Here is a 56,643-nt window from a genome sequence, read left to right on the forward strand (position 1 = left end):
GGCTCCCTCCCGGGAGAAGGCGGTGACGAACCGGAGCGCGCCGATGAGCAGCAGGTAGAGGCCGATGAGAACGGCCAGCACGTGCAGGGTCTCGTCCGGCCAGACGAGGATCAGGATCCCCGGCACGAGCGTCACGACCGCCGAACCCAGGATCCACAGCCACGACCGGGCGAGCACCGTCATGGCGTCCCCCGGTCCGGACCCCGCGGCCGCCCCGCCGAACGCATGCGGCGGTCCGGCGCCCGGTGTCGTACCACGCGACTCGGTCATGGCTCCTCCTCGCGTGAGCGACGGGGGCGTCTCCGGACCGCCGGCGGGGCGGCGCGCGAACCCCTCGACCGCAAGCCTTCCGTTCCGGTCGCCGGGAGGGATCACCCACCACGGGTGATCCCTCCCGGCGACCGGAACGGGTGGGGTGCGTGGCTCGGGGCGAGGCACGCGGAGGGGGTCCGTGATGACGGCGGCGAGTGCCGTCACCGCCTCCCGGCCCCCGGCCGGCCGCGCCGCGCGCGGCCGGGACGCCCGCTCCCGCGTACCACGCCCGGGCCGCGGCGGCTTCGCCGCGCCACCGGTCCGGGCCGGACGTGTTCGCGGTACCGGCGCGCCATCCGGCGACGTGGATACCGGCTCGGCGGGCCGCGCGCCCCGCGGATCCAGGCGGCCGGTCCCGTGCCGGCGGGCGCGTCGGGGGGGCCGGGCCGGCCGGGGCCGGGCCCACAGGGAGACGGCCGGCCCTCACTCCGGGAGTTGCCGCATCTCCACGACGCGCAGTCCCAGTGACTGGCAGCGGACCAGCAGCCCGTACAGATGCGCCTGGTCGATGATCCGGCCGAACAGGACGGTCTGGCCGGACATCATCACATGGTCCAGCTCGGGGAAGGCCTTGGTCAGGGTCTCCGACATGTGTCCATCGACGCGGATCTCGTAGCGCATGTGCCGTTCTCCCGCCGCGGGCCGCCTGCGGTCTCACCAGCGATCCTGCTCCGCCCCCGGGGCCTCGGACCTCACCCGGCACAGGTGATACGGACCCGGCGGCCGTCGCGTCCGGGTGGTCGCGTCAGTGGGTCAGCGCGATCTTGAAGGCGATGATCACCAGGCCGAGCAGCAGGTTGACGGCCGCGGTGACGGACACCAGCCGCCAGGACGCTCCGGCCCGCCGGGCGCCGACCGCCGACCAGCCCACCTGGCCGGCCACGGCCACCGCGACCGCGAGCCACACGGCACCCGCCACGTCCAGCCCCAGCAACGGGCTCACGGCGACGGCGACGGCCGGCGGGACGGCCGCCTCGACGATCGGCCACTCCTCGCGGCAGACCCGCAGGACGGACGTGCGGGTCAGCGACCGCTGTGCGAGCCGCGCCCCGAACAGCGTGGCGTGGACGTGCCCGACCCAGAAGACGAGACCGGTGAGCACCAGCAGCAGCACCAGTTGGGCCCGGGGGAAACTGCCCAGCCCACCGGCCCCGATGGCCACCGACGCGGCGAGCATCGATCCGTAGACGGCGCTCGTGTAGTCGGCGTGGGTGCGGCGCTCGGCGCGCCGTGTCCGTGCGGTGGTCGGGCGGGTCGAGGACATCGGCACATCCCTTCGCGCTCACTGCGCCGGGCCGTCGGCGCCGGCCGGAGCGCCGCGCTCCGGCCGCGTGCCGCCGCGCTTCGGCGCGGTCGGCAGGTGGGGCGTGACCAGGAAGCTCGCGAGGGTGATCGCGCCCGTGGCGAGGATCGCCGCCTTCAGCCCGCCGAGCTGGGCCGAGGCGTACGAGTCCGTGATGGTGTCGACCTCGGCCGGAGGGAATCCGGCTCGCTGGGCCGCGGTGCGCACCTGGTCCGTGGGCACGAAGGTGACACCGGCTTCGAGGGCCACGCCGGTCTGCTGCTTGGTCTGCGCCGACAGCAGCGGATCGTTCTGCACGTCCGCGGTGAACGCGTGGGCCAGCGCTCCGATCAGCATGGAACCGATGAGCGCGGTGCCCAGCGCCGAACCGAGGTTCTGCGCGGTGAACTGCAGGCCGCCGACCTCGCTGCGTTCCGCCTCGCCCACGCTGGACTGCACGACGTTGCCGAGCTGCGAGGCGAGCAGGCCCATGCCGATGCCGAGCACGGCCATGGCGGCGGCGAACTGCGCGTCGTCGATGACGGGGTCGATGGTGGTCAGCAGCCACACGATGGCCACGGTCAGCGTCAGCAGGGCGAGCCGTACGACCCGGCGCGGCCCCAGGGTCCGGCCGAGCGGGGCGGCGGTCAGCGAGGTGACGAGCATCGTGATGGACACCGGCAGCAGCCGCAGCCCCGTCCGGAAGGCGTCGAACCCCTGCACCACCTGCAGATACAGCGGAATGGTGAAGAACAGTCCCAGCAGGATCAGGTTCTGGCTCAGCAGGGTCAGCAGCCCGGACCGCAGCGGCGGCACCCGGAACAGCGACAGGTGCACCAGCGGATCGGCGCCCCCGGCCTCCCGGGCCCGGTCCCAGCGTACGAAGACGGACAGCACGGCCACCCCGGCGCCGACGACGAACAGGGTCGGCGAGAAGCCGAGGACGGTGAAGGGCGGGTTGCGCGGCTGCACCCAGCCCCAGGTGCTGCTCTGCAGCACCCCCAGCACGCCGAGCGCCAGGCCGGCCGCCGAGAGCACCGCGCCGACCACGTCCAGCCCGGGCGCCGGCCCGGTCCGGCCGGACTCCGTGATCACCCGGTGGAAGCACAGGACGGCGATGACGACCACGACCTCGCCCGCGAAGACCAGCCGCCAGGTCAGATACGTGGTCACCCAGCCGCCGAGCAGCGGACCGACCGCGATCCCCGCACCCGCCAGCCCGCCGATCACCCCGTAGGCGACCGCCCGGTCCTTGCCCCGGTAGGACTCGGCGACCAGGGCCGCCATGGCCGGCAGCACCATGGCGGCGCCCAGCCCCTCGATGACGGACCAGCCCAGGGCGAGGACCCACAGGGCGGGCGCCAGGGCGGTCAGGGCCGACCCGGTGCCGTACACGACCAGACCGAGGAGGAAGAGGCGACGGCGGCCGTGGATGTCGCCGAGCCTGCCTCCGATGATCATGAATGCCGCCATGACCAGCGCGTACAGGGTGATGACGGCCTGGATGGCGGTGACCTCGGTGTCGAAGTCCTCGACCAGCCGGCTGATGGAGACGTTCATGACGGACGTGTCCAGCACCATGAGGAACTGCGCCGTACCCAGCACCATCAGCGCTCGCCAATGTCTCACGCTCTCCACCTCACCGATTTCCGCCGGGTCAGATCAGTCCGCGTTCGCGGGCCCGCCGCACCGCGTCGCCGCGCCGGTTCACGCCCAGCTTCCGGTAGACGCTCTTGAGGTGGGTCTTCACGGTGTTGACCGACACGTACAGGTCGGCGGCGATCTCCTCCGTGGACATCATCTGAGCGAGCCGGCACAGCACCTCGCGCTCGCGTCCGCTCAGTTCCTCGACCACGAGGGGCGCGGGCTCCGGGGCAGCGCCCGGACGGGCCCGGGAGGCGGGGCCGCCGGGGGTGAGCCAGCCGGTGGCCAGGGCCTGCAGGGGCGGGGTGTCCAGGAGCTGCCGGATCCGCGCTCCGGCCTCGGTGAAGGGGCGCCGCAGACGTTCGCCCCGGGCCTCCAGCAGGGCACGGGCGAGCAGTTTCCGGGCGGTGGCCTCGTCCCCGTCCTCCTGAGCCGCGTGCGCGCGCACCAGCGCGGCCCGGACGGTGACCGCGGGACCGGTACGGTCCCAGTCGCCCACCCGGTCGAGGAGGGCGGTCGCCGCGTCGCGGTTGCCGGCGGCGAGCTGGGCCCGGGCCAGCTCCGCCGCGTACGCGGGCTCGCCGTCGTACGGCACCTCGTCCAGCACCTTCGCGGCGGAGTCCGGCCTGCCCTCGGCCAGATGGGCCGCGGCGGTGACCAGCGCGGTGTGCACCTCCGCCCAGGGGGAGGCCGTCAGGGCCGGTATGTCGCGGTCGGCCGCGGCCGCCGCGGCCCGCGGCTCGCCCCGGGCCAGCAGCAGGCGTGCCGTCGCCAGGGACCGGCCGGCCGCGGTCACCGGGTCGAGCGGGGCCGCACCGGAGCCCGCCGACTCGTCCAGCAGGCCACGCGCCCGCGTGAGGTCGTCGCGTTCGACGGCCACGGCGGCCAGTACCAGTTGTCCCAGCCCGGGGCCGGAGGGGCGACCCAGCCCGAACCGCTCCGTCTCGTTCAACGCGGCCATGGCCTGGCGCTCCGCCCTGCAGAGCCAGCCGTTCAGATAGTCGATCAGGGCCAGGTGGCCGAGGGAGTCCTCCCGGGGCAGCGCCGTCGGCGCGCCGCCGGGACAGCCGGCCGCCTCGGTCAGGGCGTCGCGGGCGTCGTCGAAGCGTCCGGCCCACAGCCGGGCGGATCCCAGGTGGGTGAGCAGCAGGGCGGTGAGTTCGGGGTGCTTCTCCAGGAGCTCGGCGGGGACCTCGCCACGCAGTCGGGCGGCCTGCGCCACCGCCCGCTCGGCCCGGCCGGGCGATCCGGTCAGCCGGGCCGCCAGTGCCTCCAGCAGGACGCAGCTCAGCCGGGCCGCCGCGTCGGACGCCGGCGCGGGCGGGACCTCCCCGGCCAGGTGGCCGCCTCCGGGGCGCGGGCCGTCCACCGCGCGCAGGCTGTCCCCGGCCCGGCGCAGATGGCTCAGGCCGCGCTCCACGTCGCGGCCCGACAGGTCCCGCGCGGCGCGCACCAGTTCCGCCGCCGCGCCCGGGACCTCGGGTCCCATCCGGGCGAACAACTCGGTCAGGTCGTCAGCGCGCAGGCCCGTGAAGAGCTGGCCGATCGCCAGGTCGTCGACGAGGGCGCGGGTGGTGAACTCCCAGTCGCCCGCGGCGGCGCCGTGTGCCAGGGCCTCCGGCAGGGACCCGGAGGCCCGCAGCCAGCGCGCGGCACGCCGGTGGAGTTCCGGTTCGCGGCCGGGCGAGCGGACCCGCAGGTGGGTCCGCAGGATCTCGCCGAAGAGCGGGTGCAGCCGGTACCAGGAGTGCCCGAGGTCCTCCACGAACGCGTTCTGGGTGTGCAGCCCGGCCAGCTCCGGCTCGACGCCGCCGGTGCCGGTCAGCGCCTCCGCCAGTTCGGGGCAGAACCGCTCCATGACGCTGACGCCCAGCAGCAGGTCCTGGGTCCGGGCCGGCTGCCGTTTCAGCACCTCGGCGAGCAGGAAGTCGGCGATCGTGCTCCGGCCGGCCTCGAAGTCCGCCAGGTACGTCTCGGGGTCGGGGTGCTGCTGGGCGGCCATGGCGCACAGGCGCAGCCCGGCGGCCCAGCCGCGGGTGCGCTCCACCAGGGCCCGGGTGGCCTCGGTGGACAGCCGCAGGCCGTGCCGCTCCAGCAGGGCGGCCGCCTCGTCGGCGGTGAAGGCCAGCTCGGCGTCCCGGATCTCGGTCATGGCGGCAGCGGCCCGGTAGCGGTGCAGCGGCAGCAGCGGCTCGGTGCGGGTGACGAGGATCAGGCGCAGACCCGGCCCGGCGTGGTGCAGCACGAACTCCAGTTGCTCCGCGATCCGCGGGGCGGTCACCCGGTCGAACTCGTCGAGCACGAGGACGGCGGGGCGCACCCGTCCGCTCAGCTCGTCGGCGAGGCGGGCCAGCAGGGTGCGGTCGACCCGGCCGGCGTCCCCGGGGCAGCCGATCTCGGCGGGCAGGGGTACGCCCGCGGCGCGCAGGGCCTGCAGGACGTAGGCCCAGAACATCCCGCAGCCCTGGTCCTCCGCCTCGTTGGTGAACCAGGCGACCGGCTGTCCGAGCCGGGCGGCCCAGTCCGCCACCAGCAGGGTCTTGCCCGCGCCGGCCGAGCCGTTGACCATCGTCAGCGGGGTGTCGAGGGCCTGGTCGAGGTGTTCGGTCAGCCGCCGCCGGCGCAGGAACGTGGCCGGCCTGGCGGGCAGGGCGAAGCGGGTCTGCAGAAACGGCTCTCCCAGCGGGTCGACGTACCCGACGGCTGGTCCCCGTGTGTTCTCGTGTCTCGCAGCCACGGGGTCATCACCCCCGTCCGAGGGCCGGTGGACGCTTGCTCTCCACGATCAGGATCGCAGTGTTCCCGTCCCCGCGCAGTTCGCACCGGGACGGACCGGGCGGGCCATGGCCTCCGGGGCGCCGCCGCGTCCGGCGGACCGCGGCCGGGGGCCGGGTCCCGGTCAGGTGCCGTCCGCGGGCGGGCGCGTCGTCTCGCGCGCGGCGGGGAGCCGGGTGCGGCCGGACGCCGCGAGAAGCGCGAGCACCGCCAGGGCGCCGAGCAGCACGAGGACCAGCAGCAGGACCGTGAGCACGGTCGGGTGGTTCCAGAGCGCGAAGACCAGCGCGATGATCAGCAGCACGGCGAGGGTGACGATCCGGCGGTGGGCCAGTGTCCAGGGGCCGACGCGTCCGGTGCCGACGTGGTGGGCGGCCGCCCAGCGCGCGGCCGAGTCCGCCGTGCGGTCGGACGCGCCGCGGACGGCCACGGGCAGCCGGCCGGGCCCGACGAAGTAGGCGCCGAGCGCGATGACGACGCCGAGGACGACGGCCGTGCGCAGGCTGACCCGCAGGAAGCGCAGCAGGGTGTCGAAGACGGCCGCGGCGGCGGCCTTCGACTGCACCTGCGGCGGCAGGTGGTCGAGGTAGTAGTGGCGGGCCACGACCAGGGCGACGGCCACCACCAGGCAGGCGAAGGCGGCACCCAGCGCGGTGCGCGCGAGCGCTCTTCGGCGGCCGTGGGCCAGGAACACCCCGGCGGCGCCGAGGACGACGACGAGCACCGGGAACCAGTTGCCGACGACGTCCAGGAGGTGGGCGGCCTTGCGGGCCTTGGCGAGTTCCTCGGACTGGAACAGCACCAGCTGCTTGTTCACCGGCGGAATGTGGGCGGCCGGCTTCAGGCCGGCGTTCACCAGCTCCTGTTTGACCCGGTCGACGGCCGTGCCCACGTCCAGGGTGACCGTGCCGTCGCTGACGCCGACCGCGCCGCGCCCCTGGCCGGTCAGGGCGTGCACCACGGCGGTGTGGGCGGCGCGGTTGGCCGTGTTCCACACCGTGGCGAACGCGTCGCTGTCGACGACGCGGGTGGCGGTCTTCTCGATGGCCTGGTTGGCGAGGGAGTCGAGCTGCGGTCCCAGCGCCCTGACCGCGTCGGCGGCGAGCGGCGGCAGGCCCTGGGACCGCAGCCAGGAGGCGAGGTCCGCGGCGGCCCGCTGACCGTCCACGTGGGCGCCGACGGCCTCGGTGATCCGCTGGACGGCGGCGTCCTGGATCGCGGGGTCGGTGGCCAGCGGATCGACCGTGGCCACGTAGCGGTCGGTGTCGAGCACGATGTCGTGCACCCAGGTCGCGAGCAGCGCGACGGGGACGAGGACGCAGGTCAGCACGATCAGCACGGCCGAGGCGACCGCGCGCGCCACATGCCCCGCACCGCCGCCCCGCCGTGCCCCGCCGCCCCCGCCGCCGGTGCCGGGCCCCGGTCCGGGTGGCCCGCCCGGCGGCGGCCGGTCGGCGGGGCCGTTCCCGTGCGCGGGGGGGCCGGGGTCGCGCGGGCCGGAACCGGCTGGAGGTGGAGCCTGGTCCGGGTGCTCGGGGTCGGATCCCGCCACGGGCGGGTCCTGTCGCCGGTGCCCGCCACCGGAACCCGACGCGGGCGAGGCAGGACCGGGGTGCTCGGGGTCGGGGCCGGGTGCGTGCGGGTCGGGTGAGGCGGGCACGTGGGGCCTCCGGCGTGGTAGGGGCCTGAACATCCCCATTGCGTCAGTCCCCCGGGCTCGACGCGCGCTGGGTAGACCGGACGGGCGAGCGGCAGGGGTCCTTCGCGCCGTGCGCGGGGCCGTACGGGCGATGCCGGGCGGACTTCTCCCGCACCGGCGCCCCGTCAGGCGGGACCGGCCAGGGTCTGTACCCACACGGTGCCCTGCGGCCCCGGCACGGCCGCCAGCCCCATGTCCCGGTACTGGCAGCCGAGCATGTTCTCCTCGTGGATCGAGCCGTCCATCCATTCCTCCACCACCGTGGCCGCGTCCCGGGGGCCCTGGTGCAGGTTCTCCGCCCACGCCCCCGCGTCGTACCCCGCTGCCGCGATCCGGGCGTCCGCGTGCCGCCCCTCCGGGCTCTCGTGCCCGAAGTAGCCCCGGTCCACCATGTCGCGCGCGTGCGCGCGTGCCGCGGCCGTCAGCCGGTCGTCCAGGCGCACCGGGGCGCACCCGGCCTCGGCCCGGTGGGCGTTGACGAGGTCGGCCACTTGGCGCGCCAGGCTCGGCCGTGCGGCTGCGTGGGAGGGGGAGCGCGTCGGGCTCGCGCTGTGTGTCGACGGCACGGCGGACGGCGACGGCGGCGGGGACGGCGCACGGGAGGGGGCCGGCGGGGCCGACCGCGCCACGGCCGGTGCCTTCTGGGGACCCGGCTCGGGCGGAGCCGTCCCGGGCCCCAGCAGCGCCATCGCCAGCGCGCCGGCCACCGCCCCGCCCGCGGCCGCGGCCGCGGGCGCCTTCCACCGCACCCCGTCCCGTACCGGGCCGGCACCGCCGAGGGATCCGCCCGCCGTGCCTCCGTCGGGAAGCACGCCACCGCCGGACCCCGCGCCGCCGGGCCCGCCCGCGGTCTGCACCACGTCCTGGGGCCCGCCCGCCGGAGCCCATCCCGCCTCGGGCCCGCCGCTCGCCGGGCCTCCGGCGGCCGCCATGGCAGCGGCGGCGGCCGTGTCCGCCGCCCCCGGCAGCGACGCGAACCCGGCCACCGGCACGACCAGCGCCAGACCGGCCAGCAGCCCCTCCGCCGGGACCAGTCCGCCGCGGTGGCCCTCACACGCACCGCACCCCCGGGCGTGGCGGGCGACCCGCTTGCGCCACACCGACGACGGAACGCCGTCCCACTCCGCCGTCAGGTCGGCCAGACCAGGGCACACCGGCCGAGCCGCCAGCGCCCGGACCACCAGACGCCCCGTCTCCAACTGCGCCTTCATCCGCTGCACCCGCACCGCCGCGTGGCGGTCGGAGACCCCCAGCGCCTCCGCCAGCTCCGCGCGCGTCAGCCGTCCCGAGGCCTCCTGCCACCACAGGGACAGCAGCGCCCGGTCGTCCTCGTCGAGCCACCGGGTGGCCTCGGCCACCTCACGGCGCTGCCCCGACAACCCCAGCCGCAGGATGGTCAGGTCCACGAAGTCACCCGCGGGGTCCGGATGCTCCGCCAGCCGCTCCAGCGAGGCGTCGGCCGCCTGCCGCCGGTCGGTCCAGCGCCGCCGTATCTGATTCATCGCGATCGCGACCAGCCACGACCGGAACCGCGACGGCTCCCGCAGTCCGCCCAGCCCGTCCAGCGCCCGGAACATCGTGTCCTGGACCACGTCGTCGACGTCGGCGTGCCCGTCCAGGGCCCGCCCCACGATGTTGTAGACGAGCGGGAGGTAGTCGGCGACGAGCACCTCGCGCGCCCGGCCGTCACCCGCGCGTGCCGCGCTCACCAGTTCCCGGGTGTGCTCGCTGTCCGTGTGCATCCCTGCCCTGCCCGTCGTTCGGTACGTCCTGTCGTCGGGAGACCCGCCGGCGCGCCGCCGACAACAGAAAAACGCAGCCGGACCCTACGCACCCCCGGCACCGGAACGGAACCCCCCTCCCGACCGCCCGCCCTGGGGGGAGACCGTCCCGCGCCGCGCCCGCACTCCCCGCCCGCCGCCCCGCGTGCGCCCGCGGACCGGGGCGGCGCCCGGACGTCCGGCGCAAAAAAACCGTTGTCCGGCCGCGGCCCGCCGGTCTCCCGGAGGCCGGGCACCGTGCCCGGCGGGTCCGCACCATCACGGAGCACAGCATGCACCTGCACGACGACCGGCCCACCACGGGGATGGACACCGCACACGAGGAGCCCGGCCGCCACCGCCGCGGCAGGCGTCGCCGCCGCGGCGCGGCGATCGGGGCGAGGACGGGCACGGCGGCCCTGTGCGCCGTGGCGGTGGCCGCCCTGGCGGCCGGCGCGGTCGTGTTCACCGACGGGGACGACGGCGTGGCGGACACCGCCGCCACCGCCCCCACCACCGCCGCCACCGGCCCCGGGGACCGGATACCGCTGTCCCGGACCACCGGCCCGTCCGCCTCCCCGTCCGCGACCGCGTCGCGGTCGCCGTCGCCGTCGGCCTCCCCGTCCCCGTCCGCCTCCCCCACCTCCGCCCCCGCTCCCGCCCGCAGCCGCATCACGGCCACGCGCTCCACCCGCCCCCAGAGCCCCTCCCCGGCACGGACCGCGGCCCCGAAGGGCGGCCCGGTCGGCCCCGACCCCACACTCCCCGGTCCCCGGACGACGACACAGAGCACCAGCCAGGCGGAGGCGATGTCGCTCAAGCTGCTCAACGCCGAGCGCGCCACGGTCGGCCTGCCGCCCCTGAGACTGCGCACGGACCTGAGCGAATTCGCGCGCGGATGGGCCCGGCACATGCGCACCTCGGGCTTCGGCCACTCCGGCTCCTCGGACACCGACCACCTGCTCACCGGCGGCCGCACCTGGATAGGCGAGAACATCGTCTGGTGGAGCGACGCCTCGATGACCGCCCAGGAGGCGGCAGAGAAGTTCCAGTCCATGTGGCGCCACAGCCCCGGTCACTACAGAAGCCAGACCAGCACCTCGTTCACCGAGGTCGGCGTCGGCATCTACCACGACGACTCCGGCTGGTGGGGCGTGCACAACTTCTCCGACGCCCCCTGAGCCGGCCCCACCCCCTGAGCCCCCGAGGCCCCGGCGGGAGCGGTCGCGGGGGCCTCGGGGGCGGGCGCGTTGCACACCCTGCCGGGGGCGGGGCCGCGGACGGACGGACCGGAACACCGCCCACGGGACGGGCCCTCAGCGGGTGCGCGGGTCGCGGTCCCGCGAGGACGGCGGGCTGCCGAGGCGGTGGGCGAGGAACGGCTCCTGGGCGACGACGGCGCCGACACTGATGCTCACGGCTCCCGCGACGCAGACCACGATCAGCCAGGACAGCAGCACGAAGACGGAGCCGGCCGCGCCGTATTCGGCCAGGGCCCGGTTCAGCGCTCGTGGCATGTACAGGCGCGCGGTCATCGCCAGCACGGTCAGCACGATCGCCGTGAGCACGGCGCCCGGCAGCAGGGGCTTCCAGCCGACCAGTCCGCCGAGCAGCAGGTGCTGGGTCCACCACCACAGTCCCACCTGGGTGAGCAGCGTGAAGGGCACGCCCAGCCAGACGCCCACCCCGAACCCGTCGCGGACCGGACCCTGGAGCACCAGGACCCCGAGCCACAGGGCGAGCCACGCCAGCCAGCGCCACGGGGCGATGCGGGTGCCCGCTCTCGGGATCTCCCAGGCCCGTTTGCACAGCCGCTGCATGGCCCGGCTGACGGCGGTGGCCGACAGCAGCACCATCAGCCCCCCGACGATGCCCGTGGCCTCCCGGAGGTTGCCCGACGTGGGTTCGAACACCTTCACGAGCTCGGCGTTCGCCGGGCCCGTGAGCCCGAACACCGCCCGCACCGACTCGGCCAGTTGGCGGCGCACCGACGAGGGGGCGTAGGCCGCGACCACGAAGAGCAGCGGGACCGCGGTCAGGAAGCACTGCGCGGCCAGGCGGGTACCGGAGTCGAAGATGTTCACCGACACCATGCGGTCCGCGAGATGCGTGACCACCGGGAAGCGCTTCTCCGCCCGGCGGTGTGCCGACTTCGCCCAGGCGACCATCCGGCCCACCGACGGCACCCGCGCGGAGGTGGGCATGGCGTGGCTCCTTTCGCTGCGTCCAGAGTGGGGGGCGGCGCGCGGCACGGCACCCCGGACGCGCGGCACGGGTTCCCCGGTCACCCGCCCGGGGCCCGGAGGCGCGGGACGGGACCCGGGTGAACCAGCGGCCCGGAACCACAGGCCCGAGGTGTCGTTCCGGCGGCACCTGCCTACCCTCGTGGTGTCCCGACACGTTGGGGTCCGCCATGGTGCTCGACCTGCTGCTCATCGGCCTGGCCATCACGCTCGACCCGCTGCCCCTCATGGCCTTCGTCCTGGTGGTGGCGTCGGCGAAGGGCGTGTGGAAGGGGCTGGTGTTCATCCTGAGCTGGCTGGCCTGCCTGGTCGCGGTGATCGCCGTCGTCCTCGCCCTCACCGGCGGGCAGCCACCGCCGCCCAGGTCCCCGCCCTCGACCGCCGCCCTCGCGGTCAAGCTGGTCGTCGGGCTGTCGCTGATCCTCTACGGCGAGCACCGGCGTCGCCGTGGGCCGGCCGACGCCGCTCCCGGCCGGGAGTCCTCCTCCGCACGGCTCACCACCCGGATGGACCGCGGCACCCCCTGGGCCGCCGCCGCGCTCGCCGTCCTGCTGCAGCCCTGGGGCATGGTCGCGGCGGCGGCGACCACGGTGGTGGAGGCGGACACCTCGCACGTCACGACCTGGCTCGCCCTGTGCGGATTCTGCCTGCTCGCCACCGCGACCCTGCTCGCCGGTGAGCTGTACGTGGTGTTCTCCCCGGCGGCGGCGAGGGCCCGCCTGCTGAGGCTCCGCGCGTGGCTGGAGGGCCACCAGGACCAGGCGCTGGTGAGTCTGTGCCTGCTGCTGGGGTTCTGGCTGGTGGGCAAGAGCATCTACCAGCTCACCGGTTGACGCGTACGGGTTCGGACGTGCGGGGCCCGGCGCCGCGTGCTGGAATTGGCGCTGGGGGGGCGGACGTACGCGGCTTCCAAGGAGTTGGTCATGGACAGCGTCGAAGAAATGGGCCCCGTCGACTACCTCGTGATCGAGTTTCCCGGCAACCGTATGACGGGTGAGGCGTTCCCCCTGCTCGTCGATCTCGCCGAGCGGGGCGTCGTCCGCATCATCGACCTGGCCTTCATCCGCAAGGAGACCGACGGCTCCGTCGTCGCGCTGGAGCTGCGCGACCTCGGTGACGAGGTCGACCTGACCGTCTTCGAGGGGGCCTCGGCCGGCCTGCTCGACCAGGGCGACATCGACGAGGCGGGCAACGCGCTGGAGCCCGGCAACTCGGCCGCGGTGCTGGTGTACGAGAACCTGTGGGCCGCACCCCTGGCCCGCGCCCTGCGGCGCGGCGGCGCCCAGCTCGTCGCGAGCGGCCGCATCCCCGTCCAGGCCCTGCTGGCCGCGCTGGACGCCACGGAGGAGACGGTTCCCCCCGGCGGTTCCGCGGCCGCCTGACCGGCCGCCCCCTTCGACACTGGGAGATGACGATCATGCCTGGACTGCTCAGGGGCGTCGCACGCACCGCCGTCGTCGCCGGTACCGCGACCGCCGTGTCCAACCGCGTCTCGCGCCGGCAGACCGGCCGCTGGGCGCAGCAGGACTACGAGCAGCAACAGCAGCAGCAGCAGTACGCGCAGCCACAGCAGCAGCCGGCCCCGCCGCCCCCGCCGGCCAGCGCACCCGCACCCGCGCCCGCCGCGGGCGACGACATGACGAACAAGATCGACCAGCTCAAGCAGTTGGCCGACCTCAAGACGCAAGGGGTCCTGACGGACGAGGAGTTCGAGGCCCAGAAGCGCCGGTTGCTGAGCTGACACCGGGTGCCGCGGGGAACGCGGCGGTCCGGGCGCCGGTGGCCCGCTTCGAGGCGGCGGCGACGCCGCACTCAGCCGGCCCGCGCGGCGAACGCCCGGTACGCCCGCTCGTCGAAGAGGACGAAGCGCGCCTCCTCGACCGAGGTCGGTGTGTCCCGCACCGTCTCCAGCGCGATACGGGCCGCGTCGTCCATGGGCCAGCGGTAGACGCCGGTGGAGACGGCCGGGAAGGCGACCGTGCGGGCACCGAGTTCGTCGGCGACCCGCAGGGACTCGCGGTAGCAGGAGGCGAGGAGTTCCGAGCGGTCCTCGGTGGCCGACCAGACCGGGCCCACGGTGTGGATGACCCAGCGGGCGTCCAGCGCGCCGGCCGTGGTGGCGACCGCCTGACCGGTGGGCAGGCCCCTGCCGTACCGGGAGGCGCGCAGCTTCCGGCACTCCTCAAGGATCGCGGCGCCGCCCCTGCGGTGGATCGCGCCGTCCACGCCCCCGCCGCCCAGCAGGGAGGAGTTGGCGGCGTTGACGATGGCGTCGGCGCGCTGCCGGGTGATGTCGCCCCGGACGAGGGTGATGGTGGTCATGTCTGCCTCAGTCTCCGCCAGACGGCCTTGGCCGCGTTGTGCCCCGACATGCCGTGCACGCCGGGGCCCGGCGGGGTGGCCGAGGAGCAGATGAAGACGGCCGGGTGAGGGGTGTGGTACGGGAACAGGGACAGTCTGGGGCGCAGCAGCAACTGGAGCCCGGAGGTCGCGCCGCAGGCGATGTCACCGCCGACGTAGTTGGCGTTGTGGGCGGCGAGTTCGGCGGGGCCCATGGTGGCGCGGGCCAGCACCCGGTCGCGGAACCCGGGCGCGAAGCGCTCCAGTTGGCGTTCGATGGCGTCGGTGAGGTCGCCCCGCCAGCCGTTGGGGACATGGCCGTAGGCCCAGAAGACGTGCTTGCCCGCGGGCGCCCGGGTGGGGTCGGCCACGCTGGGCTGCACGGTGATCAGGAAGGGCCGGTCGGGGGCGCGGCCCGCGCGGGACGCGGCGTGCAGCGCGGTGCCGATCTCGGCCCGGCTCGCGCCGATCTGCACGGTGCCCGCGACGCGTGCCTCCGGGGCGGTCCAGGGGACCGGGCCGTCCAGGGCGTAGTCGATCTTGAAAACGCTCGGGCCGTAGCGGAAGCGGTCGTAGTGGCCGCCGAAGCCGGCGATGCGGGCGAGCGCGGTGGGTGAGGTGTCGAACACGTACGCGCGGGCCGGCGGCAGGTCGTCGAGGCGCTTGACCTCGTAGTCGGTGTGGACGGCGCCGCCGAGGTCCGTGAGGTGGGCGGCGAGGGCGTCGGAGACGGCCTGGGACCCACCCCGGGCCAGCGGCCAGCCGCGGGCGTGCGCGGCCAGCGCGAAGACCAGGCCGATGGCGCCGGTGGCGAAGCCGCCGAGGGGGGCCATCACATGGGCGACGAGCCCGGAGAAGAGGGCCTTGGCGGGCTCGTCGCGGAAGCGGCGCATCAGCAGGGTGGAGGGCGGCAGCCCGGCGAGGCCGAAGCGGGCCAGGGTCACCGGGTCGCGGGGCAGCGCGGTCGACGGCAGCGACATGAAGTCCCTGGCCAGGGTGTCCCACCTGGACAGGAACGGCGCGACCAGCCTGCGGTACGCGCCCGCGTCGCGCGGGCCGAAGGAGGCCGCCGTCTCGGCGACGGACCGGGCCAGCACGGCCGCGCTGCCGTCCGGGAACGGGTGCGCCATCGGCAGGTCCGCGTGTACCCACCGAAGGCCGTACCGCTCCAGGGGCAGGGCGCGGAAGGCGGGCGAGTTGACGCCGAGGGGGTGCGCGGCCGAGCAGGGGTCGTGCCGGAAGCCGGGCAGCGTCAGCTCCTCGGTGCGGGCGCCGCCGCCGACCGTGGAGCGTGCCTCGAACAGGGCGACGGAGTGGCCCCTGCGGGCCAGCTCCACGGCAGCGGTCAGTCCGTTCGGACCCGCACCCACCACGACCGCATCGAGCATCGACGGCACCTTCGGACTCCTTCGTCAGCCGATGGCCACTCGCGATCAGGATATGCCGGTGGTCCCGTGGCGGCCGGGGCCGGGTGCCTCAGCCGCCCGCGGCCAGCAGGCGCGCCACGCGGCGGGCGGTGGCGGCGTCCCGGGCGGCGGTGAACGGCAGGGTGTTGCCGCCGGTCACCCGGAACGGCTCGCCGGTGAGCGTGAGGTGGGCGCCGCCCGCCTCCTCGACCAGCAGCAGGCCCGCCGCGTGGTCCCAGGCCGCTTCCCAGGAGAACGCCACCGCGTCCAAGTCGCCCCGCGCCACGGCGAGATACTCCAGGCCCGCGGAGCCGCAGGGGCGCGGGGCGAACCCGTCGGTCCACAGGGCGCGCAGGGCGTGCTTCTGCTCGTCGGTGGTGAAGTCCGGGTGGGAGGTGGCGACGGCCAGGTCGCGGCCGGGCGCGGGCGGGCCCGCGAACAGCCGCTCGCCGTCGAGGAAGGCCCCCCGGCCGCGGACGGCCGCGGCGAACCGGTCCGGTACGGGGGCGTAGGTCCAGGAGGCCTGTACGACGCCCCGGTGGGCGAGCGCGACCAGCGTGCAGAAGCCCTCGTCGCCGTTCACGAACTGCCTGGTGCCGTCGACCGGGTCGATGATCCAGACCGGTGCGTCGCCGCGTATGGCCTCGTAGGTGGCCGGGTCGGCGTGCACCGCCTCCTCGCCGACCACGACCGAACCGGGCAGCAGGGCGCCGAGGACCTCGGTGAGCCGCTGCTCGGCGAGCCGGTCCGCGTCCGTCACCAGGTCGTGCGGACCGCTCTTGCGGTCCACCTCGTGCTCGGCGAGGCGGCGGAAGCGGGGCAGGATCTCGGCCGCCGCGGCCTTGCGGACCGCTTCCTCCACGTCGGCCGAGCCGCGGGTGAGAAACTCCTCGATGGTTTCCGTTTCGTCGATCATGTCCTCCATGAGACCACGTGCCACTGACAATCCCCGCCCGCCCGGTGGACAGCGGGTGGAATCGGGATGAAGAGCGGGTGCCGGACCGGACGTCAGCGGCCGACCGCGTACCCCTGCATCCCGCGCGGGTTCGCGGCGGCCGACAGGACGCCCGTCTCCGGATCCCGGGCCACCGCGCACAGACGGCCCTCCGACCAGCCGGGACCGACCGTGACCCGGTGACCCCGGCGGCGCAGCTCACCGATCACCCCGGGGTCCGTGCGGGACTCCACGGTGACGCTGCCGGGGCGCCGGCCGCGCGGGTGGAAGGAGCTGGGGAAGCTGTCGTTGTGCCAGTTCGGGGCGTCGATCGCGCCCTGCAGGTCGAGTCCGCCGCGGACCGGGGCGCGCAGCACGGCGGCGAGGAAGAAGTGCGGCTGCCACTGGTCCTGCTGGTCCCCGCCGGGAGTACCGAACGCCATCACCGGGACGCCGCCGCGCAGCGCGAGGGACGGGGTCAGGGTGGTGCGGGGCCGGCGGCCCGGGGTGAGGGAGTTCGCCAGCCCCTCCTCCAGCCACGTCATCTGCAGCCGGGTGCCGAGCGGGAAGCCGAGTTCCGGCACGACCGGATTGGACTGCAGCCAGCCGCCGCTGGGCGTGGCCGCGACCATGTTGCCCCAGCGGTCCACGACGTCCAGGTGGCAGGTGTCGCCCCGGGTGCGGCCGTCGGCGGCCACCCGGGCCCCGCCGGCCGGGTCCGCGGCGGTCGGCTCGCCCGCACCCGGCCGGCCGGGGCCGGGACCGCTCCGCGCCACGCGCGCGCGGGCCTGCGCGGGCAGGCGCGGGACGCGCCCGCCGGGACTGCCGGGGCGCAGCTCGTAGGAGGCCTCGTCGCCGACGAGGGCGCGGCGCCCGGCGTTGTACTCGTCCGACAGCAGCGCGGCCAGCGGCACGTCGGCCGCGTCCCCGTACCAGGCCTCCCGGTCGGCCATGGCGAGCTTGCAGCCCTCGATCAGCAGGTGGACGTAGTCGGCCGAGCCGTAGGCGGGCAGATCGGGCGGGAGCAGGGCCAGTTGCTGGAGGAAGACGGGGCCCTGGCTCCACGGGCCGGCCTTGCACACGGTCCAGCCGTTCCAGTCGTGGGTCACCGGCGCCTCGTAGCCGGCCGACCAGCCGGCCAGGTCGGCCTCGGTGAGGGTGCCGGTGTGCCGCCGCCCGCTGGTGTCCAGCGTCGGCCGCCGGGACTGCCGGACCAGGGCCTCGGCCACGAAGCCGGAGCGCCACACCTCGCGCGCGGCGTCGATGCGCGCCTCCCGGTCGCCGGCCCGGGCGGTCTCGGCCAGCAGCCGCCGCCAGGTGGCGGCCAGGGCGGGGTTGCGCAGCAGTTCACCGGCCCGGGGCGGCCGGCCGCCCGGCAGGTACACCTCGGCGGAGGAGGTCCACTCGGTCTCGAACACCTCCCGCACGGCCGCCACGATCGCGCCGACGCCCTCCACGGGCGCGTGTCCGTGCTCGGCGTACCCGATGGCGTACTTCAGGACGTCCTCCAGCGACCGGGTGCCGTGGTCGCGCAGGAGCAGCAGCCAGGCGTCGAAGGCGCCGGGCACGGCGGCGGCGAGCGGTCCGGTGCCGGGTACGAGGTCCAGGCCGAGCCCCCGGTAGTGCGCGACGGTGGCGGCGGCCGGCGCGACGCCCTGCCCGCACAGCACGCGCACCTCGCCGCCGGCCGGCGCGAGCAGGATGGGCACCTCGCCGGCGGGCCCGTTCATGTGCGGCTCCACCACGTGCAGCACGAAGGCCCCGGCCACGGCCGCGTCGAAGGCGTTGCCCCCGTCCTCCAGCACCGCCATCGCCGACTGGGAGGCCAGCCAGTGCGTGGCGGACACCATGCCGAAGGTGCCCTGGAGGGTGGGCCGGGTGGTGAACGTCATCCGTCACCTCGGTGCTCGCGCGTGCGGGGGCCGGGACACCAGTATCGGAGGCGCCCGGTGCGGGCGCCGTGGATTTCCGGCCCGGCTTCCGTGCCCCTTTCTTCACCGTCTCCACCGGGAGCACCGCGGCGTCTCCCGGCGCTGCCCTCCTCCCGGCGCAGGGAGGTCCGGGCGGCGCACGGCGGGTACGAGGTGCCCGGCGGCGAGCTCGCGGCGCGGCAGCGGGCGGCAGGGCCGGGCGGCGGCCCCGGGGCCGTGCCGCACCGCGTGACCCTGTACGACATCGACGCGGACCGGACGCTGGACCGGCACATCCCCTGACCGGACATATGAGCATTTCCAACACGGCGTCCCTGGGCCTGGGTTACCGGCCGGGCACACAGCGAGTTCGGCCTTCCGCCGCACGGGGAGTCGTGTGACACTGTCGTCCCAGCCCACCCCGCGGGACCCCTCCGCGCCCCCTCCCCCAAGAGAAGTGCGCCGTGCGTTCACTGCCTCTGCCGCTCGCCCTGACCGCGCGCCTGACGCCGGTCGTCGTCCTCGCCTGTGCCGGCTGGGCGATGTCGTCGGGTCCGGCCGCGACGGCGGCCGCCGATCACCGGCCGTCCCAGCGGACGCCCACCGGCCCCGCGTCCGCCCCGTCGTCCGCCGAAGTTCCAAAGGCCTACGCGACCGCGCCCGCCGCCTGTTCCAGCGTGCCGGCGGCCACCGTCAAGTCCCTGGTGCCCGGGGCGAAGACGTCGGGCAAGGAGATCCCGTCGACCGACACCTCGCTGCGCCGCACCTGCTCCTGGAACGCCCTCAAGGGCTACGACTACCGCTGGCTGGACGTCTCGTTCGAGATCACCGACTCCGACGACGCGGCGAAGGAGGAGTTCCAGCAGCGGGTCGCCGAGAAGAGCGGCGGTGGCGAGGTTCCGGGGGTCGGTGACGCCGGCTACTCGGTCGTGAACCTCACGACCGAGGACAAGCAGGAGACCCGCGAGGGCGTGGTGCTGGTACGGGCCTCCAACGCGCTGGTCGTCGTCACCTACAACGGCAGCGACTTCGAGACCAGGAAGGCGCCGAGCACGGACGAGATCAACAAGGGTGCCATCAAGGCCGCCAGGAGCGCCGTGGCCGCCCTCGGGTCGGAAGCCTCCGGCTGACCGCCCCTCAGGAGCCGGTGAGCGGCAGCGCCAGGTCCCTCAGCTCCCGTTCGGTGACGGGTCCGGCGTGTACGGCCGCGATCCGGCCGCGGGTGTCGATGACGACGGTGAACGGCACACCCTGCGGCACCGTCCCCTTGGGGAACCTCAGCAGCTGCCGGCCGGACGGGTCCCGGAAACTGGGGTAGCCGAGACGCTGCTCCCGCTGGAAGGCGCGGCCGCGCGCGGGATCGCTGTCGGCGTCGAGCCCGATGACCCGCACGCCCCGTGCGGCGAGGTGCTCGTGCGCCGCCCGCAGTTCGGGCGCCTCGGCCCGGCAGGGACCGCACCAGGACGCCCACGCGTTCAGGAGGACCACCTCTCCCCGGTGGTCGGCCAGCCGGAGCGGTCTGCCGTCCAGACTGTCCCCGACGAGCTCGGGCGCGGCCTCGCGCCGATCCGCGGGCACGAGCCCGCTCCGTTCCGTTCCCGGGCCGGCGGTCGCCATCCCGGCATGGCAGGAGGCCAGCGCCAGACAGGCGGCGGACCACAGCAACGCTCGTATCCTCACAACCCGTGATTGTCCCGCCGGGGCCATGAGCGAGTGACGTCGGGGGGGCTTGGAGAGCACGTGCGGGCGGACGGTCCACCCCGGGCGGCCCGGGGCCGCCGGGGTGGACCGGTCTCAGGCCACCGTCCGCGCCGCGTCGGGCCTCCGCCCGGTCAGCCAGGTCAGCGCCAGGTACAGCACCAGGGAGGTGCCGAGGCCGACGGCCCAGCCGTAGTCGGCGAGGGACGACAGGGCCGGGACGGGGCGGCCGTCGATCAGCGGGTGGAAGTCGGCCCCACCGACCGCGAGTACGCCGCCGACCAGGAACGCGGCCACCGCCCGCCAGTTCCAGCCGCCCGCGTACCAGTACCGGCCGCCCTCGCGGTACAGGTCGGCGAGGACGAGCCGGGTGCGGCGCAGGATCCAGTAGTCGGCGACCAGGATGCCCGCGACGGTGCCGAGCAGGCCGCCGACCAGACCGAGCCAGGTGAAGATGTAGCCCTGCGGGTCCGAGTACAGCTTCCAGGGAAAGATCAGCACGGCCAGGACCGCGGTGATCAGCGCACCGGTGCGGAAACTCACCCTGCGCGGGGCCACGTTGGAGAAGTCGAACGCCGGGGAGACCAGGTTGGCCGCGATGTTCACGGACAGGGTCGCCACCAGCACGGTGACCAGGGCGTAGAGCAGGCCGACCACGTTGTCCGTCTTGGCGGCGAGCTGGACCGGGTCCCAGACGGGCTCGCCGTAGACCGCCTGGGAGCCGGAGGTGACGAGCACGGACAGGAAGGCGAACAGGGTCATCGTGGTCGGCAGGCCGAGGGCCTGGCCCCAGGTCTGGGCCCGCTGGCTCCGGCCGTAGCGGGTGAAGTCGGGGATGTTCAGCGACAGGGTCGACCAGAAGCCGATCATGCCCATCAGGGAGGGCCAGAACAGCTTCCAGAAGTCGCCGCCCCAGCCCAGCCTCGACGGCTGGCCGAAGAGCGGCCCGACACCGCCGGCCCTGCTGCTCATCCACCACAGCATCACGAACGCGCCCACCAGGACGAAGGGCGCCGCCCAGTTCTCGAAGCGGCGGATGGTCTCCATGCCGCGGTGGATGATGGCGACCTGGATGGCCCAGAAGATGGCGAACGACAGCCACATCGTCCAGGCGTGACCGCCGACGTGCGAGGCGTTCGCCCAGCCGTCGCCGATGAGTTTGCCGGCGAGGAAGTAGATGGCCTCGCCGCCGATCCAGGTCTGGATGCCGAACCAGCCGCACGCGACCAGCGCCCGCACCACGGCGGGCAGGTTGGCGCCGCGCACCCCGAAGCTCGCCCGGGCGAAGACCGGGAACGGGATGCCGTACTTGGGTCCGGCGTGACCGGTGAGCAGCATCGGGACGAGCACGATCAGGTTGGCCAGGGCGATGGTGAACACGGCCTGCTTCCAGTCCATGCCCACCGCGATGAGCCCGGAGGCCAGGGTCCAGGAAGCCGTGTTGTGAGCCATGCCGACCCACAGGGCGGAGAAGTTGTACGTCGTCCAGGTGCGCCGGTCCACCGGGACGGGGAGCAGGTCCTCGTTGGCGAACCGGCCGCCGGGCGGCCGGGTGCCGGGTGCCAGTTCGACCCGCCCGTCGGGCCGGGTCACCTGGCCGGACGGGGGTATGGCGGAGGGAGCGGTGTCGGTCATGGGCGGGCCAATCGGGGTGAGGTGGATCGGGAGAGGCCGTGCGGGCGGCGCATGGGGGGTGCGCGGGCGGGCGCCCTGTGCCCTCTCGCCGTGGCGGGGCGGCCGCGGCGAGAGGGAGACCAACGGGTCGGCGACGGTCAGGCGTTGACCGCCGGGATCACCTGGGAGCCGTAGGCGTCGATGGTGGCTTCCTGGGCGTCGTGCATGTCGTACACGGCGAACTGGTCGACGCCCAGGGCGCGCAGGGCGTCGAGCTTCTCGATGTGCTTCTCGGGCGGCCCGATCAGGCAGAACCGGTCGACGATCTCGTCGGGCACGAAGTGGGTGTCGGGGTTGCCGCTGCGCCCGTGGTGGGCGTAGTCGTAGCCCTGGCGGGCCTTGATGTAGTCGGTGAGTTCGTCGGGCACCTGGGCGGAGTGCTCGCCGTACTTGGCGACCAGGTCCGCGACGTGGTTGCCGACCATGCCGCCGAACCAGCGGCACTGTTCACGGGCATGGGCGAGGGCCTCCGGCGAGTCGTCGGCGGTGACGTAGGCGGGGGCGGCCACGCAGACGGTGACCTCGGACGGGTCGCGGCCGGCGGCGGCGGCCGCGTCCTTGACGGCCTTGACCATGTACTCGGTGAGGTAGAGGTCGGCGAGCTGGAGGATGAAGCCGTCGGCCTCCTCCCCGGTCATCTTCAGTGCCTTCGGGCCGTACGCGGCCATCCACACCGGGACTTCGGCGCCGGGGGCGACCCAGGGGAAGCGGATCCTCGTGCCGCCGAGGTCGGCCTCCTCGCCCCGGCCGAGGGCGCGGATGACCTTCATGGCCTCGCTGATCCGGGCCAGTGTGTTGGGCTTGCGGCCCGCGACGCGCATCGCGGAGTCGCCGCGGCCGATCCCGCACACCGTGCGGTTGCCGAACATGTCGTTCAGGGTGGCGAAGGTGGAGGCGGTGACCTCCCAGGTGCGGGTGCCCGGGTTGGTCACCATGGGGCCGACCCGCAGCCCGGTGGTGTTCGCGAGGATCTGGCTGTAGATCACGAACGGCTCCTGCCAGAGCACGGCGGAGTCGAAGGTCCAGCCGTAGGTGAAGCCGTTGCGCTCGGCCCGCTTCATGAGGCTGACGACACGGGAGGCCGGCGGGTCGGTCTGCAGGACGAGTCCGAAGTCCATGGGCGCCACTCCTAGTTGAGGTACTGACAGGTGGTGCGCGGAGTGAAGGCGCCGTGACCGGCGCGTCCGGTGTACTCCCGCTGGTCGATGACGATCTCGCCGCGCGAGAGCACGGTCTCCACCCGGCCGGTCGTGCGCCTGCCCTCGTAGGCGGAGTAGTCGACGTTCATGTGGTGCGTCTCGGCGGACATGACCTGTTCGGCGTGCGGGTCGTAGACGACGACGTCGGCGTCCGCGCCCGGGGTGATGGTGCCTTTCTTGGGATAGAGGCCGAACATGCGGGCCGGGGTGGCGCAGGCGATCTCGATCCAGCGGCGCCGTGAGATGCGCCCGTCGACGACGGCCTGGTGCAGCAGGTCCATACGGTTCTCCACGCCGGGCAGACCGTTGGGGATCTTGGAGAAGTCGCCCCGGCCCAGCTCCTTCTGGCCGCTGAAGCAGAACGGGCAGTGGTCGGTGGAGACGACCTGCAGGTCGTTGGTGCGCAGGCCCTGCCACAGGGCCGCCTGGTGCTCCCTGGGGCGCAGCGGGGTGGAGCACACGTACTTGGCGCCCTCGAAGTCCGGTTCGGCGAGGTTGTCGGTGGACAGGAACAGATACTGCGGGCAGGTCTCGCCGAACACGTTGAGCCCCGCGTCCCGCGCCCGGGCCAGTTCGGCGACCGCCTCCTGCGCCGAGACGTGCACGACGTACAGCGGGGCCCCGGCGACCTGCGCGAGCCGAATGGCACGGTGGGTGGCCTCGGCCTCCAGCAGGGCCTTGCGGACCTCTCCGTGGTACCGGGGGTCGGTCTCGCCGCGGGCCAGGGCCTGTTCGACCAGGACGTCGATGGCGATGCCGTTCTCGGCGTGCATCATGATCAGGCCGCCGTTGTCGGCGGCGCGCTGCATGGCCCGCAGGATCTGGCCGTCGTCGGAGTAGAACACCCCGGGGTAGGCCATGAACTGCTTGAAGCTGGTCACCCCCTCCTCGACCAGCAGGTCCATCTCCTTGAGCGTCTCCTGGTTCACATCGGAGACGATCATGTGGAAGGCGTAGTCGATCGCGCAGTTGCCCTCGGCCTTGGCGTGCCAGGCGTCGAGGCCCTCGCGCAGGGTGCCGCCGACGCTCTGGATCGCGAAGTCGACGATCGTGGTCGTGCCGCCCCAGGCGGCGGCACGGGTACCGGTCTCGAAGGTGTCGGCGGCGGTGGTGCCGCCGAACGGCATCTGCATGTGGGTGTGTCCGTCGACGCCGCCCGGGATGACGTACTTCCCGGTGGCGTCGATGACCCTGCCCCACCCTTCGGGCGAGGGTGGCCCCGTCTCGCTCAGCCCGGCGGTGAACGCCTCGGCGGCGGGGGTGCCGGCGGCGGCGAGGGCGGCGATGCGTCCGTCCTCGATCAGGACGTCGGCGTGGATCTCGTCGGACGCGGTGATGACGAGACCACCGCGGATGACGGTACGGCTGCTCATGGTCCCTCTCCTCCCAGGGTGGGCGCTGCGGTCAGGGCGCGGTCAGCGGCGTGTAGGCACCCGGGGCCCGGTCGCGGTAGAACTGCCAGCGGTCGCGGACCTCGCGGAGCTTGGCCAGGTCCAGGTCGCGGACGACGAGTTCCGGCTCCTTGTCGCTCGCGACCTCGCCGACGAACTGGGCCTCGGGGTCCACGAAGTAGGTGGTGCCGTAGAAGTCGTTGTCGCCCAGGTCCTCCACGCCGACCCGGTTGATGGCGCCGACGAAGTACTCGTTGGCGACGGCGGCCGCCGGCTGCTCCAACTGCCACAGGTAGCGGGAGAGGCCGCGCGAGGTGGCCGAGGGGTTGAAGACGATCTCGGCACCGGCGAGGCCCAGTGCCCGCCAGCCCTCCGGGAAGTGCCGGTCGTAGCAGATGTAGACGCCGATCCGGCCGACGGCCGTGTCGAAGACGGGCCAGCCGCTGTTGCCGGGCCTGAAGTAGAACTTCTCCCAGAACCCCTGCACCTGGGGGATGTGGGTCTTGCGGTACTTGCCGAGGTAGGAGCCGTCCGCGTCGATCACGGCGGCGGTGTTGTACAGGACGCCCGGCTGCTCCTCCTCGTACATCGGCAGGACCAGGACGATGCCCAGCTCCCGGGCCAGCGCCTGGAAGCGCCGGACGGTGGGGCCGTCGGGGATCCGCTCGGCGTACTCGTAGAAGGCCTTGTCCTGCACCTGGCAGAAGTAGGGGCCGTAGAACAGTTCCTGGAAGCAGAGGACTTGGGCGCCCTGTGCGGCCGCGTCGCGGGCCGCCTGCTCGTGGACCTGGATCATCGACTCCTTGTCGCCGGTCCAGGCGGTCTGGAAGAGGGCGGCACGGATCACTCGGCTCATCGGGACCTCCGGTCGCTCGGTGTACGGCGAGACTAGGAAGCCCGGTGGGCCGGTTTGAGTTGCAGCGTGTCACGTCCGCGGGCGGTCGGCGTGCCACCGTGTCACGTGTTCGCCGGCTCATGTTTCACCGCCGTCTTCCCGGTTCGTCGGATGTTTCACCCCTGTTGCGCGTCGTGCGCCAGGAGTGCGATGTGCACGGAGGCCGCCTGCTCGAAGTCGTCGAGGTCGACTCCCAGCCGTGCCTGTATGGCCTCCAGCCGGCGGTAGAGGGCGGGCCGGGAGACGTGGTGCAACTGGGCGGTGCGGGACTTGTTGCGGCCCGTCGCCAGATACGTGCGCAGCACGTTCAGCAGTTCCTGGCCGGCCTCGCACAGCAGCCCGTCCAGCTCCCGCTCGGCGAAGGACTGCACATGCGGGTCGTCCCGCAACAGCCGTACCAGGCCGCGCAGATGGACGTCACGCAGCCGGACGACGGCCGGCAGGTCGAGAACGGCGGAGGAGTCGGCGACGGCGTCGGCGACATGCCGGGCCTCCCGCAGCCCGGCGGGCACCTCCTCCCACACGGTGCGCGGGTCGGCGGCCGCGACCACGGCGTTGGGCGCCCCGCTCTCCGTCCGCAGCCGCTCGGCGAAGTGGGCGGTGAGCGCTTCGGCGCGCTGGTCGCGGGCGAGGCTGAGCAGCACCGCGGTGGCGCCGTCGGCCAGTTCGGCGACCAGCCCGGACAGGCCCAGCAGCCGCAGTGTCCGCTCGAGTCGGCCCGGGACCCCGCCGGGCACGACGAGGGGGACGAAGGTCCGCCGGTTGACCGGCAGCCCGGCCGCCCGTGCCCGCGGCAGCAGTTGCCGGGCGGGCACGACCCCGGAGACGAGGTCGGTGAGCAGGCTCTGGGCCGACTGTTCCTCCCAGGTGCGGGCGGAGCCACCGCCGAGCATGCGGTGCAGCACGAGCGCCTCGGCGGTCCGGTCGGCGAGCACCCGCCCGGTGGCCGCGTCGCCGCGGTATCCGCACAGCAGCAGCCGGCCCCATCGCTCACCGCGGCCGCCCAGCTCGGCGCGGATCCAGCCGTCGCCCTCGCTGCCTCCGGCCTGGCGGGCGATCCGCTCCCAGTCGCGCAGGACGTCGTCCACCGCGGGCCGCTCGCCCGCCGTGGCGAGGACCCGGTGGGCGAGGTTGGTGACGACGACGGGACAGCCGCTGTGCTGGGCGACCTCGTCGAGCAGCCGCTGCAACGGGGCGCCGGCGGTGATCAGCCCGGTGAGCGCGGTCCGTACGGATTCCGAGAGGCTGACGGCGGCGAACTTCCGCCGCACCAGCCGCGACTGCACCTCCTCGGTCAGTTCGGCGAACGGGAACGGCCGGTGCAGCACGACCATGGGCAGCCCGCACCGTTCGGCGGCCCGGCGCATCACCTCGGGCGGCGCGGGAAAGGCCCGGCCGAGCCCGAGGACGACGGCCGCGGCCTCCGCCCGGTGCAGGGACTGGACGTACTCGGCCTGCTTGGTCTCGTCACCGGCCAGCAGCACCCCGGTGGTGAGCACCATCTCGCCGCCGGTGAGCATCACCCCGACGTCGGCGGCCTCGGCGACGTGCACCCAGCGCACCGGGCGGTCGAGCTGCCCGGCTCCGGCCACCACCTCGGGCTCCCCGGCGAGCACCCGCTCCAGGGTGAGCACCTGCCGGACGGACAGGGCGGGTTCCATCGGCTGCCAGCCCGGGGGCGGGGAGTGGAAGGAGGTGGTGGTCATCGCCGTCAACCCGCTCTCTGCTACGTGCTCCTCAGCGCGCGTTCGAGGATCGCCGCGCCTTCCTCGGCCTCCGCCACGGTCAGGGACAGCGGCGGGGCGATGCGCAGGGCGCTGATGTCGTGGCCACCGCCCTTGCCGATGAGCAGACCCCCGTCGCGGGCCGCCTCCAGAACGTGGGCGGCCGCCCGTGGATCGGCCTCGTCGGTTCCGGGTCTGACCAGTTCCACGCCGATCATCAGTCCTCGTCCGCGCACCTCACGGACCCCGGGCAGCCCCGCGCCGATCGCCCGCAGCCGTTCGAGGAGCAGGCCGCCGACCCGCCGGGCGTTGCCCTGGAGGTCGTGTTCGAGGAGGTAGCCGAGGTTGGCGAGGCCGGCGGCCATGGTGATCTGGGTGCCGCCGAACGTCGAGATGCTGTTGGTGTCCAGGCAGTTCATGATCTCGGCGCGGGCGATCACCCCGCCGATGGCCATGCCGTTGCCGATGCCCTTGGCGAAGGTGACGATGTCCGGCGGGCCGCTGCGGGCGTGCGCCTGCCAGCCCCAGAAGTGCTCGCCGGTGCGGCCCCACCCGGTCTGCACCTCGTCGCTGATCCACAGGATGCCGTGGGCCTTCAGCACCTCGCGGAAGGCCGCGTACAGGCCGTCCGGCGGCGAGGTGAAGCCGCCGACGCCCTGGATGGGTTCGGCGATCAGCGCGGCCGGCGGCCGGGTGTGGCCGAGGACGTCCTTCAGGTCCGCCACGCACGCGTCGATGAAGGCGCGGTCGTCCAGTCCGGCGAACGGGCCCCGGCCGCGGACGCCGCCGTGGACGTACAGGGTCTGCAGCGGGGAGAGCGAGGTCGGGGACCAGCCGCGGTTGCCGGTGATGCCGACCGTGCTGAAGGAACGGCCGTGGTAGCTGTTGCGCATGGCCAGCACGGTGTTGGTGCGCCGGTAGGTGGTGGCGAGCAGCAGCGCGGTGTCGTTGGCCTCGGTGCCGGAGGTGGTGAAGAACACCCGGGCGTCCGGGATGCCGCTCACCTGGGCGACCCGCTCGGCCAGTTCGACCATGGGACGGTTGAGGTAGAGGGTCGAGGAGTGGATGATCCGGCCGGCCTGCTCGGTCACGGCCTTGGTCACCTCGGGCAGGGCGTGCGCGGTCATCGTGGTGAGGATGCCGCCGAAGAAGTCGAGGTACTTGTTGCCCGCGGAGTCCCAGACGTGCCGGCCCTCGCCGTGCGTGATCTCCAGCGGCTCGTCGTAGTACAGGGCCAGCCAGTCGGGCAGGACGCCCCGGTGGCGGGCGTAGAGGTCGTTCACGGCTGCACCAGTCCTTCGTAGGCGTCGGGGCGGCGGTCTCGGTAGAAGGCCCACTGCTGCCGGACCTGCTCGATCAGGTCGAAGTCCAGGTCGCGGACGAGGAGTTCCTCGGCCTTGTCGCTCGCCGGGTCGCCGACGAACTGCCCGCGCGGGTCGACGAAGTAACTCGTGCCGTAGAAGTCGTTGTCGCCGTACTCCTCCTGGCCGACCCGGTTGATGGCGGCGACGAAGTACTCGTTGGCGACGGCCGCGGCGGGCTGCTCGAGCTGCCACAGGTGGGCGGAGAGCCCGCGGTGGGTGGCCGACGGGTTGTAGACCAACTGGGCTCCGTTGAGACCCAGTTGCCGCCAGCCCTCCGGGAAGTGCCGGTCGTAGCAGATGTAGACGCCGACCTTGCCGACGGCCGTGTCGAAGACGGGCCACCCCAGGTTGCCGGGTTTGAAGTAGTACTTCTCCCAGAAGCCCCTGACCTGCGGGATGTGGTGCTTGCGGTACTTGCCGAGGTAGGAGCCGTCGGCGTCGATCACGGCGGCGGTGTTGTAGTAGAAACCGGACTGCTCGACCTCGAAGACCGGTACGACGATCACCATGCCGGTCTCCCGGGCGAGATCCCGCATCCGGCGGACCGTCGGCCCGTCGGGCACCGGCTCGGCCCAGCGGTAGTGCTCCGGCTCCTGGACCTGGCAGAAGTACGGGGCGTTGAAGACCTCCTGGAAGCCGATGACCCGCGCGCCCCGGCGGGCGGCCTCGCGCGCGTGCTCCTCGTGCTTCGCCACCATGGACCCGGTGTCGCCGGTCCAGGTGGCCTGGACCAGTGCGGCACGTACGACGTTGGCCATGAGCTGCTCCTTCGACGCTACGTCCGGGCCTCTACGCCCGTAGAAACGGCCCGTAGAGGGACGAAAGTAAGCCTCCCCGACGTCCTTGCCAAGACCATCGTCGCCAACCCGCGGAGTCGATCACGTTTGACACTCCTTAGGGTGATCGCAGCGACGGTCACGGAGTGAACCCGGCGACCCGCAGTGCGTGCACCAGATCCCAGTGGCGCTCCTCGGAGGCGCCCCCGGCGGCCTCCAGCAGGAGCGGGACGAGCCGGTCCGGGTCGGCGGCGGCGCTGCGGGCCGCCTCCTCGGGCGGACGGACCCGGACGTAGGCGTCCAGCAGGGCCCGCACCTCGCGGTCCCGTCCCCGCCCGGCCAGTTCCAGCACGGCCGCGCCGATCTCCGCGGCGGGGCGGGCCACTCCCTGCCGCAGCATCTGCCGCCCGTCCGCCACCCGCCCGGCCGCCTCCAGCGCCCCGGCGGCGGCGACCAGCCGGTCGGCGGGCAGCGCTGCGGCCTCCCACAGCAGGGTGTCCCAGTCGGCGCCGAGGCCGGCGTGCCGCAGCCCGTCCGCGACCAGCGGGAGCCGGGCGGCGGGCCAGTGCGCGGTCTCCACCAGCAGCACGTGCGCCTCCCCCGTGCGCCCCTCCGCCCGCAGCCGCAGCAGCCGCTCCACGACCCCGTTCACCGCCGCCCCCGCGGCCTCGTCCACCACCTCGGCGGACCGCTCCGCCGGCTCCTCCTCCGGCTCCGCCCCGGCGAACCGCGCCCCGCGCGGCGAACGCCGCCCGGCGGAGGCCTCGGGTGCGGCTCCGACGGCCGCCTGCGGCGGTACGGCGACGGGCGCGGCGGCGTCCTCGGCGGCCCCCGCGAACCGGGCACCGCCCCGGCGGCGCCTGCGGGCCCTGGCGGGTGGCGGGGCGGGATCGGGCGCGGTGGCGGGTGTGCGGGGCCCGGCGGCCCCCTCGGCGGGCGCGGCGGGTGCGGAATCCGGCGCGCCGCCGGCGCGGTACGCACCGGGCCGCGGACCGGCCGCCCGCCGCACGGGTCCCGCCGGCTGCGCTCCGGCGGACGCGGGCCCGCGCCCCGCGTCCAGATGGGACAGCCGGGTCCTGAGTTCGGCGCACCGGGCGGCGGCGCGGTCGTGGTCGTCGTGGGTCCAGGCGAGGTCGAGGCGGAGGGCCTCGGTCTCCTCGCGGGACGTCGTGAGGGTGAGCCGCCGGGTCAGTGCGGAGCGGCGTTCGGCGGCGTACCGCTGTTCGCGGAGCATGACGTCGATCCGGTCGCCGAGGGCGTCCCGGGCGCCGGGCAGGGCGTCGTACGCCGAGACGGCCGCCGCGTGCAGGGGGCGGGCGCGCTCCCGCTCCGCGGCGGCGACGGCGGCGCCGTGGGCCGACGCGAGGTCCTGCAGCAGTGACTCCAGCACGTCCCAGGGCGGCAGCTCGCGGCCCTGGAGGCAGGCCCCCATCCCCTCGGGGTCCCGCTGCCAGAAGACGGCGCACCACCCGGTGTCCTGGTCCAGTCGCCCGAGGAGGCCGTCCAGGTACTCCGCGAACTCCCGGACCCGACCCGGAAGTTGCTCCACACCCATGCCCGACTCCCGCCCGATCGCCAGCATTCCGCCCGTCAGGCAACACCAGCCGTGTTACGGGCCGGCTACGCGGAGTTTTCGGCGAGTGTGCGAGCGGCTCCGCGCGCGGCGGGCGCGCGCGGCGGGCGCCCCTGCGCGCCCGGCACCCGTCAGACGGCCACCGGAGCACATCCGGCCATCAGCTCGTCCATGGACAGCCCGAGCGCCCCGGCCAACGCGGCCACCGTGAAGAAGGCCGGGGTCGGGGCCCGCCCGGTCTCGATCTTGCGTAGCGTCTCGGCCGAGACGCCCGCCGCCGCGGACACCTCGGCCATGCTCCGCCCGCCACGCGCGTCACGCAGCAACTGCCCGAGCCGCTCGCCGCGTTCGCGCTCTTCGGGGGTGAGGGGGGTACGCACCATGGACCCATTCTAATACCGCCACCCGTCGGCCACCCCATTCAAATACCGGTATAGTAATTGGCATGATGGAGCTGAAGACGGACCCGTCGATCGACGCGATGCACGCGGCCGGCCAGGTGGTGGGGCGGGCCCTGACCGCCGTACGGGAGGCCGCCTGCGTAGGTGTCTCACTGCTCGAACTGGACGCGGTGGCACGGGACGTGCTGCGCGAGGCCGGGGCGTCCTCACCGTTCCTCGGCTACCGGCCCTCCTTCGCCCCCACCCCGTTCCCGGGCGTGATCTGCGCCTCGGTCAACGACGCGATCGTGCACGGCATCCCGACCCGGTACCGGCTGAGCGACGGCGACCTCGTCTCCGTCGACTGCGGCGCCGAGCTGGACGGCTGGGTGGGCGACTCGGCGATCAGCTTCGTGGTCGGCCGGCCGCGCCCCGCGGACCTGCGCCTGATCGAGACCGCGGAGCGCGCGCTGGCGGCGGGCATCGAGGCGGCCCGCGTCGGCAACCGCGTCGGCGACATCGCGCACGCCGTCGGCCGGGTCTGCCGGAGGGCCGGCTACGGCATCCCGGCGGGCTTCGGCGGCCACGGCGTGGGCCGCCGCATGCACGAGGATCCGGACGTCCCCAACGAGGGCCGGCCCGGCCGGGGAGTGCCGCTGCGCCACGGCATGGTCCTCGCGATCGAGCCCATGCTGATCGGCAGCGGCAAGGACGCCTACTACGAGGCGGGCGACGGCTGGACCCTGCGCACGTCCGACGGCTCGCGCGCGGCGCACGCGGAGCACACGGTGGCCGTCACGGACGGCGGCCCCCGGATCCTCACGGCGCGCGAGGCCTGAAGAACGCGGGCGACGGCGGCCGGTGAGGACGGAAGCCCTGCTGAGCGGGCGTTCCTGCACATGCCCTTCGCAGAAGCTCGTGTCATCGTGGCATGAGCGGCCCACCCCCGGGATACCCGGCCGCTCCGCACGTCGTCTGCGAAGGAAACGAAACGATGACCAGCGGCTACAACGGCCCGGAGGACCCCTTCGGAGATTTCTTCGCCCGCTTCTTCGGCGGCAGCGGCGCCGGGGTCCCCGGCGCTCCTGGAGGCCCCCGCCACATCGACATCGGCCGCCTGCTCAGCCAGCCGGCCCGTGAGCTGGTCAGAGGGGCCGCCCAGTACGCCGCCGAGCACGGCAGCCGCGACCTGGACACACAGCACCTGCTGCGCGCCGCCCTCTCCGCCGAGCCCACCCGGAGCCTGCTCAGCCGATCCGGCGCCGATCCGGACTCCCTGGCCACGGAGATCGACCACCGCGCCGGTCCCGCGCAGCAGCCGCCCGGCGACGCGCCCCCGCCGGCCTCACTGTCCCTCACCCCGGCCGTCAAACGCGCCCTGCTCGACGCCCACGACATGGCACGCGCGAGCGGTGCGGGGTACATCGGTCCGGAGCACGTGCTGAGCGCGCTCGCCATGAATCCGGACTCGGCGGCCGGGCACATCCTGAACGCGGCGCGCTTCCAGGCGGGCGGCCTGCCACCGGAGCCCCCCGAGGTCGCGCAGCCGCGCCAGGAGCGGCAGCGGCCCACCGCGACGCCGACGCTCGACAAGTACGGCCGCGACCTGACCGACATGGCCCGTCAGGGCCGGGTGGACCCGGTCATCGGCCGTGACCAGGAGATCGAGCAGACCATCGAGGTCCTGTCCCGGCGCGGGAAGAACAATCCGGTGCTGATCGGCGACGCCGGTGTCGGCAAGACGGCCGTCGTCGAGGGGCTCGCGCAGCGCATCGCCGACGGCGACGTGCCGGACGTGCTGGCCGGGCGCCGGGTGGTCGCCCTGGACCTGACCGGGGTCGTCGCCGGCACCCGTTACCGGGGCGACTTCGAGGAGCGGCTGAACAGCATCGTGGAGGAGATCCGCGCCCACTCCGACCAGCTCATCGTCTTCATCGACGAACTGCACACCGTCGTCGGCGCCGGTTCCGGCGGGGAGGGCGGCGCGATGGACGCGGGCAACATCCTCAAGCCCGCGCTTGCCCGGGGCGAGCTGCACGTCGTGGGCGCGACCACGCTGGAGGAGTACCGGCGGATCGAGAAGGACGCGGCGCTGGCCCGCCGGTTCCAGCCGATCCTGGTGCCCGAGCCGTCCGTCCCGGACACCGTGGAGATCCTGCGCGGACTGCGCGACCGGTACGAGGCCCACCACCAGGTCCGCTACACCGACGAGGCGCTGGTCGCCGCCGTGGAGCTGTCCGACCGCTATCTCACCGACCGCCGGCTGCCGGACAAGGCGATCGACCTGATCGACCAGGCCGGCGCCCGGGTACGGCTGGGTGCCGGGACCAAGGGCGCGGACGTGCGCACGATGGAGCGCGAGGTGGAGCAACTGGTCCGGGACAAGGACCAGGCGGTCGCCGACGAGCAGTACGAGCAGGCCATGCAACTGCGCGACCGGATCGGCGAGCTGAAGCGGCGCGTCGCGGAGTCCAGCCACGACGGGCAGGCCGACGAGGGACAGCTCGAGGTGACGGCGGAGTCCATCGCCGAGGTGGTGTCCCGGCAGACCGGCATCCCGGTCAGCCGGCTGACCCAGCAGGAGAAGGAACGGCTGCTCGGCCTGGAACAGCACCTGCACCAGCGGGTGGTCGGCCAGGAGGAGGCGGTCGCGGTGGTCGCCGAGGCGGTGCTGCGCTCACGCGCCGGGCTGGCCAGCCCGGACCGGCCGATCGGCAGCTTCCTCTTCCTCGGCCCGACCGGCGTGGGCAAGACCGAGCTGGCCCGGGCGCTCGCGGAGGCCCTGTTCAGCAGCGAGGAACGCATGGTCCGGCTCGACATGAGCGAGTACCAGGAGCGGCACACCGTCTCCCGGCTGGTGGGCGCCCCACCCGGGTACGTGGGGCACGAGGAGGCCGGCCAGCTCACCGAGGTGGTGCGCAGGTACCCGTACTCCCTGCTGCTCCTGGACGAGGTGGAGAAGGCGCACCCGGACGTCTTCAACATCCTGCTCCAGGTGCTGGACGACGGCCGGCTCACCGACTCGCAGGGCCGCACGGTGGACTTCACCAACACCGTCATCGTGATGACCAGCAACCTCGGCTCCGAGGTGATCAGCCGGCGTGGCGCCGGGATCGGCTTCGGCCCGGGTGGTGCCGACGCCGACGAGGAGGCGCGGCGCGAGCAGATCCTGCGTCCGCTGCGGGAGCACTTCCGGCCGGAGTTCCTCAACCGCATCGACGAGATCGTCGTCTTCCGCCAGCTCACCGGCGACCAACTGCGGCAGATCACCGACCTGCTGCTGGAGCGCACCCGTCGGCTGGTGGACGGCCAGGGTGTCTCGGTGCGGTTCACCGACGGGGCCGTCGACTGGATCGCCGAGCGCGGCTACCAGCCGGAGTACGGCGCCCGCCCGCTGCGCCGCACCATCCAGCGGGAGGTCGACAACCAGCTCTCGCGGCTGCTGCTCGACGGCTCGATCACCGAGGGCAGCCGGGTGACGGTGGACGTCGCGGACGGGCGGCTGGACTTCCACGCGGAGCGGTCCTCCACGACCGCTCCCCCGCAGACCGCCTCCCCACCGCCCGCTCCCCCACGGTCCGATGACTCGCGGCCGGCGGAGGGAACGGATCCGGCGGCGCGGGCCCGGCCGGGCGAGGACACCGGGCCGGCGGACGAACCTCCGCCGCCCGCACCCGAGTCGTAGGGCCCCACCCGACCCCACCCGGCCGGGTGGGGTCAGGGCGAGGGGTTCACCACCATCGCCGCGCCGCCGCCCCGGCGTACCCGCTCGGCGGCGGCGAGCCACCTGCCGCCCGGCAGCCGCTGGACGCCGGTGGCCGCGCCGATCTCGGGATTGAGCTTGAAGCCGTGCCCGAGCGCCTCCAGCCGGGTCCGCGAGTCGCTGTCGTACAGAGCGGGTTCCAGTTCGGTCCGGGCCGCGTTGCGCTGGCTGGCGCGCGGTGCGGCGATGGCGTCGACCAGCGGCAGCCGCCGGTCCAGGAACCCGGTCAGGGTCTGCAGCACGGTGGTGATGATGGTCGCGCCCCCGGGTGTCCCGAGCGCCACGACAGGCCTGTCGTGGCGGTCCAGGACGATCGTCGGGGAGATCGACGAGCGCGGCCGCTTGCCCGGTCCGGGCAGGTTCGGGTCGTGCACGGCCGGGTCGGCCGGCGCGAAGGAGAAGTCCGTCAACTCGTTGTTGAGCAGGAAGCCCCGGCCGGGGACGGTGATGCCGCTGCCACCGGTCTGCTCGATGGTGAGCGTGTAGGAGACGACGTTGCCCCACTTGTCGGCCACCGTGAGGTGCGTGGTGTTCTCGCCCTCGTAGGTCGTCGGCGCCGCCTTCCCGCCGGTGCCGCAGGCCGCCGGGTGCCTCGGGTCCCCCGGCGCGAGCGGGCTGGTGAGCACCGCGTCGTCCTTGATCAGGCAGGCCCGCGAGTCGGCGAACCGCTGCGACAGCAGTTCCCTGGTCGGTACGGACTCGAAGGCGGGGTCGCCCACCCAGCGGCCGCGGTCGGCGAACGCGATGCGGCTCGCCTCGATGTAGCGGTGCAGGTACTGCGCCCGGCTCGCCTTCGACAGGTCGGTCCGCTCCAGGATGTTGAGCGCCTCGCCGACCGTGGTGCCGCCGGAGGAGGAGGGCGCGATGGAGTACACGCCGAGACCGCGGTACGAGGTCCTGGTGGGTGCCTGGAGCTTGGCCCGGTAGACGGCGAGGTCCTTCTCGGTCAGCTTGCCGGGACGGGCGTTCCAGCCGGAGGCGGGGTCCACCGGCGGGTGCTCGACCGCCCTGACGATGTCGTCGCCGATGTCCCCGCGGTAGATCGCGCCGACTCCCTTGCGGCCCAGTTCCTCGTAGGTGCGGGCGAGTTCGGGGTTCTTGAGGGTGGAGCCGACGGCCGGGAGCCGCCCGTTCGGCAGGAACAGCTTCGCGGTGTCCGGGAAGTAGCGGAACCGGGTCTCGTTGGACGCGGTCTGCGAGCGGAAGGTGTCGTCCACCGTGAAGCCGTGACGGGCGATCCGCTCGGCGGGCTTCAGGACCGTGCCGAGGCGCTCGCTGCCCCACCGGTCCAGCGCGGTCTGCCAGGTGGCGGGCGTGCCCGGGGTGCCGACGCCCAGGCCGCTGCTGACCGCGTCGGCGAAGGCGAGCGGCCTGCCGTCCTCGGTGAACAGCTCGGAGTCGGCGGACAGGGGCGCGGTCTCGCGGCCGTCGATGGTGTGGACGGTGCGGGTCCCGGCGTCGTAGTAGACGAAGTAGCCGCCCCCGCCGACGCCGGCCGAGTACGGCTCCGTGACGCCGAGGGCGGCGGCGGTGGCGACGGCCGCGTCGACCGCGTTGCCGCCCTTCCTCAGGACTTCGATGCCGGCCGCGGAGGCGTCCGCGTCGACGCTGGAGACGGCGCCGCCGTAGCCGACGGCCACCGGCGCCTTCGTGGCCGTGCCGCCGGTCCTCGCGGTGGGCGGCGCGGCCGCCCCCACCGAGACCACGACGGCCGCCGAGACCGCCAGAACCGCCGCTTTCCGCGTGCCAGGACGACCCATCCGTACCTCCCGCAGGGACAAGTCCGCGCAGCGTAACGAGATTGCCTCCGTACCGACAGTACGCCTCGGGCACCTGCCACACGAACGTCACACCTCGAACACGGGTGCGTAGTCGCCGTGCGGGACCGCTAGCATGCGCGGCCATGAACGACGACGTGCGCAACATCGTCCTGGGCGTCATCGCGGCCGGAGTCAGCGCCGCGCTGGGCTGGCTCGCCCGTACCCACCTGTGGCGGCGCAGGCTCCGCCGCAAGCAGGCCTTCTTCGGGCTGCCGGACCACTCGGAGTCACTGCTGGTGGTCAACCGCAACGCGGGCGGCCCCGAGCTGTCGGTGATGCGGCACGACGTGTTCGCCCTGCTGGAGCTCTCCGCCCTGATCAAGGACTGCAACGCGCACGCCCGGGTCGTGGCGCACGACGCGACCCAGCAGGGCTTCGGCGAGCGCTCGGAGTTCTGCCTGGGCGGGCCCGCCTCGAACCGCCGGATGGCGGCGCACCTGTCCTCCCTGCTGCCGGGCGTGGCGGTGAACACCGAGGCGGAGTCGGGCCCGGAGGCGGGCGCCTTCCACATCGGCGGCGAGGACTACCGCGTCGAGGCCGGCACGAGCGAGTACGTGCTGCTGGCCCGGCTCACCGCGGGCAACCGGGACGAGGCCCGCCCGGTGTTCCTGTTCTGCGGGCAGCGGGCGATCACCAACCAGGCCGCGACCCGTTATCTCGCGCGCCACCACGAGAGGTTGGCGCGCAAGTACGGCTCCGGCGCCTTCGTCCTGCTGCTGAAGGTGGTCAACTCACAGGCCTACGGCCCCGATGTGGTGGAGCTGGTGGCGGACGTGACCCGGGCGGCCCGGGCACCGTTGCCGGAGACCGCGGCGGCGGCCTCCTGACTCCTCAACAACTGTTACTCGTACGTAACTTACCGCGGGTTACTTATGCTGGGGGCGTCCGGTTACCGTCGGGTCACTTTGCACCCTGCCGAGTCACCGAGTGAGGAGTGACCCCATGAGAACTGGTCGCACCGGCCTGCGCACCTCCGCCGTCGGCGCCGTCGCCACGGCGCTGATCGCCGGTACGGTCGTCGGACTGGCCCCGGCCGCCCAGGCCGCCCCGTCCGTACGGTTCGTGGACATCAGCGGTGCCGGCGGCACCGTGCTGAAGGCGAACGTGGTCGCCCCCGCTGACGGTTCGCGGACCCACCCGCTCATCGTGCTGCCCACGAGCTGGGGCTTTCCGCAGGCGGAGTATCTGGCCCAGGCGCGGCGGCTCGCCGACTCCGGGTACGTGGTGCTGACGTACAACGTGCGCGGATTCTGGCGGTCCGGCGGCGAGATAGAAGTGGCCGGCCCGCTGGACACGGCGGACGCCTCCAAGGTGATCGACTGGGCGCTGGCCAACACCCCGGCGGACGAGCACCGCATCGGCATGGCGGGCGTCTCCTACGGCGCCGGCATCAGCCTGCTGGCCGCCGCCCACGACAAGCGGATCAAGGCGGTCGCCGCGCTCAGCGGCTGGGCCGACCTGATCGGCTCCATCTACTCGGGCCGCACCCAGCACGTCCAGGCGAGCGCCGTGCTGGACGGCGTGGGCACTCTCACCGGCCGGGAGAGCCCCGAACTCCGGCAGATCTTCGACCGTATCTACACCGCCGACCTCTCCCACGAGCAGGAGATGATCGACTGGGGAAGCAAGCGCTCCGCCGCGACCTACGTGGACCGGCTGAACCGCAACGGCGCCGCCGTCCTGCTCGCCAACGCCTGGGGCGACACCGTCTTCCCGGCCAACCAGTACGCCGACTTCTACCAGAAGCTGACCGTGCCGAAGCGGCTGGAGCTGCGCCCCGGTGACCACGCGACGGCCGAGCTGCCCGGTCTGTTCGGCCTGCCCAACGACGTGTGGACGGACACCGGGCGCTGGTTCGACCACTACCTCAGGGGCGTCGACAACGGCATCGACCGTGAGCGGCCGGTCCAGCTCAAGTCCCGTAGCGCGGGGGGATACGAGGGCTACCCGGACTGGAAGTCGGTCGGCGCGACCCGGCGGAAGATCGCGCTCGCCGGTTCCACCACCATCCACGCCAACGTCGACTCCGGCGCGGACGGCGGGATCGTCTTCCTCTCCAGCGTCCTGGACCAGGTGGCCAAGCTCCCGCCCGTCGCCTCGATCCCGCTGCTGCCGCGCCGTTGGGCGGCCGTGTGGAAGTCGGAGCGGTTCGGCACGGCCCAGCGGGTGCGCGGCACGGCGGCCCTGCACACGACGCTCACCCCGACCGCGGAGAGCGGCACCCTGGTCGCCTACCTCTACGACGTGGGCCCGCTCGGCTTCGGCAAGCTGGTGACCCACGCACCCCTCACCTGGCACGGCCGGACGCCCGGGAAGCCGTTCGACGTGGATCTGGACCTGTTCTCCACCGCCTACGACGTGCCCGCCCGGCACCGCCTGGCGCTGGTGGTGGACACGGTCGACCCGCTCTACATCGAGCACAACCCGTCCGGCGCGCAGCTGACCTTCTCCTCGCCGGCGAACGACCCGTCATATCTGTCCGTCCCCGTGCGCGAGCAGTGATCTCCGGCTGCCGCCGGACGAGCCTGGCCCGTATGAACTGCCACCCCCCTACGGTCGCGGGGCCGTGGGGGCTTCCCCACCCGGCAGCAGCGCCCCCGGACCGGTCGTGACGACCGTCACCGACCCGGTCCCGGGACTGCGCCGCTCACGGCGGGACACCCGGCCGGCGCACCACGAGAGCAGCATGTACATCCCGATGCGGAGCGGCGCGATCACCATCACCACGGGGATGAACGGCAAATCGTAGTCGAGGTTCGGCGCGACGGGCTTCCCCGCGTGGAGGAACTCCTCACCGGTGCCCGGCAAGCCCGGCGCAGTGTCCTTCAGGGCGGCCGACGGCCGGCCGACGGCGGCGGCACGGCCGACGGTGCGACGACGTGCGCCATGACCCGGGTACGGCGCCGGCGCGAAGAGCCGGCGGCTCGCCCCGGGCGCGCGAACACGGCCTCCCGCCGCCCGCGTTCGGCGCCGCTGCCGTACCGCGTCCGCAGGCGCCCGGCTCCACCGGCCTCAGGCCTCGGAGACCTCCGCGTAGAGCTGGGACAGTTCGGGAACACCGCTCGCGGCCCACTCCCGCCCCGACCGCACGAGTTCGAACTCGCGGCCGGAGGCGAGCCGTACGACCGGTTCGCCGTCGGACCGGATCCGCCAGGCGGCACCGGGCACGGTGCGCACCACGACCGTGCCCACGTACAGTCCCGCGTCGTTGCCCAGCCAGGGCAGGATCTCCGCGTCGTCGCGCCAGAGCGGGACGAGCTGGTCCAGCGCCTCCAGGGAGGCCGGGGTGTCGTCGAGGCGGACACCCGCCTGGGCCGCCTGCGAGCGGAGCAGCTCACATTCGGACAGCAGCGCGGCGATCGCCTCGGGATCGGCCGGGAGCGCCGCGCGGCCGTTCTTGTGGTGCCGGTGGCCCAGGAACGGAATGTTCATGGGCCAAGCGTGGCATCACACGTCCAGGTCGACCACCACCGGCGCGTGGTCGGACGCGCCCTTGCCCTTGCGCTCCTCCCGGTCGACGTAGGCGTCCTTCACGGCTCCGGCGAAGGGCTCGTTGCCGTAGACCAGGTCGATGCGCATGCCGCGGTTCTTGGGGAAGCAGAGCTGGCGGTAGTCCCAGTAGGTGTAGGGGTGGTCGTACTTCAGGGGCCGCGGGACGACGTCCGCGAGGCCGGCCCCGCGCAGGGAGGCGAGGGCGGCGCGCTCCGCCGGGGTGACATGGGTGGAGCCCTCGAAGGCGGCCCGGTCGTAGACGTCCTCGTCGGCCGGCGCCACGTTGTAGTCGCCGAGCACCGCGAACGGGCGGCTGCCGGCGGCGTCACCGGCGACGGCGGCCCGCAGTGCCTCCAGCCACCGGAGCTTGTAGGCGTAGTGCGGGTGCTCCACCTCTCGGCCGTTGGGCACGTACACCGACCAGACACGGACCGGACCGCAGGTCGCCGCGAGGGCGCGCGGCTCGGTCACGCCGTCGTAGCCCGGGTCGCCCGGCAGGCCCTTGACCACGTCCTCGATGCCGACGCGGGAGAGCACCGCGACGCCGTTCCACCGGCCGGTGGCGTGCACCGCGGCCTCGTAGCCCAGCTCGCGCAGCGGCTCGAACGGGAACTGCTCCTCGGCGATCTTGGCCTCCTGGAGGCAGAGCACGTCGGTGCCGCTGCTCTCCAGCCAGGCGAGCAGCCGCGGCAGGCGGGCGGTGATCGAGTTCACGTTCCAGGTGGCGATGCGCATGTCTCACAACCTACCCGCCGGGTGTGACAACCGGCCCGGCTCACACCTCGGCCGACGCCCCCGGGGCGAGCCGCTGGTGGTCCGTGCCGCCCAGGCGGCCGATGTGGCCGTCGTAGATCGGGCGGGCGAGATCGGTGAGCAGGGCGTCGTGCACGTCGAGGGCGCGCCGCGGCCCGACCTCGCGGACGTAGTCGATGATCTCGGAGATCTTGTTCCAGGGGGCCATCACCGGGACCAGCAGGGTGTCGACCGGCTCCCCGGGGACGGTGAGGGCGTCGCCCGGGTGGAAGACCCGGCCGCCGTCGATCAGGTAGCCGACGTTGGTGACGCGCGGGATGTCCGGGTGGATCACCGCGTGCAGCTCGCCGTGCACCTGCACGTCGAATCCGGCGGCGGTGAAGGTGTCGCCGTCGCCGACGGTGTGCACGCGGCCCGGGTGGGCCGCCGCGAGCCGGTCGGCCACCGACTTCAGGGTCCAGAGCTCCGCGCCGGGACGGGCCTCCAGCGCGTCCCGCAGCCGTCCCTCGTCGAAGTGGTCCGGGTGCTCGTGGGTGACCAGGATGGCGTCGGCGCCGGCCGCCGCGTCCGGCTCGCCGAACCCGCCCGGGTCGATCACGAGCGTCCGCCCGCCCTTCTCCAGGCGGACGCAGGCATGGGTCTTCTTGGTGAGCCTCATGGCTCCCCATCCTGCCGCGCGCGGCGGGACAGGGCCTCACCCCGCGGGTGTGGTCTCCTCCCGGACGACCTGCTGGGCGACCCGGAACGCCCGGCTCGCCGCCGGAACCCCGCAGTACACGGCCGCCTGGAGCAGCACCTCCCTGATCTCGTGGGGGGTGAGTCCGTTGCGCAGGGCGGCGCGGACGTGGAGGGCCAGGTCCTCCAGGTGGCCGCCGGCGACCAGCGCGGTGAGCGTGACGCAGCTCCGGGTACGGCGGTCCAGGCCGGGCCGATCCCAGATCTCGCCCCAGGCGTAGCGGGTCGTGAACTCCTGGAAGTCCCCGGAGAACTCGTCGGCCCGCGCCAGCTCCTCGTCGACGTGCGCGTCGCCCAGCACCTCCCGGCGGACCTTCAGCCCGCTCTGGTACCGGTCCGGCGGCCCGAGGGGCTGCTCCGGCACGACGGGGGCGATCTCGGCGACCGGCACCGGCTGCGGCGGCGCGGCGACGGCCGGGTGGCCCGTCGGGGCGGCCGGCAGGGCGGTCGGGCCGGTGTCGTGGGGCCGCTGCCAGGCGGTGGAGAAGTGGCGCACCAGCAGGTCGGTGACGGCGGCGGGCTGCTCGACCGGGACCAGGTGGGAGGCGCCGGGGACGACCGCGAGCCGGGCGTCCGGGATGCCGGCCACCAGGGTGCGGGCCTCGGCGGGACCGGTGACCTGGTCGTCGGAGCCGACCAGCACGAGCGTCGGCACTCCGACCCGGCCCAGCTCGGCCCGCACGTCGAACGCGGCCAGTGCCTCGCAGGCGGCGATGTAGCAGCCCGGGTCGGTGGTGCGCACCATCTGCACGGCCCACTCGGTGATCGCGGGCTGGGCGGCGGCGAACCCGCCGGTGAACCAGCGCTCGGGGGAGGTCCGGGCGATCGGGTCGAGCCCGTTGGTGCGCACGACCACCCCGCGCTGGCGGAACTCGTCGGGGGTGCCGAAGCGGGGCGAGGCGGCGACCAGCGCGAGCGAGGCGAGGCGTTCGGGGTGGCGCAGGGCCAGTTCGAGACCGACGGCGCCACCGAGGGCGCAGCCGGCGTAGCCGAAGCGCTGCACGCCGACCGCGTCCAGCGTGGCCAGCAGCCGGGCCGCCAACTCGCCGGCGGAGGGGGCCGGGTACGCGGGTGCGCCGCCGTGGCCGGGCAGGTCGAACCGGAAGATCCGCCACTGCTTCGTCAGCTCGGGGATCTGCCGGTCCCACATGTGCCATGTGGTACCCAGTGAGGGACCGAGGATCAGGACCGGGGCGTCTTCTGGCCCGTCAAAGCGGTATTGCAGGGTGTTCATCGGTGTCTCACTCACCCGCCTGACCCTCTCATCTGTCACGAGATGTCACATCGCCGGGGTGAACCTCGCGGACCTTGCCACGCTCCGGCACCGCCAGACCTGCCGACGAGAGCGCAGGCATAGGTTATCCGCCATGCACTCGTGGCCGTGTCGACAGTGGGCCCTCCGGGGGGCGTGCCCTCCTTTAGAGGTCATCTCATTTGGTGAGTCTGCGGTAGCAGATCAGGGTGCAGGCGATGCTGGCGAAGGCGAGGAAGTGGTCGGCTTTCCGTTCGTACCGGCGGTGCAGACGTCGGCATCCGGCGAGCCAGGACATGGTGCGTTCGATGGTCCAGCGGTGACGGCCGAGTCGTTGCGAGGTCTCGATGCCCTTGCGGGCGATGCGATGCCGGATGCCTCGGCCGGATAACCATCGCCGCAGGTGGTTGTAGTCGTAGCCCTTGTCGGCGTGGAGTTTGTGGGGCCTGCGCCGTCGGCGTCCCCGGCGGGAGCGGATCGGTGGTATGCCCTTCACCAGTGGGATCAGTGCCTGGCTGTCGTGCGTGTTGGCGCCGGAGATGCCGATGGACAGGGGCAGGCCGGTCCGCTCCGTGATCAAGTGGATCTTTGACCCGTACTTGCCCCGGTCTACAGGATTCGGGCCTGTCAGGTCCCCCTTTTCAGGGCCCGCATGTTGACCGAGTCGATCGCGCATCGGGACCAATCCAGTTCTCCGCGGGATCCGAGTTCGTCGAGGACCAGGCGGTGGAGTTTGGCCCACACGCGGGCTTTCGTCCACTCGGTGAAGCGTCGGTGAGCTGTCGCGCCGGAGGGCCCGAACGAGGCGGCCGGCAGCTGCTGCCACGTGCAGCCTGAGGTCGCCACGAAGACGATTGCGGCCAGCACTTCGCGGTCGCCATGGCGACGCCGGCCACCACCCTGGGGTCGCGACGGCGCCTCCGGCACCACCCTCTGGAACAGATCCCACAACTCGTCCGGAACCAGCCGTTCAACGATCCTCGCCACAACCAACAGCCTACCCGGCCAAATGAGATGACTTCTTAGTCACTACGAGCAACGCTTTTCCCTTTGATCACGGCCTCCAGGCAGTTCGCGTTGCAGCATCAAGTGTGGTGGCACGGACGAGGCTCGGTGTGACTCACCTGGAAACCTTCCGGAATCCCGCCCAACAGCAGCTTGAACACCACACGGTGAACGCTTGGTAGACGGCTTGGCCGTAGCCGCATGCTCTCAGCCTGGATCCACCGCGTGATACTCGGTCTGTGGGCGATGAAAAGAGAAGAGGTGCCTGCTGACCTGGGATGATGGGAGTTCCTACGCCCACATCAGTCCCACGAAGCAAGGCACCTCGTAAGTGAAAGTCTCCCACAGACCCGCGGAGCTCTTCGCCGCGTTCGACGACCCGGACCTGATCGCGCATGCCGGGCTGGTCCCGACGATCCGGCTGGCCGAGCGGTGTGATCTGCCTCGGCTGGTGGCCGAGAAGGTCCACCTGACCAGTGCGAAGAACGGGGCCGGTACGGCCGCCGACGCGAAAGCGATGTCGATCGTGGGCGGCATGGTCGCCGGGGCGGACAGCATCGACGACCTGGACGTACTGCGCCACGGCGGGCTGCCGCGCCTGTTCGTCGGGGTGCGGGCGCCGTCCACGCTGGGCAGCTTCCTGCGCGCCTTCACCTGGGGACATGTGCGCCAACTGGAGTCCGCCACGCGGGCGTTCACCTGCCGCCCGGCCGCGCACACCGGCATGCTCCCCACGCGGGACGAGGTGGTGTTCGTCGACATCGATTCCAAGGTCAAGCAGGTCTACGGGCCGGCCAAGCAGGGCACCTCGTTCGGCTACACCAAACAGCGCGGTCTGCACTTCCAGATCGTCACCGTGAAGACCTCCACCTGCGCGCCCGTCATCGTGGCCACCAGGCTGCGCAAGGGCGCGGCGGGATCCGGCAAGGGCGCGGCGAGCCTGCTGCGTGAGGCGCTGGCCACGGTGCGGGCGATGGGCATCACCGCGCAGGTCGTGGTCCGTGCGGACTCGGCGTACTTCTCCCACAAGGTCGTCGAGGTGTGCCGAAAGGCCGGCGCGGCCTTCTCTCTCGCGGTCGCGGTCAAGAAGAAGATCCGTGAGGCGATCACCACGATCCCCGAGGACGCCTGGACGCCGATCGAGTACGCCGCCGCGGTCTGGGACGCCGAGGAGGAACGCTGGATCTCCGACGCCGAGATCGCCGAGGTCTCCTTCACCACGTTCACCAGCAAGAAGAAGGCGTTCCACACCACAGCCCGGCTGATCGTGCGCCGGGTGAAACGGCTGAACCCCAAGAGCGTGCCCGAGGGTCAGGCCGAGTTGTTCGGCGTCTGGCGCCACCACGTGATCTTCACCGACAGTCCCTTCGTCCTGTCCCAGGCCGAGCCGATGCACCGCGAACACGCCGTGGTCGAACAGGTCTTCGCCGATCTGGAGGATTCCGCGCTCGGCCATCTGCCCTCGGGGAAGTTCACCGCGAACGCCGCCTGGCTCACCCTGGCTGCCACCGCCTACAACCTCACCCGCGCGGCCGGCCACCTCGCCTCCGTCTTCCACGCCAAGGCCAGGACTGGCACCATCCGCCGCCATCTGATCAACATTCCGGCCCGGATCGCGACCAGAGCCCGCCGCCTCACCCTTCACCTGCCAGAACGCTGGCGTTGGGCCGACGACTTCAGCGACCTGTGGACAGCCGCCGGCCAGCGCATGCTCACCTGAACCACGTCACTGGACCTGACCGCCCACGACCTGCAGGAACCTCGGAGACCCCGCACCGGACGGCCACCCGGCACACCACGCTGCCCACACCCCGAAAGATCACCCCGAAACCGCCTGCGACCGCAGATCAGAATTCACGCGGTGGATCCAGGCTCAGTGACAGCCACCGGTCCAAAACCAGCAAGCGGACCTCGAATCCACGTCGCCCCAATCCTGTACTGCTCGCAAGTCGCTCGGCTGATAGTCCGCGTGGCTCACTGTTGCCCCTCCGCCGCACCCCCGTGCAGGCCATCCCAAGTCGTGGCGGCTCCGCGCAGATCCTCTACGTCCGGCTTGACGTACCACCGTTTGGTCGTCTTTACGTTCGTGTGTCCGGCCCATCGCGCGAGGATGTGGTCCGGGACACCGTTGTTGGCCAGGAAGGTGAAGCACGACGAGCGTGCGTCGTAGAGCCTGACGCGGCGGAGCCCGAGGAGCTCCATAAGCCGGTACGCGCGTCGGCGAAGTTGCTTGATCGTGAAGGCGTCGCCCGCCTCGTGCGCCAGCACGTAGCCCGACACTGTGTACGCCTCCCCCAGGGCGAGCCTCTCCTCGGCTTGGAGAGCCCGGAATGCCTTGAGGGCTCCCAGCACCAGCGCCGGCAGCGGCAGATCCCGCTCACCCGCAAGAGACTTGGTGTCCTTCTCCACCACGCACCGGTTGCCCATCATCGTGCGCGTGTTGGCAATGACGATCGTGGCGTTCTCCAAGTCAACGTCTTCCCACCGGAGGCCGCAGACTTCAGCTGGACGAAGCCCCATCAGCGAAAGAAGAAGCGCAGCATAGAGCCGCTCACCCCTAATTCCATGTATGAATCTCTGAACCTCCTGGACATTCCAAGGCCGCACCTCCTCTTTAGTCTTCCGCTCTTCCTTGCGCGCCCTCCGAGGAATGGTCACGTACGCAGCGACATTGACGTACACCAATCGGCGGGTAACGGCTCTCCCCAGCGCTTCCTTCAGCCGAGCAAGGCTCATATCCACACTCGTGACACTGAGTGGCGTCCCGGCCCTTTTACCACGCACGCGGCCTTGCGCCAGCGCCCAGTCCCTCCACTCTTCCACGTGCTCTTCAGTGAGGTCCTGGAGACGGATACTGCCGAGCCTCCCCCGAACTCGGTCCAGGGTAATCCGGTAGTTGTAGATGGTGGTTTCTTCGAGGTCCTCCGCTTTCATGGCCAGCCATCGGTCGAGCCACTCATTCACGGTGATCTTGTTGGGCGGCACAAGCGACCCATCATGCCGCCGATTAGTTATGTTCGCGTACTCAGCCCTAGCTTCCTTCAACGAGTCGAAGGTGCGCCTCAACTGCTTACGCTTACCAGTTTCGGGGTCGATTCCTGCGTCGACAACAAACTGGTATCGAACCTTCCCCTTCGAGTTCGGCGGAAGTTTCTTGATGGGATCGGACAGAATACTCACTCTCCTTGAGGGTGTGGAAACTACACAGGAGCGGAGGAGTCACTGCGCTTCAGCGGAGGGTGCCGCCGGCATCACGGCTGCGGCAGCTGATGCTCCTTCTCTTCCTCCCCAGTGGGTTTGGGGAGCGCTGCCTTCTGCTGTGTCCGCCACGGCTCCACCGCCAAGTACAGCCAAATGCGGACCTGCCCAATGGTCGCGACGATCGCCGGTTTGGCTAACCGGCGAGCGTGGTCTATGTTGCGCGCTGCATCACGAACCCGGCGTCTGCTTGGGCTCGCCATCGGCGAGGGAAAGCAGATATGAGTGCAAGGCTCGGGCTTGCCGTCCGAGGCGACCATCAGCAGGCCGTCGTCCGTGAGCCGGTCGAGATTTCGCGTAGCGCGGCGCTCGAGAATCCTGATGGCCTGTGCCACTTGCCGTGTTGTGGCACCGGGATGCCCCGCAACATAGACGAGGACGACACGATCACCGCGGTACCCTCGTTGCAGGAGATCCTCACCGAATAGGCCGGCCGGGCAGACGCAGACGCAGACGCAGAGCCCGGTGGATACCGCAAGGTAGGCACCCGTCGTTTGGCCGATCCAGGCGTTCAGTCCGCCAAGGACAAAGAGTGCGGGTGAAGTGAAGCGGGCCGATCGGATAGCGGAGTCTGACAGACGGGCCTCCCAGGTAGGGGCCACGCCAGCGGGACAACTCGCGCAACGCGTCATTCCGAGCAGTTTCGGAAACCTGAGCGAGTCAACGAGTAGCACCGTCTGACCTGGTGTTTCGCGGGACGTTGTACGTTGACATGGCCCCGGCCTAGCTTTCCAGTCTTTCGGCGCTCTTTCTTGTCTGCCGTCGGCGAATCCCCTACTTACCCTCTCATGAGGGGTTGATGCGGCACGGACGCGACGCGGGAAAGGCTCGCCGCAGCATCACGACCGTCCTGGGAAACCGAGGGGAATGATTCGTCCGTTTCCACCCACCCGAATGACGAAGTCAGCGACGGCCGGCGTCGACAGGGCGGGTCCGTCGCGACGAGGAAAGCAACCCGCGGCCGGGCGGTGCGCCGTTGAACGGCATATTAGGTGGCGATGCCTCGGAGACGGCGGCCACGGACTGCGGACGAGATTCCCCGTGTGGCTGGGCCGGGCAGCGGGCAGGAACGCTCGGGCCGGCCCCATCTGCCGTGGGGCCGGCCCGTTGTCGTGCAGTGCTTTAGGACGGGGTCACAGATCGAGCAGGAAGTCGAAGTCCGTGTCCTTCGCGCCGAGCAGCCACGCCTTGGCCTCGGCCGGGGTGAAGACCTGGGGCGGGCGACCAGGGTTCTGCGAGTCACCGATCAGGACGTACCCGTCCTTGACGGCGACCCGCACGCAGTTCCCGCCGCCGCCGCTGTACTTGGACACCGTCCATTCGACCGACGTGAGGTCGAACGAGGACGGGTCCGGCTTCGCTGTCACTGTTCTAGCTCCTTGATCCTTTTCTTGAGGCGCGTGCGCGTCTCGTCGGGGTCCAGCGCCCGCTCCCACAGGTTGGTGAAAGCCGCGGTGTAGCGCTGCACATCATCTTCCCCGTCGAAGTACAACGAGCTGACCATCGTCTCGACCCACACAACCTGGCGGGCGGCCTCCGGAAAGGCCATCAGGACGAACGGGCCCGCAGACCCCGGATGCAATCCGACGGCGTCTGGCAGGATACGGATGGTGTTGCGAGGATCTTCGGACTCCTTCAGAACTCGTTCCAGTTGCCGCCTCGCCATGCTGAGGTCGTCGCCGGCGATATGGAGCGCACGCTCATCCACCAGGGCACGGAGCTCGGCGAGTGCACCCTCTCGCACCTGCTGCTGGCGGTCCATGCGGACGTCGACGAGTGCCTTGACCTCGGAGGGACGCAGATCGGGCCGCATCTGGGCGATAACCGCGTAGGCGTACTCCTCGATCTGGCAGAGCCCCGGCCAGATGTCCCGTTCATAGTTGGACAGCGCAGCGGCCCGGCGCTCCATCTTCAGGAAGCCCTCGAACTGCATGGGCCCCAGCAAGTGTGCGTTGCGTCGCCACAGGGCAGGACGTGGTCGACCGGCCGGAGTGGTGTCCGCCCCCAGTAGTGCCAGGATTTCCGAACTCTCGGAGTCGCTGGCCTGGTAGACCTCAAGCAGCGCTTCGATGAGATCCCGGGCCACACGTCGGCGCTGCCCTCGTTCGAGTCGGCTCAGCCCGCTCTTGTCGATCTTGACTCCGCGCCGGCGCAGCACTTCGTGGCCTGCAACATCGCCCTGCGTGAGGTCCCGGCGTTCTCGCAAGTCCTCCAGGCGCAGGCCGACTTCACTGAGGGTCAGCGACCACGGCGTCTTCGCTTCTGGCATGGTGGCCAGTCTGACGGCTCGTCGCCTTCCCTACAAGCAATATGGTCGCGCAATTTGCTCGACCATATTGCTAACGGCTTGCCTTTGGGAGCATCCTAGCCAGGGTCACGAAGTGTGCAGCGCCCGTCGCCATGTGTGGAGGCCGCTCCGCTGCTCCGCTGTCCGCACACGCCCAGGGAGGGGCCGCCGCGATGCGTCGGACGCTGTTCAGCCTCCTGTTGAAGAAGCAGAACCTCACCACCTGGGAAGTGTTCTGCGTGCCCTACACGGCCACCGGCCGGGAGCTCGCCCGCAAGACCGGCAACCGCCGTCTCGCCACGGTCAGCCTGGGGCGCACCACGTTCGACCGATGGTCCTCCGGCAGCTGGTACGGCCGGCCCCGCGGTGAAGCGGCGCAGATCTTGGAGCGCATGTTCGGGCACCCCGTTGACGTTCTGTTCAGCCCGGCACCCGATGCAAGCGAGTCCCCGGTGGCCGTGGGGTCGGTGGCAACGCGGATCGGATCCCGCTGGCCCACTTCCAGCATGCTGATCCCCGCAGGCGGCCCCGCTGGGACCTGGGAGATCACCGGGCGCCACCGCCTGGACGGGACGAGCGCCGCAGTTCACCTTCTCCCGGTCATCAGGCGGGGCGAGGAAGTGAACCCCGACGACCTGAGCCAAGACGGCCAGCGCGACCTGGAGGGGTTCTTACGGCCGGCGCGCCGCGGATTCATCGTCGGTGTCGAGGAGCGACGCGGCGACCTGGACCTGTATGTCCGCGAAGCCGCATCCGCCCGCAGGTCGGGCCGACCGGGACCGCAGTCCGCCAGAACCCTGTCAATTCCCTCGGCCTACCTCTTGGACGACCTCACGTACGGCATCCTCTGGGCGCTCACTCAACTCGACGACGGCCTCCTGGCCGACGACCAAGTCCTCGACAGCGAGCGGCACCTCATCAGCACCTACCTGTCCTTACCGAGATCAGCGCCCAGCCAGTTGCTCGTAGACCTCACCGCCGCAGGAAGCAGCTGGATGGGGTCGGCGTTCTGCGCCCAGCACATCCAGCAGGAGCTGGCCAACGCCACCGAGGTGCCTACCTTCTGGACACGCGAGCAGAGCGGGGAGGAAGCGGCCCCCTGGCTGTTCTTCAAGCACAAGCTCGACTACCTCCAGGCGCTCACGCGCTTCCACAGTGCCTCTACGCAGACCGTACGGGTCTTCTGCCTGCCTAAAGGTGAAGTCGCCCAATCCGCGCGGTACGAGAGAGTCCTGCTGCTGTTGGCGATCGCCCTCATGGAGCGCGTCGGTATCCGGGTGCGGGTAATACCGAAGCCGGAATACTCAGAGGTGGACGGCGTGGCCCTGGTCCCCGGTCAGCAAGCCGTTGTCGCCAATTGGGTGCGGGTTCCCGGCGGGGCACTCTGGGCCGCCGGCAGCACGTCGACCCGGGGCGACCTGCGCACGTACGCGGCGGCGTTCGCCGACGCGCAGGGCAACGATGTCCTGTCGGGCGCTGCGGACTCGGCGAGCCGGCTGCGGGCCCTCTGCGGCTACCTGGGCCTGGACTGGGACTGGTTGACCTCCCGGTGCCGCTCCCTGGGTGAGTACGGTGTCGCCGGACTCGTTCGACCGCGTAGCCGTCTGCTGACGGTGAACGCGCTGGATGAGACCCTGCTCTTCCTCGGCAAGCTCACGTCCGACCAATGAGACCTGTCCACGCCGCCCCCAGGTATGAAAGGCCCTTCGTGTCCTCCGCTGACCGTGACCCGCACCGCTCCGTTGTTGTCCTGGCCCTCGGCGGCACCATCGCCATGACCCCCACCGCCTCGGCGTCCGAGGTCGCGCCCACTCTGACCGGCGCCGATCTCGTTGCCGCCGTGCCCGGCCTCCAGGGCACCGCGGTCACCGCTGAGGACTTCCGGAAACTGCCCGGCGCATCCCTGACGACCAGCGACATCGTCGACCTGGTGGCCCGGCTGGAGCAGGCCGATCGTGAAGGCGTCGACGGGATCGTGGTCACCCAGGGCACCGACACCCTGGAGGAGACCGCGTTCCTGACCGACCTCTACTACCGGGGCAGCGCGCCGGTGGTCTTCACCGGGGCCATGCGCAGCGCCGCGTCAGCGGGTGCCGACGGTCCGGCGAATCTCCTGGCCGCCGTGCAGACCGCCACGTGCGCAAGTGCACGGGAACAAGGGGTACTTGTCGTCCTGGGTGACGAGATCCATGCCGCCCGGCACGTCCGGAAGATGCACACGACCAGTCCGGCCGCCTTCGGTTCCCCGGCGACCGGCCCGCTCGGCCGTCTGGTGGAGGGAACAGCGCGGTTCCAGCGCGCCCTGAAGAGGACCGGAACCGTCCCGCTGCCGCTCGGCGCCCCGGGCGCCTCGTCCGAGGTGGAGGTAATCACCGCCTCCCTGGGCAGCAGCGGAATCCTGCTGGAGGGGCTGGAAGGCAAGGTCTCCGGGCTGGTCGTGGCCGCCTTCGGCGTCGGCCACGTCCCCCAGACGTGGGTTTCCCGGCTGGAAGCGCTGGCGGCTGCGATGCCCGTCGTCCTCGCGTCACGCATCGGCACCGGGCCCGTCCTTACCTCGACCTACGCCTTCCCAGGCTCCGAGAGCGACCTGTTGGCCCGGGGCCTCGTCTCCGCGGGCACGCTCGACCCGTACAAGGCCCGCCTGCTCCTGGTCGCCCACCTGGCCGCAGGCACACCGCGCTCGGAGATCGCCAAGGTCTTCCTCGACTACTCCTGATCCCGCCCCAACCAGCACGAAGGACGCCCCCGACCATGCGCTTCGCCCAGGTCCGTTCCGGCCGGCAGTTCGTTCTCGCCCTCGATCACGGGGAGGACCTCCTCGACGGACTCACGCGGTTCTGTGAAGACCAGGGCATTCGCTCCGGATACATCCCGACGTTCGTCGGCGGGTTCCGCTCTGCGCGCCTGGTGGGCTCCTGCGAGCCCCTCGCTGACCCCGAGGCCCCCCTGTGGGAGGAGATCACCGTCGAGACGCTCGAGGCGCTCGGTGGCGGGACGCTCGCGTGGGACCTGGAGAATGACTGCCTGGCACCTCATATTCACGTCGCGGCCGGCATCAAGGGCGCGTCGGCCGACGGGCGGGTGTCTCACCTGCTCGGCGCGAAGGTGCAGTTCATCTGCGAGATCCCCATCGTCGAAGTCGTCGGCGACGTGGCGGGCCCGGCGCTGACGCGGCGCCGCGATCCGAACCTGTACGACGTCCCTCTCCTCGGCTTCGGCACGGCCAGCTGAGGGGGGAGACCGCGATGCGCAGGGCGATCCTCTTCCCGAAGGTGGTCGAGGCTCGGCGCATGCGCGTCTACGAGACGTTCACGGTGCAGTTCGAGCGGGCTGCCAAGGAGGTAGCCCGGCTGGACGGTGACCCCACTCTCGCCTCCGTGTACGTCTCCCGGTCCACCTGGGACCGGTGGATGGTCGGAGACATCAAGGGGCTGCCGCGGCGCCCAACTTGCCGGATCCTGGAGCACCTTCTCGTCGAGACGGCTGAGCGGCTGTTCGGGCCGGCCGAGCCGGACGCCCACCAGCGGGCCGAGACCGGGGCAGCGGCAAGCGGCGAACGCTCGCTGGGAAATCTCGGGTTGTCACCGCACGTCGCCGCTATGGAGTCGTTCCGGCTCGCGGACCGCCAACTCGGTGGAGGCCACGTCTACCGGTCTGTGGTGCACTACCTCAACACCGTCGTCGCCCCGGGCCTCTTCAGTGCGACGGACCAACGTGAGAATGGCGAGGTCGCGTTCGGGGCGGCGGTCGTGCTCACGGAGATGGCGGCGTGGATGGCTCACGATGTCGGACGGGACGACCTGGCCTCCGGGCACTTCAATCGCGCGCTGCGTCTGGCGCAGAGTCTTGTAGACGTGACCGCGGGCTCGAACGTGCTGGCGGGCATGAGCCACCTGGCCTTGCAGACCGAGCAGGTGAACGCCGCCGCTGACCTCGCCCGCAGCGGACTGGCACGACTTGCCGCCGGCCTCCGGGTCCCGGCCCTCTCGGCCCGCCTCCACGCCATGGAGGCCCGCGCGCTCGCCCAGCTCAACGAGGGACGCGACGCCCAGCGGGCTCTCGACTCGGCACGCAATGCCTTGGCTCTTGCGCGTTCCGTTCCAGCTTCGCACTGGGTGGCGCCGTTCGACGAAGCGGCGCTGGCCAGCGAGGCTGCCTCAGCGCTGCTGGATCTCGGCGAGCTCGACGCCGCGGCCCAGGAAGCGGAACGCGCCCTGGCGCTGCGCGACGCGAGCCGGGTCCGAAGCATGGCGTTCGGACAGGTCACACTGGCGCGGGTCTTGCTGGCGCAAAAGCAGGTCGACGCGGCCTGTCAGGTCGGCGTGGAGCTGCTGACCGCTGGCCAGTCGGTCACCTCTCTGCGGCTGAGCAGTCAACTCGACTCGCTGCAGGCCGAATTCGATCGGTACCGCCAGGTGCCCGAGGTCCGCGACCTGCTCTCGCGTATGGCCGCGGCTGCTCAGCACCGTAGATTGCTGCTCGGCAGTCTCGCGCTACCGGAAGGTCCGCAGTGAACGATGCCCCCAGGCCGGGAGACCCTGGCCGCAACGCCTACCTGGCCGAAGGCAACGCCAAGCAGGCCCGGAAGCGGGCGGCTGCCGATGCCCTGGTTCGAGACGGGGACGGCCGACTGCTTCTGGTGAACCCGACCTACAAGGACGGGTGGGATCTTCCCGGGGGCATGGCGGAGGCCAACGAGCCCCCCGATGCCGCTCTTCGCCGGGAACTCCGCGAGGAGCTCGGCCTCGACATCACCAGCCTGCGGTTCCTGTGCGTCGACTGGGTCGAACCGCATGGCCCATGGGACGACTACCTCGGCTTCGTCTTCGACGCCGGCGTTCTGTCACCCGAACAGGCCGCCAAGCTGAAGCCTTGCGACGAAGAGATCTCCGAGCACGGCTTCTTCGACGTCACCGAGGCGCTGCGTCTGCTGCCGGACCGGCAGCGGGCCCGAGCGCAACAAGCCTTGAAGGTGCTGGACGACGGGATTCCGCGCTACCTCCGCAACGGGGTGCCCTGCTGAACGGGGACGGCTGCGCGCCCGTCTCGGCTGGTCACCTCCACGGAGAGGCTACGGTCCTCGGTAGGGCTCACCGTGCTTCGGATGCGGCGGAAGACCTCCTCGATCACCGTCAGGTCCTTGGCGCACAGGGGCTGGCCGAGAGAGTCAAAGTACCGGCCGACTTGTTGCCGATCGCCCACGCCGACGATCACCACTGCGTTCTGCACCTGGTGAAGGATGAACCGTAAGGCCACCCGCAGCAGGGCATCAGCGGACGAGCCAAACCGGTCGGTCAGTACGGCGAGGCCGTGCGTGATAGAAGATGTCTGCATGTCCGTTCGGTCGTCCGCCAGGCCCTCCGTCCGCGGGCGGCGGCCGGCGAGGACGCCGTTGGCCAGCGGAGAGGCGACCAGCAGGCCGACGCCGCGGCGGGCGGTGAAGACGCCGAGGTCCTCGCCGTCTCCGAGATCGGCCAGCGGGAGCAAGCCGCTCGCCTGCGTCCAGACCACGTCGGGGCGAATCTGGTCGAAGAGGTCCAGGAAGCGGCGGATAAAACGGGCCGAGGAGCGGCCATCCGGGCCGCGCAGACCGATCGCTCGTATCTGGCCCAGATCCCGTAGCACGTGCATCTGCTCGATGACAGGGCCGAGGTAGCGGTCGCCGTTGCCGAAGTCGTACGACTCAAGGGTGTAGACGGCGAGTTCGTCGAGGTAGAGGTTCTCCAGAGTCTGTTCGAGCTGGTGCCGCAGGCGCGGACCGGCGTACGGGTGGGGAGCAGAGCCCCGGACTCGGCCAACCGTGCTGGATACCCGCACGTTGTGGCCCGGGTTCTCCTTGAGGATCTTGCCGATGAGCCGCTCGGCGTGGCCGTACCGGTGGCTGTCTGCCGTGTCGATGAGTTCCACACCGGACTCCACGGCGCGGCGCAGCCCGTCGAGCAGTTGAGCGTCGTCCGGCTGAACGGCGGTCTGGGCCCACCGGGAGGTGCCTGTGCCGATGCCCACAGGGCCCAAGAGCAAGTCCCGAGCCACGGGGCGGTGGGTGAGATCATTCGGCAGCATCAGTATGTGTCACCCGCTCGATGCAGAAAGACCGCGACGACTCGTTTCCCCGCGTCGTCGTACTGAACCCGCCAGGCACTTGCCAGTGCGTTAACCAGAAACAAGCCTCTCCCGTCCACATCGTCATCGTCGGCCCGTCCCGGATTCCGTGGCACCGCGGCCGTGTCCCGGCCGCCGTCGCGGACCTGGACAACCGTCCCCCACGGGTACAGATCGAGGGAGATGCCGAGGGCCTCTCCGGCGTGCTCGAGGGCGTTGCCCACCAGTTCGTCGGCGACCAGCACCACGTCGTCCTTGTACTCCTCGTCGGGGGTCTCCGTGAGCGCGCTGCGGACTATGCGGCGGGCGGCGCTCTGCGGCGCGTCGAGGCCGCGGAGGTCGAGCGCGGCATGCTTCACGGGGCTGCCGGCGGCGCGGCCTTGGCCGCGCGCCAAGGCCGTACTGGTGGGACCAAGCACGGGATCACTCCTCGCTGCGTTCGCGATGCCCGGGGAAACGGACTGGCAAGTCCTGGCGAATACCGTGGCCCATCACGCAGCGCTGGCGACAGCGAAACGGACCCCCACTTCTCCCCACTTCGCCGCCGGGCTCGCGAACTTACCGAGGCGGGACGACAGTCACAGAGGAAAGGATCCGCACAAAGGATCGGGATTTGCGCAGTCCCCCAGCACTGCGACCACGAACAAGGCGTCCTTTGCGCCCCGAGTCTGACCGCGTGCTGACGCCGACAGGAGTGCCGAGAGCGGCTTTTAGCTGGCAGAACGCAAATGAGGGGGGACCCTTCAGCCCCACTATCCCACCCGCGAGCGCGCCTATCACCGTTCACGCATTTCAGTCAAGCACTTCCAGTGAAGTGGGGTGAAGTGGGGGCGGCGCGGCCGGCCTCTAGCGGTGGGCCCTCACACAAGCCTCGACACACTGATTAATGACCGAATTCACCCCTTTTGCCTGCGGGGCCGGTGACGCGTGGGCGAAATCCCGACTGTGCTCGCCGATGTCGAAGTGGGGAGAAGTGGGGGTCCGTTTTCGCTACCGACAACGCCCCCAAGGGGCAACGCTATTCACAGGTTCACGCAACGCCAGGCACACGTAATTCGGCTGGACAGCTCCGCCTGCCACCCGTTGTCTGCCGCGGCGAGGGCTTCCGCCGCGGCAGCCGGTCTCTTCCCTCGTCAACCCGCCCGTGCCATCCCCTCCAGCTCCGCTTCCCCCAAGGATTCGCCATGTGCCAGCACA

At 72.3% G+C, this 56,643-nt stretch carries 52 protein-coding genes (2 of these 52 only partly in view); 18 read left to right on the forward strand and 34 right to left on the reverse strand.

From position 1 onward, the window contains the following. The 7 genes from MXD57_RS06635 to MXD57_RS06665 all read right to left on the reverse strand — a co-directional run. Positions 1-270, reverse strand: the 5' portion of a protein-coding gene (locus MXD57_RS06635; RefSeq protein WP_250400356.1) for an HdeD family acid-resistance protein. It extends 384 nt beyond the left edge of the window; only the first 270 of its 654 coding nucleotides appear in the window; it begins with the start codon at positions 268-270; its stop codon lies off the left edge, out of view. Between the two features lie 465 nt (positions 271-735). After that, positions 736-933, reverse strand: a complete 198-nt coding sequence (locus MXD57_RS06640) for a hypothetical protein (RefSeq protein WP_250400357.1) — start codon at positions 931-933, stop codon at positions 736-738. Positions 934-1,057: 124 nt separating this feature from the next. Further along, entirely contained in the window at positions 1,058-1,576 is a 519-nt protein-coding gene (locus tag MXD57_RS06645) for a hypothetical protein (protein ID WP_250400358.1), read from the reverse strand. 18 nt (positions 1,577-1,594) lie between these two features. Next, positions 1,595-3,223, reverse strand: a complete 1,629-nt coding sequence (locus tag MXD57_RS06650) for an MFS transporter (protein ID WP_250400359.1) — start codon at positions 3,221-3,223, stop codon at positions 1,595-1,597. Between the two features lie 28 nt (positions 3,224-3,251). Next, the gene (locus tag MXD57_RS06655) at positions 3,252-5,975 is read right to left on the reverse strand and encodes a LuxR C-terminal-related transcriptional regulator (protein WP_250400360.1); all 2,724 of its coding nucleotides are present in this window, start codon (positions 5,973-5,975) and stop codon (positions 3,252-3,254) included. Positions 5,976-6,137: 162 nt separating this feature from the next. Beyond that, on the reverse strand, positions 6,138-7,376 hold the full coding sequence (locus MXD57_RS06660; RefSeq protein ID WP_250400361.1) for a hypothetical protein: 1,239 nt from the start codon (positions 7,374-7,376) through the stop codon (positions 6,138-6,140). Positions 7,377-7,837: 461 nt separating this feature from the next. After that, positions 7,838-9,454 carry a sigma-70 family RNA polymerase sigma factor gene (locus MXD57_RS06665; RefSeq protein ID WP_250400362.1) on the reverse strand — a complete coding sequence of 539 codons (1,617 nt, stop codon included), beginning with the start codon at positions 9,452-9,454 and terminating at the stop codon, positions 7,838-7,840. Between the two features lie 311 nt (positions 9,455-9,765). On the opposite strand from MXD57_RS06665, the gene MXD57_RS06670 reads away from it, so the two are divergent. Continuing rightward, entirely contained in the window at positions 9,766-10,653 is an 888-nt protein-coding gene (locus MXD57_RS06670) for a CAP domain-containing protein (protein ID WP_250400363.1), read from the forward strand. 135 nt (positions 10,654-10,788) lie between these two features. Here the strand turns inward: MXD57_RS06670 and MXD57_RS06675 are convergent, their stop codons facing one another. Beyond that, positions 10,789-11,676, reverse strand: coding sequence for a YhjD/YihY/BrkB family envelope integrity protein (locus MXD57_RS06675; RefSeq protein WP_250400364.1), 888 nt, complete (start codon positions 11,674-11,676; stop codon positions 10,789-10,791). A 209-nt stretch (positions 11,677-11,885) separates the two neighbouring features. Between MXD57_RS06675 and MXD57_RS06680 the strand changes: the two genes are divergently transcribed. The 3 genes from MXD57_RS06680 (at position 11,886) to MXD57_RS06690 (ending at position 13,456) form a co-directional block, all read left to right on the forward strand. After that, positions 11,886-12,548: a GAP family protein gene (locus MXD57_RS06680; protein ID WP_250400365.1), complete on the forward strand. Its 663-nt coding sequence runs from the start codon at positions 11,886-11,888 to the stop codon at positions 12,546-12,548. A 90-nt stretch (positions 12,549-12,638) separates the two neighbouring features. After that, positions 12,639-13,097 carry a DUF6325 family protein gene (locus tag MXD57_RS06685; RefSeq protein ID WP_250400366.1) on the forward strand — a complete coding sequence of 153 codons (459 nt, stop codon included), beginning with the start codon at positions 12,639-12,641 and terminating at the stop codon, positions 13,095-13,097. 35 nt (positions 13,098-13,132) lie between these two features. Next, positions 13,133-13,456: an SHOCT domain-containing protein gene (locus MXD57_RS06690; protein WP_250400424.1), complete on the forward strand. Its 324-nt coding sequence runs from the start codon at positions 13,133-13,135 to the stop codon at positions 13,454-13,456. Between the two features lie 71 nt (positions 13,457-13,527). Here the strand turns inward: MXD57_RS06690 and MXD57_RS06695 are convergent, their stop codons facing one another. From MXD57_RS06695 to MXD57_RS06710, 4 genes are all read right to left on the reverse strand, one after another. Next, positions 13,528-14,037 (reverse strand): O-acetyl-ADP-ribose deacetylase, encoded by a 510-nt coding sequence (locus MXD57_RS06695; protein ID WP_250400367.1) that lies wholly within the window; start codon positions 14,035-14,037, stop codon positions 13,528-13,530. After that, entirely contained in the window at positions 14,034-15,452 is a 1,419-nt protein-coding gene (locus tag MXD57_RS06700) for a phytoene desaturase family protein (protein ID WP_250400368.1), read from the reverse strand. The genes MXD57_RS06695 and MXD57_RS06700 overlap by 4 nt, the downstream gene beginning before the upstream one ends. 79 nt (positions 15,453-15,531) lie before the next feature. Then, the gene (locus MXD57_RS06705) at positions 15,532-16,377 is read right to left on the reverse strand and encodes an inositol monophosphatase family protein (RefSeq protein WP_250400369.1); all 846 of its coding nucleotides are present in this window, start codon (positions 16,375-16,377) and stop codon (positions 15,532-15,534) included. Between the two features lie 92 nt (positions 16,378-16,469). Then, positions 16,470-18,287, reverse strand: coding sequence for a gamma-glutamyltransferase family protein (locus tag MXD57_RS06710; protein ID WP_250400370.1), 1,818 nt, complete (start codon positions 18,285-18,287; stop codon positions 16,470-16,472). 192 nt (positions 18,288-18,479) lie between these two features. Here MXD57_RS06710 and MXD57_RS31485 point away from each other — a divergent pair, with 192 nt between their 5' ends. Next, the gene (locus MXD57_RS31485) at positions 18,480-18,608 is read left to right on the forward strand and encodes a hypothetical protein (RefSeq protein ID WP_284505171.1); all 129 of its coding nucleotides are present in this window, start codon (positions 18,480-18,482) and stop codon (positions 18,606-18,608) included. A 161-nt stretch (positions 18,609-18,769) separates the two neighbouring features. Next, complete coding sequence (locus MXD57_RS06715; protein WP_250400371.1) at positions 18,770-19,435, forward strand: hypothetical protein; 666 nt, start codon at positions 18,770-18,772, stop codon at positions 19,433-19,435. A gap of 7 nt (positions 19,436-19,442) precedes the next feature. Here MXD57_RS06715 and MXD57_RS06720 read toward each other — a convergent pair whose 3' ends face one another. The 10 genes from MXD57_RS06720 to MXD57_RS06765 all read right to left on the reverse strand — a co-directional run bounded on the left by MXD57_RS06720 (position 19,443) and on the right by MXD57_RS06765 (position 30,982). Beyond that, entirely contained in the window at positions 19,443-19,883 is a 441-nt protein-coding gene (locus tag MXD57_RS06720; protein WP_250400372.1) for a TlpA family protein disulfide reductase, read from the reverse strand. 216 nt (positions 19,884-20,099) lie between these two features. Further along, the gene (locus MXD57_RS06725) at positions 20,100-21,638 is read right to left on the reverse strand and encodes an NCS1 family nucleobase:cation symporter-1 (RefSeq protein WP_250400373.1); all 1,539 of its coding nucleotides are present in this window, start codon (positions 21,636-21,638) and stop codon (positions 20,100-20,102) included. Between the two features lie 137 nt (positions 21,639-21,775). Beyond that, complete coding sequence (locus MXD57_RS06730) at positions 21,776-22,795, reverse strand: TIGR03842 family LLM class F420-dependent oxidoreductase (protein ID WP_250400374.1); 1,020 nt, start codon at positions 22,793-22,795, stop codon at positions 21,776-21,778. Between the two features lie 11 nt (positions 22,796-22,806). Continuing rightward, entirely contained in the window at positions 22,807-24,249 is a 1,443-nt protein-coding gene (gene hydA, locus MXD57_RS06735; RefSeq protein WP_250400375.1) for a dihydropyrimidinase, read from the reverse strand. A gap of 31 nt (positions 24,250-24,280) precedes the next feature. Continuing rightward, complete coding sequence (locus MXD57_RS06740) at positions 24,281-25,123, reverse strand: nitrilase-related carbon-nitrogen hydrolase (protein WP_250400376.1); 843 nt, start codon at positions 25,121-25,123, stop codon at positions 24,281-24,283. 155 nt (positions 25,124-25,278) lie between these two features. Continuing rightward, the gene (locus MXD57_RS06745; protein WP_250400377.1) at positions 25,279-26,868 is read right to left on the reverse strand and encodes a PucR family transcriptional regulator; all 1,590 of its coding nucleotides are present in this window, start codon (positions 26,866-26,868) and stop codon (positions 25,279-25,281) included. A 20-nt stretch (positions 26,869-26,888) separates the two neighbouring features. Further along, on the reverse strand, positions 26,889-28,169 hold the full coding sequence (locus MXD57_RS06750; RefSeq protein ID WP_250400378.1) for an aspartate aminotransferase family protein: 1,281 nt from the start codon (positions 28,167-28,169) through the stop codon (positions 26,889-26,891). Next, positions 28,166-29,008 carry a nitrilase-related carbon-nitrogen hydrolase gene (locus tag MXD57_RS06755; RefSeq protein ID WP_250400379.1) on the reverse strand — a complete coding sequence of 281 codons (843 nt, stop codon included), beginning with the start codon at positions 29,006-29,008 and terminating at the stop codon, positions 28,166-28,168. The genes MXD57_RS06750 and MXD57_RS06755 overlap by 4 nt, the downstream gene beginning before the upstream one ends. A gap of 157 nt (positions 29,009-29,165) precedes the next feature. Beyond that, complete coding sequence (locus MXD57_RS06760; protein ID WP_250400380.1) at positions 29,166-30,581, reverse strand: hypothetical protein; 1,416 nt, start codon at positions 30,579-30,581, stop codon at positions 29,166-29,168. 149 nt (positions 30,582-30,730) lie between these two features. Beyond that, positions 30,731-30,982 (reverse strand): helix-turn-helix domain-containing protein, encoded by a 252-nt coding sequence (locus MXD57_RS06765; protein ID WP_250400381.1) that lies wholly within the window; start codon positions 30,980-30,982, stop codon positions 30,731-30,733. A 62-nt stretch (positions 30,983-31,044) separates the two neighbouring features. Here MXD57_RS06765 and map point away from each other — a divergent pair, with 62 nt between their 5' ends. Both map and MXD57_RS06775 read left to right on the forward strand, forming a co-directional pair. Further along, positions 31,045-31,818, forward strand: coding sequence for a type I methionyl aminopeptidase (gene map, locus MXD57_RS06770; RefSeq protein WP_250400382.1), 774 nt, complete (start codon positions 31,045-31,047; stop codon positions 31,816-31,818). 155 nt (positions 31,819-31,973) lie between these two features. Next, positions 31,974-34,664, forward strand: a complete 2,691-nt coding sequence (locus tag MXD57_RS06775; protein WP_250400383.1) for an ATP-dependent Clp protease ATP-binding subunit — start codon at positions 31,974-31,976, stop codon at positions 34,662-34,664. 32 nt (positions 34,665-34,696) lie between these two features. Here the strand turns inward: MXD57_RS06775 and ggt are convergent, their stop codons facing one another. Next, a complete protein-coding gene (gene ggt, locus MXD57_RS06780; RefSeq protein ID WP_250400384.1) occupies positions 34,697-36,502 on the reverse strand; it encodes a gamma-glutamyltransferase in 1,806 nt (601 codons plus the stop codon). Positions 36,503-36,645: 143 nt separating this feature from the next. Here ggt and MXD57_RS06785 point away from each other — a divergent pair, with 143 nt between their 5' ends. The 3 genes from MXD57_RS06785 to MXD57_RS06795 all read left to right on the forward strand — a co-directional run bounded on the left by MXD57_RS06785 (position 36,646) and on the right by MXD57_RS06795 (position 39,311). After that, positions 36,646-37,389: a hypothetical protein gene (locus MXD57_RS06785; RefSeq protein WP_250400385.1), complete on the forward strand. Its 744-nt coding sequence runs from the start codon at positions 36,646-36,648 to the stop codon at positions 37,387-37,389. 115 nt (positions 37,390-37,504) lie between these two features. Next, positions 37,505-39,064 (forward strand): CocE/NonD family hydrolase, encoded by a 1,560-nt coding sequence (locus tag MXD57_RS06790; RefSeq protein ID WP_250400386.1) that lies wholly within the window; start codon positions 37,505-37,507, stop codon positions 39,062-39,064. Between the two features lie 64 nt (positions 39,065-39,128). After that, positions 39,129-39,311, forward strand: a complete 183-nt coding sequence (locus MXD57_RS06795; protein WP_250400387.1) for a hypothetical protein — start codon at positions 39,129-39,131, stop codon at positions 39,309-39,311. Positions 39,312-39,574: 263 nt separating this feature from the next. Here the strand turns inward: MXD57_RS06795 and MXD57_RS06800 are convergent, their stop codons facing one another. The 5 genes from MXD57_RS06800 to MXD57_RS06820 form a co-directional block, all read right to left on the reverse strand. After that, the gene (locus MXD57_RS06800; protein ID WP_250400388.1) at positions 39,575-39,994 is read right to left on the reverse strand and encodes a DUF6278 family protein; all 420 of its coding nucleotides are present in this window, start codon (positions 39,992-39,994) and stop codon (positions 39,575-39,577) included. A gap of 15 nt (positions 39,995-40,009) precedes the next feature. Further along, the gene (locus MXD57_RS06805) at positions 40,010-40,789 is read right to left on the reverse strand and encodes an exodeoxyribonuclease III (RefSeq protein WP_250400389.1); all 780 of its coding nucleotides are present in this window, start codon (positions 40,787-40,789) and stop codon (positions 40,010-40,012) included. 40 nt (positions 40,790-40,829) lie between these two features. Further along, positions 40,830-41,465: an MBL fold metallo-hydrolase gene (locus MXD57_RS06810; protein ID WP_250400390.1), complete on the reverse strand. Its 636-nt coding sequence runs from the start codon at positions 41,463-41,465 to the stop codon at positions 40,830-40,832. 36 nt (positions 41,466-41,501) lie between these two features. Continuing rightward, the gene (gene pcaDC / locus MXD57_RS06815; RefSeq protein ID WP_250400391.1) at positions 41,502-42,791 is read right to left on the reverse strand and encodes a bifunctional 3-oxoadipate enol-lactonase/4-carboxymuconolactone decarboxylase PcaDC; all 1,290 of its coding nucleotides are present in this window, start codon (positions 42,789-42,791) and stop codon (positions 41,502-41,504) included. 181 nt (positions 42,792-42,972) lie between these two features. Then, positions 42,973-43,772, reverse strand: a protein-coding gene (locus tag MXD57_RS06820) for an IS5 family transposase (RefSeq protein ID WP_250400425.1) whose coding sequence is annotated in 2 segments (ribosomal slippage) — positions 42,973-43,434 and positions 43,437-43,772 — 798 coding nt in all. Because the reading frame shifts where the segments join, the coding sequence is not laid out codon by codon here. Positions 43,773-44,130: 358 nt separating this feature from the next. Between MXD57_RS06820 and MXD57_RS06825 the strand changes: the two genes are divergently transcribed. Further along, the gene (locus MXD57_RS06825; RefSeq protein WP_250400392.1) at positions 44,131-45,519 is read left to right on the forward strand and encodes an IS1380 family transposase; all 1,389 of its coding nucleotides are present in this window, start codon (positions 44,131-44,133) and stop codon (positions 45,517-45,519) included. A 254-nt stretch (positions 45,520-45,773) separates the two neighbouring features. Here MXD57_RS06825 and MXD57_RS06830 read toward each other — a convergent pair whose 3' ends face one another. The 4 genes from MXD57_RS06830 to MXD57_RS06845 form a co-directional block, all read right to left on the reverse strand. Continuing rightward, a complete protein-coding gene (locus MXD57_RS06830; protein WP_250400393.1) occupies positions 45,774-46,979 on the reverse strand; it encodes a tyrosine-type recombinase/integrase in 1,206 nt (401 codons plus the stop codon). Between the two features lie 71 nt (positions 46,980-47,050). Continuing rightward, complete coding sequence (locus MXD57_RS06835; RefSeq protein ID WP_250400394.1) at positions 47,051-47,392, reverse strand: hypothetical protein; 342 nt, start codon at positions 47,390-47,392, stop codon at positions 47,051-47,053. Between the two features lie 798 nt (positions 47,393-48,190). After that, the gene (locus MXD57_RS06840; RefSeq protein ID WP_148013087.1) at positions 48,191-48,424 is read right to left on the reverse strand and encodes a DUF397 domain-containing protein; all 234 of its coding nucleotides are present in this window, start codon (positions 48,422-48,424) and stop codon (positions 48,191-48,193) included. Then, positions 48,421-49,326 (reverse strand): helix-turn-helix domain-containing protein, encoded by a 906-nt coding sequence (locus MXD57_RS06845; RefSeq protein ID WP_250400395.1) that lies wholly within the window; start codon positions 49,324-49,326, stop codon positions 48,421-48,423. Before MXD57_RS06845 ends, MXD57_RS06840 begins: the two co-directional genes overlap by 4 nt. 191 nt (positions 49,327-49,517) lie before the next feature. Between MXD57_RS06845 and MXD57_RS06850 the strand changes: the two genes are divergently transcribed. Genes MXD57_RS06850 through MXD57_RS06870 form a run of 5 tightly spaced genes read left to right on the forward strand, consistent with a single transcriptional unit; the run spans position 49,518 to position 54,367 of the window. Then, positions 49,518-51,014, forward strand: coding sequence for a hypothetical protein (locus MXD57_RS06850; protein WP_250400396.1), 1,497 nt, complete (start codon positions 49,518-49,520; stop codon positions 51,012-51,014). Between the two features lie 38 nt (positions 51,015-51,052). Then, positions 51,053-52,060 (forward strand): asparaginase, encoded by a 1,008-nt coding sequence (locus MXD57_RS06855; RefSeq protein WP_250400397.1) that lies wholly within the window; start codon positions 51,053-51,055, stop codon positions 52,058-52,060. A gap of 35 nt (positions 52,061-52,095) precedes the next feature. After that, on the forward strand, positions 52,096-52,575 hold the full coding sequence (locus MXD57_RS06860) for a PPC domain-containing DNA-binding protein (protein ID WP_250400398.1): 480 nt from the start codon (positions 52,096-52,098) through the stop codon (positions 52,573-52,575). Between the two features lie 14 nt (positions 52,576-52,589). Further along, a complete protein-coding gene (locus MXD57_RS06865; RefSeq protein ID WP_250400399.1) occupies positions 52,590-53,858 on the forward strand; it encodes a hypothetical protein in 1,269 nt (422 codons plus the stop codon). Continuing rightward, positions 53,855-54,367: an NUDIX domain-containing protein gene (locus tag MXD57_RS06870; RefSeq protein WP_250400400.1), complete on the forward strand. Its 513-nt coding sequence runs from the start codon at positions 53,855-53,857 to the stop codon at positions 54,365-54,367. Before MXD57_RS06865 ends, MXD57_RS06870 begins: the two co-directional genes overlap by 4 nt. Here MXD57_RS06870 and MXD57_RS06875 read toward each other — a convergent pair. Together MXD57_RS06875 and MXD57_RS06880 are read right to left on the reverse strand one after the other, a co-directional pair. After that, positions 54,340-55,350 carry an aldo/keto reductase gene (locus MXD57_RS06875; RefSeq protein ID WP_250400401.1) on the reverse strand — a complete coding sequence of 337 codons (1,011 nt, stop codon included), beginning with the start codon at positions 55,348-55,350 and terminating at the stop codon, positions 54,340-54,342. The two genes, MXD57_RS06870 and MXD57_RS06875, sit on opposite strands and share 28 nt — an antisense overlap. A gap of 56 nt (positions 55,351-55,406) precedes the next feature. Continuing rightward, complete coding sequence (locus MXD57_RS06880) at positions 55,407-55,865, reverse strand: ATP-binding protein (RefSeq protein ID WP_250400402.1); 459 nt, start codon at positions 55,863-55,865, stop codon at positions 55,407-55,409. Positions 55,866-56,630: 765 nt separating this feature from the next. Between MXD57_RS06880 and MXD57_RS06885 the strand changes: the two genes are divergently transcribed. Then, positions 56,631-56,643, forward strand: the 5' portion of a protein-coding gene (locus tag MXD57_RS06885; RefSeq protein ID WP_250400403.1) for a DUF5999 family protein. 191 nt of this gene lie beyond the right edge of the window; 13 of the gene's 204 nt are visible here — the first part of the coding sequence; the start codon lies at positions 56,631-56,633; its stop codon lies off the right edge, out of view.

Source organism: Streptomyces cellostaticus (genome assembly GCF_023630175.1).
Classification (GTDB): Bacteria; Actinomycetota; Actinomycetes; order Streptomycetales; family Streptomycetaceae; genus Streptomyces; species Streptomyces cellostaticus_A.

Coding starts and splice junctions, on each gene's coding strand:
- MXD57_RS06640 (WP_250400357.1), bottom strand. CDS start 933: ATGCGCTACGAGATCCGCGTCGATGGACACATGTCGGAGACCCTGACC.
- MXD57_RS06645 (WP_250400358.1), bottom strand. CDS start 1,576: ATGTCCTCGACCCGCCCGACCACCGCACGGACACGGCGCGCCGAGCGC.
- MXD57_RS06665 (WP_250400362.1), bottom strand. CDS start 9,454: ATGCACACGGACAGCGAGCACACCCGGGAACTGGTGAGCGCGGCACGC.
- MXD57_RS06670 (WP_250400363.1), top strand. CDS start 9,766: ATGCACCTGCACGACGACCGGCCCACCACGGGGATGGACACCGCACAC.
- MXD57_RS06675 (WP_250400364.1), bottom strand. CDS start 11,676: ATGCCCACCTCCGCGCGGGTGCCGTCGGTGGGCCGGATGGTCGCCTGG.
- MXD57_RS06680 (WP_250400365.1), top strand. CDS start 11,886: ATGGTGCTCGACCTGCTGCTCATCGGCCTGGCCATCACGCTCGACCCG.
- MXD57_RS06685 (WP_250400366.1), top strand. CDS start 12,639: ATGGACAGCGTCGAAGAAATGGGCCCCGTCGACTACCTCGTGATCGAG.
- MXD57_RS06690 (WP_250400424.1), top strand. CDS start 13,133: ATGCCTGGACTGCTCAGGGGCGTCGCACGCACCGCCGTCGTCGCCGGT.
- MXD57_RS06695 (WP_250400367.1), bottom strand. CDS start 14,037: ATGACCACCATCACCCTCGTCCGGGGCGACATCACCCGGCAGCGCGCC.
- MXD57_RS06705 (WP_250400369.1), bottom strand. CDS start 16,377: ATGATCGACGAAACGGAAACCATCGAGGAGTTTCTCACCCGCGGCTCG.
- MXD57_RS06710 (WP_250400370.1), bottom strand. CDS start 18,287: ATGACGTTCACCACCCGGCCCACCCTCCAGGGCACCTTCGGCATGGTG.
- MXD57_RS06725 (WP_250400373.1), bottom strand. CDS start 21,638: ATGACCGACACCGCTCCCTCCGCCATACCCCCGTCCGGCCAGGTGACC.
- MXD57_RS06730 (WP_250400374.1), bottom strand. CDS start 22,795: ATGGACTTCGGACTCGTCCTGCAGACCGACCCGCCGGCCTCCCGTGTC.
- hydA (WP_250400375.1), bottom strand. CDS start 24,249: ATGAGCAGCCGTACCGTCATCCGCGGTGGTCTCGTCATCACCGCGTCC.
- MXD57_RS06740 (WP_250400376.1), bottom strand. CDS start 25,123: ATGAGCCGAGTGATCCGTGCCGCCCTCTTCCAGACCGCCTGGACCGGC.
- MXD57_RS06745 (WP_250400377.1), bottom strand. CDS start 26,868: ATGACCACCACCTCCTTCCACTCCCCGCCCCCGGGCTGGCAGCCGATG.
- MXD57_RS06755 (WP_250400379.1), bottom strand. CDS start 29,008: ATGGCCAACGTCGTACGTGCCGCACTGGTCCAGGCCACCTGGACCGGC.
- MXD57_RS06760 (WP_250400380.1), bottom strand. CDS start 30,581: ATGGGTGTGGAGCAACTTCCGGGTCGGGTCCGGGAGTTCGCGGAGTAC.
- MXD57_RS06765 (WP_250400381.1), bottom strand. CDS start 30,982: ATGGTGCGTACCCCCCTCACCCCCGAAGAGCGCGAACGCGGCGAGCGG.
- map (WP_250400382.1), top strand. CDS start 31,045: ATGATGGAGCTGAAGACGGACCCGTCGATCGACGCGATGCACGCGGCC.
- MXD57_RS06775 (WP_250400383.1), top strand. CDS start 31,974: ATGACCAGCGGCTACAACGGCCCGGAGGACCCCTTCGGAGATTTCTTC.
- ggt (WP_250400384.1), bottom strand. CDS start 36,502: ATGGGTCGTCCTGGCACGCGGAAAGCGGCGGTTCTGGCGGTCTCGGCG.
- MXD57_RS06785 (WP_250400385.1), top strand. CDS start 36,646: ATGAACGACGACGTGCGCAACATCGTCCTGGGCGTCATCGCGGCCGGA.
- MXD57_RS06790 (WP_250400386.1), top strand. CDS start 37,505: ATGAGAACTGGTCGCACCGGCCTGCGCACCTCCGCCGTCGGCGCCGTC.
- MXD57_RS06800 (WP_250400388.1), bottom strand. CDS start 39,994: ATGAACATTCCGTTCCTGGGCCACCGGCACCACAAGAACGGCCGCGCG.
- MXD57_RS06805 (WP_250400389.1), bottom strand. CDS start 40,789: ATGCGCATCGCCACCTGGAACGTGAACTCGATCACCGCCCGCCTGCCG.
- MXD57_RS06810 (WP_250400390.1), bottom strand. CDS start 41,465: ATGAGGCTCACCAAGAAGACCCATGCCTGCGTCCGCCTGGAGAAGGGC.
- MXD57_RS06845 (WP_250400395.1), bottom strand. CDS start 49,326: ATGCCAGAAGCGAAGACGCCGTGGTCGCTGACCCTCAGTGAAGTCGGC.
- MXD57_RS06850 (WP_250400396.1), top strand. CDS start 49,518: ATGCGTCGGACGCTGTTCAGCCTCCTGTTGAAGAAGCAGAACCTCACC.
- MXD57_RS06860 (WP_250400398.1), top strand. CDS start 52,096: ATGCGCTTCGCCCAGGTCCGTTCCGGCCGGCAGTTCGTTCTCGCCCTC.
- MXD57_RS06865 (WP_250400399.1), top strand. CDS start 52,590: ATGCGCAGGGCGATCCTCTTCCCGAAGGTGGTCGAGGCTCGGCGCATG.